This window comes from Hydrogenophaga palleronii (assembly GCF_031457455.1).
GTDB classification, from domain to species: domain Bacteria; phylum Pseudomonadota; class Gammaproteobacteria; order Burkholderiales; family Burkholderiaceae_C; genus Hydrogenophaga; species Hydrogenophaga palleronii_A.
In genome coordinates this window covers 224,629-280,696 of the sequence record NZ_JAVDWU010000006.1, presented here as the reverse complement: position 1 = coordinate 280,696, position 56,068 = coordinate 224,629, and the positions used below count along the sequence as shown (strand labels likewise).

Sequence of the window (56,068 nt, the reverse complement as noted above, 5' to 3'; positions counted from 1 at the left end):
TCACCGCCGGCAGACCGGTGGCTTCGATCTTCACCACCGCCACATCGGTGCGGCGATCGGCGCCGACGATCTTGCCTTTGAATTCGCGCTTGTCTGGCAGCGTGACCAGTAACTCGTCTGCCCCCTCCACCACATGGGCGTTGGTCATGATCAGACCATCGGAGCTGAGGATGAAACCAGACCCCACCCCACGTGGCCGCGCTTCCTCATTGGGGCCTGGCTCCTGGCGCGGCCCAGGCGGCGTAAGGCCTGGCGGCACGGGAATGCCAAAACGCCGGAAGAACTCCAACATCTGTTCATCTGTACCGGGACCGACACCCGTACTGGGCGCCGCACGTTCAAGCGTTCGGATATTGACCACGGAAGGCCCCACCAGATCGACCAAGCCAGTGAAATCAGGCAAGCCCTGGACCATGGTCGGTGCGACTGGTGCCACTGGTGCGGATTGGGCTTGAGCTGCGTATGGTGCAAACACGGAAGCAGCACAAAACGTCAACAGCGCCACGGGCAGCATCAGCTTGCGCACAGAAACCTCGCGATATTCAGCAATCAGATTCATCGGTAACCTCTCTCGATCGATGCAAAAGAAAAAGTGCAGGCATGACGATGGTCCTGCAAGCCCAGCTTGCCCCTCCTCGATCCCGCGAATCGCAGGTCAACGGGTATATTCCAGCGACTTGGCAAAAAGCAGCAAGGTGGAATGCGGCGCCTCGCCCAGGACCGTCACCCAATGCTGGCCCAGGCGGCGGGCGAGTGAATGCGTGGCACCGATGACCGCAGCCTTCTCTGCAAGATGTTGATGCTCGTTGTAGCGCTCCACGAACAGCGACACCGATGCCAGCCCATCAGAAAACACACACTGCATGGGATGGCTGACGGAACCAGCGCCATCGGCATTCTCACGCGTGTGGCAACTCATGGGTTGAAAGCCCGGAACGACCTCCTTCAAGCGCCATCCCTCGGCTTCCGCCGTGGTCTTCCTGAGCACAGGCCGATGCACCTCGTAGCCACGCGTGCCCTTCATGAGCTTGGAGAGCTTGTCCATGCTGACCGGCGCATCCAGCTGGAGCTCGGTGAATGCCACCTGTTCCAGTACGTGCCCCTGACCATCCAGCGTTTGCAGTTTGACCACCAGGCCGGTCTTTTTTTCAGACCAGATGCGGTACCCAAAACGCAGGCTGTCACGCGGATGGATTTCCACCACATCTGCTTTGTGGCCGGCCACCCGGTCCAATCCCGTGGCCCGCACGGTGTAGTGGTCCGGGATGACGTTGTCCGGCGTGCGCAGCAGGTCCGGAAACACCCCAAGCGATTCGCGTTTTTCCACCCAGGCCGTCTTTGAGTCCGGCGCAAATGTGATGACGTCGTTGTTGTGACGAACCGTGGTCCGGGGCGCTCCGGTCAGCGTATCCACACGCTCCATCTGTTGATTGCCATCACACACGTGCCATATGCGCGAAGCAGACATGGAGGAACCAGCCGAAACCACGAGCGTGCCAATGTAGGCACGCTGACGCGAGGCCTCGTGGATGCGGGTCAACCACTCGTTGACCGTGCGTTCCGAGCCCTCGCCTGTCGATGCGGACTGCGCCGACGACCAGCCTGCAGCGGACAGCGCCAGAGCGACCAGACAACCGACTCCAACGCGCTTGATCCAGTGAGAGGGCAGCGTGCGAACAGGGGCTTCGGAAAGGGGGTCGTGAAGTTGACGCGAGCAGATGGCTGTCATGGCGAACTCAGCGGTCAAGCGCGTCATAGGTGGCATTGCGCAGGAACCCGGCCGGCTTCTGCAACGCAGTCATGCCACCGTACTGCCGATGCTCGGCCAATAACGCCTCGAGTCGGGCATCTCGGATCAAAGGCCCCTGCCCCGTATTGACGATCACGGAAGTGTTGGCACTACCCGGCTCTGCCACAACCGCCTCTTCAGAAGGTACAGGAGGGGAGGCCAGCGCCAGCTCGGGACCTGGCTGTGCAGCGCGATCGGCCGTAACTGTTCCCAACACACCCCAACTCACGGCCATGACAGCCGAAACCGAAGCCGCCATCGCCAGCATCTTCCAGCGAAAGGTGGAGTCGTTCGCGGCGGCCACACGCACCCTTTCCCCAGGTGACGTCACACCGGTGGGGTTTTCGCTCACCTTCTTCTTAGGCGCTGCCGCCAATTCTTGATGAAAACGGGCTTGGAAGCTGGCCAGGAATGCCGCCGGGGGAGTTGCCGCGGCAAGCGGGGCGCCTCCACGCAGCGCATCTCGCACCACCTGATAGGCGTTCCAATTTTCATGGGCCGCAGAAGGATGAGGGGCGCATTGCCACAAGGCGTCCCAGTCCTGGTCGCTGATGGCGCCATCCATCAACGCAGACCACGCACTCGCGTCCGCGCCATTGTCAAGATCCACCTGGCTGGACGCACTGCTTCCGGGCACTTGCTGCGCAAAACCGGCATCGTTCTTCGAATCTTCTGAAGCTTTCATATCTCACACCCCATTCACCCTGCACAGCGGGCGCTGACACCTTCATAAACACCTACCAGCGTTTGCCAGTCTGACGTTCCAGCATGGGCTTGATGCGGTTCGAAATCGCTTCTCGCGCCCGAAAAATCCTCGAGCGCACTGTCCCGATGGGGCAGTCGAGCGCCTGCGCGATTTCTTCGTAACTCAAACCTTCAATTTCACGCAAAGCAATGGCATTGCGCAGCTCCTCCGGCAAAGCATCCATGGCGGCGTTGACCGCTTCCGCGATTTCTTTGCTGGCCAGCACCGCCTCGGGTGTCTCTGTGTCGGCCACACTGGGATTTAGTTCGCGTTCCGAGCCGGAAGTTTCATCGTCATCGCCAGATTTCATCTGGGACTGGAAAACCAGGGGATCGCGCTTGAGCTCCATGAGCTGCTTTTTGGCCGTGTTGACGGCAATCCGGTAGAGCCAGGTATAGAACTGTGCATCTCCGCGAAACTGCCCCAGCGCCCGGTACGCCCGGATGAACGTTTCCTGCGCGATGTCCTGGACCAGGTCGGCGTCCCTGACCATCCGGCCGATCAGGCGTTCGACCCGGCGCTGGTATTTGATCACCAGCAACTCGAAGGCTCGCGGCTCTCCCCCCAAGGTGCGTTGCACCAGCATGACATCGCTGTCGGGCGGTGGTGGAGCGTTGTGGTCTTCAGGTGTCATGCGCGCGGAAATATAACCCAGATGGTCGCTCGCGCCGCCGGCTGCGGCCCATCAGCTTGCTTTCAACCGACGGCGGGTCGCTATCAATGCGCGCCTCAGATCGTCCCAGCGCGTGGGGGCGCGATGGCGCTCCACCCAGACCCAGGTCGCTCTGCGATTCGACGCCTTCAAGCGAAGCAGCACGCAACTCTGGCAGTCGAGCACAGATTCGAGGATCTCCAGACGCACGCCCTCTTCCTCGCCGTTGGTGTGCCAATGCCAGGCACCCGCGCGCAGCGATTCGCCAAACGGCATGGCGAGCGAGTCCCAATGAAGTGCGCCCACGGGCGTGCGCCACCAGGCGTTGAACACCCAAGCAGACCAAAGAGCCCACAAGCCAAGCCCTGCCCAGGTGCTTTCCCAGAAGTACCGGCCCGATGCGCTCCCGGCCCACCCCGTGCAGGTGGCCAAGCCGAGTGCGCTCAGCACAAGAAGCAAGCGCCCATGAAAAGCGCAGCGCCCCACGGGGTAGACCACCGATGGGGCGCTGCGCATGTCCAGGGAAAAGCGATCTGAGCGGGATGTGGATCAAATGCGCTTGAAAACCAGCGTGCCGTTGGTTCCACCGAATCCGAAGTTGTTCTTCATTGCCACGTCGATCTTCATGTCTCTGGCTGCATTTGCACAGTAGTCAAGATCGCACTCCGGATCCTGATTGAATATGTTGATGGTTGGCGGGCTCTTCTGATGATGCACAGCCAACACGGTGAACACACTTTCAATACCACCAGCGCCACCCAGCAGGTGCCCTGTCATGGACTTCGTGGAGTTCACCACCGTGCTTTTCGCATGCGCGCCCAGGGCAGCCTTGATGGCGTGGGTCTCGTTCACATCACCCAATGGTGTGGACGTGCCGTGGGCATTCAGGTAGTCCACCTCATCGGCATTGACGCCTGCATTGCGCATGGCATTGGTCATGGCTCGCCGCGGCCCATCCATGCTCGGCGCCGTCATGTGCCCGGCATCGGCGCTCATGCCGTAGCCGGAGAGCTCGGCGTAAATCTTCGCCCCCCGTGCCTTGGCATGCTCGTACTCTTCAAGAACCATGACACCTGCACCCTCGCCCAGCACAAAGCCATCTCGGTCTTTGTCCCAAGGCCGCGAAGCCGTTGCGGGGTCATCGTTGCGGGTAGAGAGTGCGCGCATGGCGGCAAAGCCACCCACGCCCAAGGGTGAAACAGTGGCCTCGGACCCACCTGCGATGATCACGTCGGCATCACCGTATTCGATCTTTCGTGCCGCTTCACCAATGCAGTGAAGGCCTGTGGTGCAGGCCGTAACGACCGCCAGGTTGGGACCCTTGAAGCCGAACCGCATCGAAACATGACCGGCGATCATGTTGATGATGGACGCGGGTACGAAGAACGGTGAAATGCGCCGTGGGCCGCGCGCGACCAGTTCGGCGTGGGTCTCTTCAATCAGAGGAAGACCTCCGATACCGGATCCGATGATGCAGCCGATGCGGTTGGCCAGCTCTTCGTCGAGCGCTTCGCCGACGGGCAAGCCTGAATCCACGACCGCCTGGTGCGCAGCCGCAATGCCATAGTGGATGAACGTGTCCATCGTCCTGGCTTCTTTGGTACCGATATAGGCACCAAGATCGAAGCCCTTGACCTCACCAGCGATCTTGCACGCGAACGCTGTCGCGTCGAATTTGGTGATCAGGTCAATGCCAGAGCGCCCGGCAATCAGATTGGACCAGGCGTCGGCCACAGTGTTTCCCACAGGGCTGACACATCCCAAGCCGGTCACGACAACGCGTCGACGATTCATTCATTTCCCCCACGCTGGTGACTGCGTACAAATAGAACGCTCCCCTGAGGGAGCGATGATCAATTCAGGCAGCCCATGCTGCCTGCACCTGGATCAGGCTTTCTGGTTGGCCATCGCGTAATCGATGGCGTTCTGTACCGTGGTGATCTTCTCTGCGTCCTCATCGGGGATCTCGATGCCGAACTCGTCTTCGAGGGCCATCACCAGTTCCACCGTGTCGAGCGAGTCGGCACCCAGGTCGGCCACAAAAGCCTTTTCGTTGGTGACCTGACCTTCTTCCACGCCGAGTTGTTCGGCAATGATCTTCTTAACACGTGCTTCGATGTCGCTCATAAGTCCCTCTGAGGGTGGTTGAAATACAGGCCGCCATTTTAGCCGGGCTAGGGAGATGTCCCTAGACGGCCCGCCGGGCGGCTTTTCGACGCAAGGATCCGATGCGTGTTTGCGCGAGGTCAGGCCATGAACATGCCACCATTGACATGCAGTTCCTGCCCCGTCACATACGACGCTTGCGGGCTGGCCAGATAGCTCACTGCATGTGCGATGTCTGCAGGCTTGCCCAGGTGGCCCAGGGGGATCTGCCCCAGCAAGGCCTTTTGTTGCTCTTCGGGCAACCCGGCCGTCATGTCCGTTTCAATGAACCCTGGCGCCACACAGTTCACCGTGATGTTGCGGCTGCCCAGTTCACGGGCCAGGGCCCGCGTCATGCCCGCGACGCCGGCCTTGGCCGCAGCGTAATTGGCTTGTCCCGCATTGCCTGAGGCGCCCACGACACTGGTGATGCTGATGATGCGCCCATAACGCTGCTTCATCATGGGGCGGATCACCGCCCGGCTCAAGCGAAAAACGGCCTTGAGATTGGTGTCGAGCACGGCGTCCCAGTCCTCATCCTTCAGGCGCATGGCCAGCATGTCGCGGGTGATGCCCGCATTGTTGACCAGCACGTGAAGGCCACCGTGTGCCTTGGTGATCTCTTCGATCAATTGATCGGCTGATGCCATGTCGTTCACATCGAGCTTGGCACCCCGGCAACCTGCGGCAGCGCCCTTGACGGCCATCAGGTTGCTTCCGATGCGAGCGGCGCCCTCGTCACTGGTGGCCGTACCAATCACCACCAGGCCTCGCGAGACAAGCTCTTGCGCAATGGCAGCGCCAATGCCCCGCGTGGCACCTGTCACGAGCGCCACCTGCCCTTCAAAATTCACTTCTGGCATCGTCTGCTTTCTGTCTGGGTTCATGCCAGCAACGACTTGACTTCGTCAAGTGTTGCGGGATCAAAAATGGCGGCCGCCGTCAGGTCGGGATCGATCCGCTTGGTCAGCGCGGTCAGGACCTTGCGAGGTCCGCATTCAATCAAAGTGTGGATGCCACGCGCCTTGATGGCACCGACGCACTCCACCCATCGGACCGGCCCGAAGGCCTGCCTGTACAAGGCGTTGCGGATACGGTCCGGGTCCGTTTCAACCGCTACGTCGATGTTGTTGATCAAAGGGATTCGGGGTGCCTCAAAGGTCGTTTCGGCCAGCTTCGCCTGCAGTCGCTCTGCCGCCGGGCGCATCAAGGATGAATGAAAAGGTGCAGACACCGGCAGCGGCAGCGCACGCTTGGCGCCGGCACGCTTGACCGCTTCGCACGCCTGTTCAACCGCCGCCTTGCTGCCAGCGATCACGGTTTGCACCGGATCATTGAAGTTCACTGCTTCCACCACCTCGGCACTGCCCGCACCAAAAGAAGCCTGCACGTCGGCGCAGACCGCCATCACCTGGTCGGACGACAGACCCAACACAGCAGCCATGGCGCCCTCGCCCACTGGCACCGCCTCCTGCATGGCAGCCGCCCGGAACCGCACGAGTGGCGCTGCCTGAGAGAGTGTCAGGACACCAGAAGCCACCAGTGCGCTGTACTCACCCAGCGAATGCCCTGCAACGGCGTCGGGCAATGCCCCCCCCTCAGCCAGCCAGACCCGCCAGGCAGCCACGCCCGCCACGAGCATCACCGGCTGAGTATTGGTGGTCAGCGCCAGAACGTCAGCGGGGCCTTCATGGATCAATCGGCCGACGTCCACTTCCAGCGCATCGGACGCTTCGCGAAGCACCTCGGCCACTGCGGGATGATCGCCCCACGCATCCAGCATGCCAACGGACTGCGACCCTTGGCCAGGAAAAACAAAAGCAAAATTCATCATGAATTCAGGAAGTAGGTCTAACCCGGAAGATCTCGGGAGGACTCAGTAAGAAAGCAGGACCGAGCCCCAGGTGAACCCACCGCCCACGCCTTCCAGCATGAGCAAGTGCCCCGGTTTGACCAGGCCCGTACGAACGCCGTGGTCCAGTGCCAGCGGAATGGACGCGGCAGAGGTGTTCCCGTGCTCGTCCACCGTCACCACCACTTTGTCCATCGAGAGCTTGAGCTTCTTCGCGGTGCTTTGCATGATGCGGATGTTCGCCTGGTGCGGAATCAGCCAGTCGATGTCTTCGGCCGACCTGCCCGCCTTGCGCAAGGATGCCAGCGCTGTTTCTTCAAGCACGCCCACAGCCAGTTTGAAAACCGCCGGACCGTCCATCTTCAGCAAGGGGTCGCCCAGTATCTGCCCACCGGACACATGCCCCGGCACGCACAGAATGCCACTGTGCTTGCCGTCCGAATGGATGTCCGTCGCCAGTATCCCCGGCTCGGCGCTGGCCTCAAGCACCACGGCACCAGCGCCATCGCCAAACAACACGCAGGTGGTCCGGTCGTTGAAATCAAGGATGCGGCTGAACACCTCGGCCCCCACCACCAGCGCCTTCTTCGCGCTACCGGTACGGATCATCGCGTCGGCAACGGTCAACGCGTAGATGAATCCACTGCAAACCGCCTGTACGTCAAACGCCGGGCAACCCGCGATGCCCAACTTGTGCTGCAGCAGCGCGGCGGTGGATGGGAACACCATGTCCGGCGTGGAGGTGGCCACGATGATCAGGTCAATCTCGCCCGGAGCTACGTTGGCCGCGCTCATGGCCTGGCGACAGGCATGCGCCGCCAGATCGCTGGAAAAAACCCCTTCATCCGCAAAGTGGCGCGCGCGGATACCGGTTCTAGCGACGATCCATTCGTCACTGGTCTCCACATCGCGCTTGGCCAACATGGCAACCATGTCGGCATTGCTCAAACGCTGAGGAGGCAGGCAACTGCCAGTGCCGGTGATTCGGGCGTAGCGGGTCATGAAAGAGGGGATCAGAGAGTGGGAACGTTATGGAGTTCGCTGGAACTGCCCTGCGGCACCAGGAGGTGCCTGGCGTGTTCGATGCGATCACGCACATTGCCCAGCAAATTGTGGTGGGCCGCATCATAAGCCCGGCACAGGGCCTGTTCAAACGCAAAAGCGTCGGCAGAGCCGTGGCTCTTGAAAACAAGGCCGCGCAGTCCCATCAGGGCAGCACCGTTGTACCGACGATGATCAACGCGCTTTTTAAAAGCAGATAAGACCGGATACGCAACAATTGCAGCCAGTTTGGTCAGGATATTGCGTGAAAATTCATCACGAATGAAGCCGCTGATCATGGTAGCCAAGCCTTCGCTTGCCTTGAGCGCCACATTCCCGACGAATCCATCACAGATCACGATGTCAGTGGTCCCTTTAAAAATGTCGTCGCCCTCGACATTTCCGTAAAAGTTGAGATCACCAGCCTCGGCCGCATCCCGCAGCAAAAGGCCCGCTTTTTTGATCACCTCGCTGCCTTTGATGACCTCTTCCCCCACGTTGAGCAAGCCCACCGTGGGATTCTTTCCACCGGTTGCAGACACCAGCGCCGAGCCCATCAGTGCGAACTGCAGCAGGTGCTCCGCCGTGCAATCGACGTTGGCGCCGAGGTCCAGAACGGTTGTCGCTCCCCCTTTGGCATTGGGCAACTGTGTGGCAATGGCCGGACGATCAATGCCATCCAGGGTTTTGAGAAGGTAGCGGGCGATCGCCATGAGGGCGCCGGTGTTGCCCGCCGATACCGCCGCCTGAGCCGCGCCGTCCTTGACCTGCGCGATGGCCACCCGCATCGACGAGTCTTTTTTCTTGCGGAGAGCCACCTCGACGGTGTCGTCCATGGCGATCACCTCTGACGCAGGCACAATGCGGCAACGCACATTGTTCTTGACCTGCGGCCAAGCTCCGAACGCGGCAGGCATCCCGACCAGAAGCAACTGGGCTTGCGGGTAGCGCGACAAAAACGCTTCACAGGCGGGCAGGGTCACCGCCGGACCCACATCACCGCCCATGCAGTCGACAGCAACGGTGATCATGACATTGCCTCGATGCGGATGCAGACAGCACCACTGACCAGAAAAAAGCCCGCATGAATCATGCGGGCCTGCGTCTCATAGGCTTGACAAACCCCGAACGCGTCCCAGCGACGAGGCTTGCTGACTCCCGCCACCTTTAGGCTTCGGACTTGTTCTTCAGCACCTGCCGGCCACGGTAAAAACCATTGGGGCTGATGTGATGACGAAGATGGATTTCGCCGGTGGTGGGTTCAACCGCGATGCCGGGCACGTTCAGCGCATTGTGCGAACGGTGCATGCCGCGCTTGGAGGGGGACTTTTTGTTTTGCTGGACGGCCATGGTGGGCTCCTAAGATCGGTAGGTGAGTCGGGTGCGCCAGGTGACTGCTTGGTTATTGATGACCCCCGAACGCGTGATTCGCGGTTCGGTCAGGAGCATGCCAGCGCAAAGCCAAGCATTATATCCCGAAGTATCCGAACCGTCCATTTCGGGATTGGCGTGACCAGCAACACAGGAGAATCGCGCTCCGAACTGCTCCCCTGCGCCCCTATGTCCCATACAGGTCACTTTTTCAACCTGGCGAGGGAAGCGAAGGGATGCGGCGCCCTGTGATCGCCGTCTTCTGGGCCAATGCCAGGGTCCGACGCCTGCATGACAACGGGCACCGGGCAGGTTTCGTGCATGGGAACGAGTGGCAACGACATCAGCAACTCGTCCTCAAGCAGGTCATAAAGCGACATGACGGGCTCGAGCACGAGCACATCTTCTTCACTTTCGTCGTCTTGTGCTTCTGCGGTGGCTTCGTCTGCGACAAACCGGAACCACCGATCGATGTCCAGCGCCGTGTCAACCGGCCCCAGGCAACGCTGACACTGGAGCGGCACGACCGCCTTTGCCTGCAAATGGAGCCAGACGGCAGGCGCAGCACCCTGGGCATCCGTGCGCAGGCTGCCTTCGGCATGCCATTGCACCCCTGCAAGCATCTCAGGCCTGGAGGTTTCGGAAAGTTCCTCAACCAGCCGCGAGAACCGTGCGAGGGGCGCGTCTGCGCTCATCTGGCCTGACGCCTGGGCAAAAGATCGCACATCCAGGCGCTCCGGCAACCACTGTGTTTTCGCTGGTGGGGTGTTCATCCGGGCAGTTTAAAAGAATGCGGGGAAAATGCGCGACATGCATGAACACACTTCACCCGCAAAAAAAATCGGGCCGCGCCCCCTTGTTCTGGGTTCCACATCCCCTTATCGCCGCGAACTGCTCACCCGATTGCAGATTCCCTTCGAAGTGGACCGGCCCGATGTTGACGAAACACCGATGCCGGGTGAATTGCCTGTGGACCTGGCACTGAGACTGGCCGTGGCCAAGGCGCGTGACGTGTCGTTGCGGCATCCCAACGCCATCGTGATTGGCAGCGATCAGGTGGCTGACCTGGATGGCACTCCCCTGGGAAAACCGATCACGCATGAAAGGGCCACCGAACAGCTGCGGCGCATGCGTGGCAAGACGGTGATCTTTCAGACCGCCCTGGCCGTGGTTTGCCTTGAATCCGGGTTCGAGCAAAGCGAACTGGCGCAAGTGAAGGTGAAGTTCCGTGATCTGGACGACGACGAGATCGAGCGCTACTTGCGGGCTGAGCAGCCTTACGACTGTGCGGGCAGCGCGAAGAGCGAAGGATTGGGCATCGCCTTGTTGGAGCGTATTGACAATGACGATCCCACGGCCTTGATCGGGCTGCCCCTGATTCGAACCTGCCACCTGATTCGTGCGGCAGGAGGACACATCCTGTGAACCAGCCCAATGGCCATGGCCACCTGGGCACACTCTTTCTGGTGCCCGCTCCGCTGGATTTCGGCACGAACGCAGCCGAGCCCGCAGCAGTGACGCAGTGGCTGCCAGCCGAAACCCTGGCGGTTGCCTGCCGGTTGACGCACTGGATCACGGAAAACGCCAAGAGCACGAGGGCGTTCCTCAAACGTGTCGAGTCGGTTGGCGCGCTGGGTTGTCCACTGCAGGCCCAGCAAATCACGGAGCTGCCACGTGCTGCTCACAAGAAGGGCGATCACCAGCCCGGTGCTGAAGCTGATGCTATGGCCCGCAGCCTGCTGGCACCGACTCTGGAGGGGCACGACATGGGCTTGGTCAGCGAGGCCGGCATGCCCGCGATCGCAGACCCGGGCAGTTCCGTGGTGCGGGCCGCACACAGCCTTGGACTGCGGGTGGTCGCGCTGACCGGACCGGTTTCGTTGATGCTGGCCTTGGCCGCCAGCGGGCTCAACGGGCAGAATTTTGCGTTTGTGGGGTACGTGCCCCAGGAGCCAATCGAACGGGCCAAGCGTCTGCGCGAACTGGAAAGCCTCGCCCTGAAATCGGGCCAGACCCAGATCCTGATCGAAACGCCCTACCGGAATTCGGCGCTCTTGCAAAGCCTGTTGCAGACACTGCAGCCCCATACCCGCTTGGCGCTGGCCTGCGCCCTCACCTTGCCGGAACAGGTGGTGCGCAGTGCATTGGTCAGCGACTGGAAACGAAAGGCCTTGAGCCAACAACTTCCATTGGACAAGCCAGCGGTGTTTTTGTTGGGGCGCTGATGCGCCCGCATGGGAGCCAAGCGAATGGCCCGGCCAGCAGTCCGGTGAACCCGAATCAGCTCATCACGCGGCGGATGTGTGCCCTCACTGACTCGCTGAGTTCTTCGTTGGCCAGGGCCAGATCGATGGTCGCCTGCAGGAAGCCTTCCTTGCTGCCGCAGTCGTAACGCGTGCCCTGGTAGCGGAATGCCTGCACTTTCTCCTTGCCAATCAAGGCCGCGATACCGTCGGTGAGCTGGATCTCTCCACCGGCGCCACGCGGCTGGCGCCGCACACTCTCAAATACTGCGGGCGTCAGGATGTACCGCCCCGCCACCGCCAGCGTCGAAGGCGCCACTTCGGGTGCCGGCTTCTCAACCATCGCGAACACCTCGGCCAACGCCTGGTCGACGCCATGCACGTCCACCACGCCATAACGGCGTGTCTCGGCTCTGGGGACATCTTGCACAGCCAGGACCGTGCCCGGACTCTGCTCGAAGGCGGCCACCATCTGCTGCAGGACGGTAGGACCGCCAGATCCTTGCTGTTCGCCGATCATGAGGTCGTCGGCCAGCAGCACGGCAAAAGGCTCATCGCCGACCAATCTTTCGGCGCACAACACGGCGTGTCCCAGGCCAAGCGCACGCGGTTGCCGCACATAGACGCAGTCCATGTCATCGGGCTTGATGGCATGCACCAGGGCAAGCAGCGCATGCTTGTTGCCGGCCTCAAGCTCGGTCTCAAGTTCAAATGCCGTATCGAAGTGATCCTCAATGGCGCGCTTGTGGCGTCCTGTCACGAAAATCATCTCCCGGATGCCGGCTGCATACGCCTCTTCCACGGCGTACTGAATGAGCGGCTTGTCAACGACAGGCAACATCTCCTTGGGAATGGCCTTGGTAGCTGGAAGGAAGCGGGTCCCCAGGCCACCCACGGGGAATACGGCTTTTCTGATCGTCATGGCGCTTTGAATCCCTAATGCATTGGTTTGACAGACATCCATAATACAAGTGCCGCGCAGCCAGAAAACGCATGCGCCCGGTCCAGAGTGCCCCACCAAACCGTCTCCAGACCCCACACGAGTTTGCCCATGAAAATCACTCCCGTCATTCTGTGCGGTGGATCTGGAACACGTCTGTGGCCCCTCAGCCGCCAGAGTTTCCCCAAGCAATTCGTGCCTCTCATCGGGCAACGGAATTTACTTCAACTCACATTGGAAAGGCTGGGCTGGTGCCAACAACCGGTGATCTGTGTGGCGTCAGAGGAACACCGGTTTCTGGTGCAGGATGCCCTACGAACGGAAAAGGCGCCGGGACAGGTGCTGCTGGAACCCGCCGCACGCAACACGGCTGCCGCCATGGCCCTGGCTGCCTTGCTCTCAAAGTCGAACGCTGACCAGGATGCCCTGCTGCTGTTCTGCCCGGCAGACCACCATATTCCCGACATCGCGGCCTTTGAAGCCACCGTGAAGCGCGGGGTGCCGGCAGCCGAGGCAGGGGCCATCGTCACGTTTGGTGTCACGCCCAGCTTCCCCAGCAGCGCCTATGGCTACATTCAGCAGGGTGATCAGCGCGAGGACGGCAGCCGTTCGGTCGAGCGGTTCATTGAAAAGCCGGCACCAGCCGACGCGCAGAAGCTGTTGCTGCAAGGCAATGTGTTGTGGAACGCGGGCATCTTCCTGGCGCGTGGCAGCACGCTGCTGGCGGCGCTGGCACAACACGCCCCGGACATTCTCAAGGTGTGTCAAGAAGCCATGGCGGCACCAGCGTCCGAGCAGGTCGGGGAGGCAGGTGGTCCGGTGCGCTTCGTTCGCCCGGACGGCGCCATTTTTCCCGGGTGCCGATCGCAGAGCATCGACTACGCGGTGATGGAACCGCACGACAACGTGGCGGTGGTGCCGTTCGATGGTCAGTGGAGCGACGTGGGGAGCTGGAATGCCGTGGCCGAACTCAGCACCGCAGATGGGGCGGGCAACCGGATTGCAGGTCCCGGGCATGCCGTGCAGGCGCACAACACCTACATCCACTCCACCGGGCGGACTGTGGTGGCGCTGGGCACCTCCGATCTGTTGATCATCGAAACACCTGACGCGGTTCTGGTGGCGCAGAAGGACCACGCTGAACAGGTCAAGGATGTGGTCGCCTACCTGACCCAGCGAAATCGGCCTGAGGCCTTGCTGCACCGACGCGTGGCGAGGCCCTGGGGCTGGTACGACAGCGTGGATGCGGGTGAACGCTTCCAGGTCAAGCGCATCGGCGTCAAGCCCGGCGCCTCCTTGAGCCTGCAGAAACACCACCACCGCGCCGAACACTGGATCGTGGTCAAGGGAACGGCCGAGGTCACCCGCGGCCAGGAACGCTTTCTGTTGTCGGAAAACCAGTCCACCTACATCCCCATTGGGGAGGTGCACCGCCTGCACAACCCGGGCAAGATGGAACTGGAAATGATCGAGGTGCAATCAGGCAGTTACCTCGGTGAAGACGACATCGTTCGACTAGAAGACAACTACGGTCGAAACTCAACCGACGCCGCAAAGTAGTGCCGCCCTGAGTCACCATGTGCATGCCTGCACTGTGTCTTGCTGCGCCCTGCCTCGGCAAATGGATTCAACATGAAAATTCTCCTCACCGGCGGTGCCGGGTACATCGGAAGCCACACCTGCATTGCGTTGATCGAAGCCGGTTTCGAACCTGTGGTGCTGGACAATTTTTCCAACAGCAACCCGGTGGTGCTGGACAGGTTGGCCCGCATCCTGGGCAGGCAGGTGACACTGGAGCGTGGCGACGTGCTCGACACCCCGTGGCTGGAACAGGTGCTCAGACGCCATCGGCCCATGGGCGTGGTCCACTTCGCTGGCGACAAGGCCGTGGGCGAAAGTGTGACCAACCCGCTGAAGTACTTCCACAACAACATCGGCGGTGCGATCAGCCTGCTGCAGGCGATGACGCGGGTGGCGGCAGACGGAGGCGAGATGGGTACGCCCGCCCTCGTTTTCTCCAGCAGTGCCACGGTGTACGGCGACCCTGCGTCGGTGCCCATCACCGAGGATTTTCCGCGCAGCCACACCAACACCTACGGCCACACCAAGCTGGTGATTGAGGACATGCTGGAAGCGATGCAGCGGTCGGCGCCCCATTGGCGCATCGGCGTGCTGCGCTACTTCAACCCCGTTGGCGCCCACCCCAGCGGCCTCATCGGCGAGGACCCCAACGGCACACCGAACAATCTGATGCCCTACGTGGCCCAGGTGGCCGTGGGTCAGCGCCCCTACCTCAACATCTACGGAGGCGACTATCCCACCAGAGACGGCACCGGTGTGCGCGACTACATCCATGTCCAGGACCTGGCAGCGGGCCATGTGGCTGCCTTGCAGCGGCTGCTGGACAGCGGGCGCAGCTTCACGGTGAACCTGGGAACCGGTACGGGCAGCAGCGTTCTGGAAGTGGTGAGGGCGTTCGAGAAAGCCTCCGGTCGCGCAGTGCCCTACCAGATCGTGCCCAGGCGCGCGGGTGATGTGGCCGAGTGCTTTGCCAATCCGGCGCTTGCGAAAGAACTCCTGGGCTGGCACGCGCAGCTCAGCCTGGAGGACATGTGCATCGACGCCTGGCGCTGGCAAAGTGCCAACCCGAATGGCTACAGATCGGACGAAGCGGCTTGATTGGCAAGCAGGAGGGGCCTACTTCAGCTGAACGCCGGCCGAGCGCGCGGCGAGGTAGATACCCTCTCCGATGCTGGCACCAAAGCGTTTGGCGAGCCGCAACCCGACGTTCTCGCGCTGGGTGTAGTCCACGATGTTCTCGGCCTTGACGATTTCGCGGGCCACGTAGTCCAGGCTGCCCAGGCCGTCGGCCAGGCCCAGCTCGATGGACTGCTGACCGCTCCAGACCAGGCCGCTGAAGGTGTCGTCGTCGGGCTTGAGGCGGTCGCCGCGCCCTTTCTTGACCACCTCGATGAACTGGTTGTGGATCTGGACCAGCATGGACTGGATATAGGCCCGTTGTTCTTCATCTTGCGGGCTGAAGGGGTCCAGCATGGCCTTGTTGTCGCCGGCCGTCATCAGGCGTCGTTCAACACCGATCTTCTCCATCAGGCCCGTGAAACCAAAACCATCCATGAGCACACCAATGCTGCCGATCAGACTGGCTTTGTCGACATAGATGTTGTCAGCCGCAGCGGCAATGTAGTAGGCCGCAGAGGCACAGGTTTCCTCCACCACGGCGTACACGGGCTTGTCGTGGATCTGCCTGAGCCGGGTGATTTCGTCGTTGATGATGCCCGCCTGCACCGGGCTGCCGCCAGGTGAATTGATGAGCAGGACCACCGCCTGGGCGCCCGCGTCCTCAAACGCGGAGCGCAGCGAGCTGACCACCGACTGGGCATTGGCTTCTGCGCCCGAAGCGATTTCACCCTTGATCTCGACCATGGCGGTGTGCGGTTGGCTGGTGGTCGTGCCCATCGAATCGGAGGTATAGACCCACCAGATGAGGGCCACCAGCAGGCTCAACCACAGCAGCCTGAAGAACAGCTTCCAGCGGCGCGCACTGCGTTGCTCGTTCAAGGTTGCAAACACGAGTCTTTCAATGGTGTCGCGCTCCCATTGGCGATCAGCGCCGGGGCCTTGGGCGAGGCCCGTGTGGTCATTGTTCATGGCAGATTCTTCAGAATTCGACGGGGCAAAGCGGGTATTGTGACCGCCAGTGCACCACGCCATCGGATTCCTTCAGATCGATCTTGACGAGACCACCCCGGCAAGGCCCTCCTTTGCAGGCCCCGGTATCGGGTTCGTAGACGGCGCCATGGGTGGCACAGAGCAGCCAGCGACCGCTGTCGTCAAAGAACCGGTCAGGCTGCCAATCCATCTCCATGGCCACATGGGCGCAGCGATTGAGGTAGGCATGGGGGTGCCCCCGGTAACGGATGGCAAATGCGCGGCAGGTCTGTCCGGCGTAGCTCACATCAAAAGGCACCGCCATGCCGCCGTCCGTCAGGTCCCGGCTGTTGCACAGGGCATGAAGAGCGGCATCGCCTGCAGCAGGTACGGACATCAGACGCTCAGGCGTGTGTGGCGAGCCAGTCGCTCAGTTCCTGCACCGAATGCGCGACATGGCGTGGCTCAAGCACATGGAACGCGTCGGGTTCGTGTGCGCCGTAACTCACGCCCACACTGGCACAGCCCGCATTGAGCGCCATCTGGAGATCGTGCGTGGTGTCCCCGATCATGAGTGTGCGCTCAGGCGCAACGCCAAATTCGCTCATCAGTTCGTTGAGCATGAGGGGGCTGGGCTTTCCGGCGGTTTCGTCGGCGGTTCGCGAACCGTCGAACATCCCGACCAGCTCCACGCTTCGCAAGGCTTCGTTCAGCCCCACCCTGCTTTTCCCGGTGGCCACGGTGAGCAGATGGTGCCGTTCCTTGAGCCGGGCCAGCAAGGGCAATACCCCTTCAAACAGGGTGATGTCGCGCTGACACTTGATGTAGTGGAAACGGTAGCGCTCACCCAGCAAGGGGTATTTTTCCGGAGGCACATCGGGAGCCGCGTGTGCAAGCGCCTGCATCAGTCCCATGCCAATGACATAGCTGGCATCCCGGTTTGAGGGCACGGTACCGCCCACATCGGCCACCGCCGACTGGATGCAGCGGGTGATCAGGGCGGTGGAGTCGAACAGGGTGCCATCCCAGTCGAATGCAATGAGGTCGAATTGGCGAGGACGCATGATGTTTCTATGGCGGCAGGGTCAGACAACGCCCAATGCTGCAGCATGGTGTCGCAGGTGGTCATCGACAAAACTGCTGATGAAATAGTAACCGTGGTCGTAGCCTTCATGACGGCGCAGCGTGAGCGGCTGACCCGCCCGGGCACAAGCGGCTTCGAAAGCCTCCGGGTAAAGCTGCTCGGCAAGGAATTTGTCGGTCAGTCCCTGATCAATCAGGATGCCGCCTGGGTAGGGCGCGGCGGTCTGCTGTGCCATGAGCACGCTGGCGTCGTGGGCACCCCAGGTGCTTTCGTCCTGCCCCAGGTAGCCCGTGAAGGCTTTGTGACCCCAGGGGCACCGGGTGGGCGCACAAATGGGGGCGAACGCAGACACGCTGGCAAAACGACCGGGATGGCGCAGTGCCAGCGTGAGCGCACCGTGACCGCCCATGGAATGGCCGAACAGACCCATGCGCTCAGCGTTCAGACCGAACTCGTTCACCACCTGCGGCAGCAATTCCTTGAGCAGGTAGCTTTCCATGCACCAGTGGCCCGACCAGGGCGCCTGCGTGGCGTCCAGGTAAAAGCCGGCACCTGCCCCGAAATCCCAATGATGGTCTTCGCCGTCCACGCCAGTGTTGCGAGGGCTGGTGTCGGGCATCAGCAGCGCCAGCCCCAGTTCCGCCGCCACGCGCTGAGCACCCGCTTTCATGGTGAACGTCTCTTCGGTGCAGGTCAGGCCAGCAAGAAACGTGAGCAGCGGCACCGCCTTGCCCGTCAGCGCCTGAGGCGGCAGGTACAGCGCAAAACGCATCGGCAGGCCGATCTCGCTTGATGCGTGTTTGTAGAAGCGCTGCACGCCGCCGAAGCTGCCGTGTTCGCTCAAAAGTTCAAGACGGTCTAATGAAGTCGACATGAAATACCCTGACGAGTTGGTGGAACTGAGGGGTAGTTGATCCAGAGGTGCGGCGGAACCGGCTTCGCCGGGCCGCTCGCGCCGCCCCCTGGAGGGGGTCGAGCGAAGCTCGGCAGGGGTGGGCCAATACCTTAGAACTCGACGACGGAACGAATGGATTCGCCACTCTTCATCAGATCAAAGCCCTTGTTGATGTCTGCCAGCCTGAGCTTGTGGGTGATCAGGTCGTCGATGTTGATCTTGCCCTCCATGTACCAGTCCACGATCTTGGGGACGTCGGTGCGGCCGCGCGCGCCGCCGAAGGCCGAACCTTCCCATTTGCGGCCGGTGACGAGCTGGAACGGGCGGGTGCTGATTTCGGCACCGGCTTCGGCCACGCCGATGATGATGCTGCGGCCCCAGCCCTTGTGGGTGCACTCCAGCGCATCGCGCATGACCTTGGTGTTGCCGATGCATTCGAAGCTGTAGTCGGCACCGCCGTCGGTCAGTTGCACGATCGCATCGACCACGTTGGCGTGGTCTTTGGGGTTGATGAAGTGTGTCATGCCGAACTTGCGCGCCATGGCTTCGCGTTCGGGGTTCAGATCCACGCCGATGATCTTGTCGGCCCCCACCATCTTCGCGCCCTGGATCACGTTCAGACCGATGCCGCCCAGGCCGAACACCACGACGTTCGCACCCGCTTCCACCTTGGCGGTGAAGATGACGGCCCCGATGCCGGTGGTGACGCCGCAGCCGATGTAGCAGACTTTGTCGAACGGGGCGTCTTCGCGGATCTTGGCCAGCGAGATTTCGGCTGCCACGGTGTAGTTGCTGAAGGTGCTGGTGCCCATGTAGTGGAAGAGCGGCTTGCCATCCATGCTGAAACGGCTGGTGGCATCAGGCATCAGGCCCTTGCCCTGTGTGCCGCGGATGAGCTGGCAGAGATTGGTCTTGCGGCTCAGGCAGAACTTGCACTGGCGGCATTCGGGCGTGTAGAGCGGGATCACGTGGTCGCCCTTCTTGAGCGAGGTCACGCCCGGGCCCACGTCCACCACAATGCCCGCGCCTTCGTGGCCAAGGATGGCGGGGAAGATGCCCTCAGGGTCGGCGCCGCTGAGGGTGTAGTAGTCGGTGTGGCAGATGCCGGTGGCCTTGATTTCGACCAGCACTTCGCCGAATTTCGGCCCTTCCAGATCGACGGTTTCGATGGTGAGGGGCTGGCCTGATTTCCAGGCGACGGCGGCTTGCGTTTTCATGGTGATGAGGAAGATGGGTTGAACGTCCGCAAGAGGTTACCGCAGTTCGCCGGCTCTGCGCAGCAACGGGCCTGCCGCCGGGCCGCCCCAAGGCAGGCTCAGCCCCCTCGGGGGGCAGCGACCCGCGCAGCGGCGGAGCGTGGGGGCTTCATCCACTCACTTCACCCGCGCACCGCTTTCGAACCACTTAGCGAACAGCGCGCGTTCAGCTTCTGTCAGACCGGTGGCGTTGTTCATGGGCATGAGCTTCATGACAACCACCTGCTGGTACACGGTCTGGGCATGCTGCTTGAGTGCCTCGGGTGAATCGAGCCGCACGTTCTTGGATTGCAGTGCCTCGCCGTGGCACATCACGCAGCGCTGGTCGATCACCGGCTTGATTTCGGTATAGCCGACGGTTTCAGGCGCGGCCACGGCCTCCACCGGCGCCGGGCGAAGCCACACAATGAGAGCCAGAAGCGCCACCACGCCAACAGCGGCATAGGGCCAGGGATGGGCGTTGCGCCCCAGCTTGTGGCCATGGCGCATGACAAAGAACTGCCGGATGGCCGCGCCCGCGAACATCATGCCGATGAGGATGAGCCAGTTGAGTTCGTGCGTGTAGGTGAAGCTGTAGTGGTTGCTCAACATGGCGAACAGCACCGGCAGCGTGAAATAGGTGTTGTGCACGCTGCGCTGCTTGCCGCGCTTGCCGTGGATCGGGTCCACTGGGCGACCGGCTTTGATGTCCGCCACCACCGTGCGCTGCCCGGGGATGATCCAGAAAAACACATTGGCGCTCATGGCCGTGGCAATCATGGCGCCCACCAGCAGGAAGGCCGCACGCCCGGCGAACAGGTGCGTGGCCGCGTACGCCGCCACACACACCAGCACCAGCACCAGCGCGCCGACCAAGGCATCACCATTCTTCTTTTCGCCCAGCGTGCGGCAAATGGCGTCGTAGGCAAGCCAGAACACCACCAGAAAGGCCAGCGCGCTGGTGATCGCTGCGGCCGGGCTCCAGTCGTGAATGTTCGGGTCGATCAGGTAGACACTGGGGCTCCAGAGGTAGGAGATGAAAAACAGCGCAAAGCCAGAGAGCCAGGTGGAATAGCTTTCCCAATAGAACCAGTGCAGGTGCTCAGGCAGCTTCGGTGGTGCGCCGGCGAACTTCACCGGATGGTAGAAGCCGCCGCCGTGCACGGCCCAGAGCTCACCACTGACACCGTCTTTTTTGAGCTGTTCGTCCTGGGGCGGCGTGAGGCTGCTGTCCAGAAACACAAAATAGAACGAAGAGCCGATCCAGGCGATGGCCACGATGACATGCAGCCAGCGCAGCAGCAGGTTGGCCCAATCCAGCAAATAGGTTTCCATGGCACCTCAACTCGACGGGGACACCGCCAATGGCTTTCGGTTCACCACTGCGGGCGCTCTGAACCGGATGAGAGCCGCGAACCGGAAACGTCGTTTGAAACGTCCTGCGCCGCTGCGACTGATCGAAAAATTGTATACACCTTTTGAGAACCGCGAAAAAACCGTCGACCCGCCCTCGACCACGGGCACCCCCATCCATCCCGGGGACAAGCACGCCGCGTGCCACGCGCCTGGTTGTTGGGAATCGCACGCACCCGTCCCTGAGCAGCCACCTGCAACCAGCGGCTCCGCATTTTCCGTATATTGCTGTCACAAACGGGTGACCTCATGCGGCGGCCACACCGACTTGAAATCCCTTTCTGGAGGCTTGATTGGCCGACCACTCCCTGGGTACCCCCGAACAGTTGCGGCAGGCGGATCACACACCGCCCCTGGCCAAGGCCGTGCCATTGGGCATGCAACATGTGCTGGCGATGTTCGTGAGCAACGTCACGCCGGCCATCATCGTCTCAAGCGCTGCGGGCTTTGGGTTTGGATCGGGTTCGCCTGACTTTCCCAGCACGGTCTACCTGATCCAGATGTCCATGCTGTTCGCCGGGGTGGCCACTTTGCTGCAGACACTGGGCATGGGGCCGATTGGCGCGCGGCTGCCGGTGATGCAAGGCACCAGTTTCGCGTTCATCCCGATCATGGTGCCTGCGGTCGCAGGTGCCGGGGTGGCCGGCATGGCCGGGTTGATGACGGGCGTGGTGCTCGGCGGTGTCTTCCATTTCTGCATCGGCTTCTTCATTGGCCGAATCCGCCACGCCTTTCCGCCGCTGGTCACGGGGCTGATCATTCTGATGATCGGCCTCGCCCTGATCAAGGTGGGCGTGGAATACGCGGCCGGAGGCGCCGCGCTGAAAGGCCAACCGGCTTACGGCAGCCTGGAGAACTGGTCGGTGGCCCTCGTGGTGATCGGCGTCACCCTGTTGCTGAAGTTTTTTTCGCGCGGCATGCTTTCCGTGGCTGCCGTGCTGCTGGGTCTGGTGGCCGGGTACCTGTATGCAGCGATGCTGGGCAAGGTCGGCTTTGGTGGTGTGGCGAGCGCCGCCTGGTTCACCTTGCCCCAGCCTTTCAGGTTCGGGTGGGAAATCAACTGGACCATCATCATCGGCATGTGCTTCATGTCGATCGTCTCCGCCATTGAAACCGTGGGCGATGTGTCGGGCATTGCCAAGGGGGGCGCCAGTCGCCAGGCCACCGATGCAGAGATCCGCGGCGCCACCTTCGCCGACGGTCTGGGCACCGCCCTGGCTGGCGTGTTTGGCGCGTTGCCCAACACCAGCTACAGCCAGAACGTGGGACTGGTGTCGATGACGGGCGTGATGAGCCGCCATGTGGTGACGCTGGGCGGCGTGTTTCTGATCCTGTGCGGTCTGGTGCCCAAGCTCGGCGCCGTTGTGGCCAGCATGCCGGTCACCGTGCTGGGTGGCGGAGCCATCATCATGTTCGGCATGGTCGCCGCCGCCGGCCTGAACATGCTGTCAGAGGTGCCATGGAGCCGGCGCAACATGGTGATTTTTGCCACTGCGCTGTCCGTGGGTCTGGGTCTGCAACTGGCCCCTGACGCGCTGCAGCATCTGCCCAACACAGCAAAAATTCTCATGACCAGCGGCCTGCTGCCGGCCGCTGCCATTTCCATTGCGCTGAACCTGTGGCTGCCGGAGCAGATCGACTGACTCGCACCGTTGCGCACATCACCGGCTCGTGCCCATGAGCAACTGAGCCACCACGCTCGCAGCGATCACTGCCGGCTGCTTTCCTTCAATGCCGGGAAGGCCGATGGGACAGGTAATGGCGGCCAGTTCAGATTCGTCGAATCCGCGTTGCCGCAGGCGGTTTGAAAATGTGGCCCATTTGCTGCGGCTGCCGATCAACCCCACGAACGGCAAGTCCTTGTGTGTGCGCAGGCGCTCCAGGCAAGCGGCCACCACTTCCAGGTCTTCGGCATGAGAAAAGCTCATGATCAGCACCCGGCTGCCAGGCGCGAGTTCATGCACGGCTGCCTGCACCGGATCGGAATGCTCGGTCCGCACCGACGCGGGGAGGTCGGCCGGAAACACCTCGTCGCGGCTGTCGATCCAGGTGACGGCAAACGGCAGTGGACCAAACGCCTGCACCACGGCCCGTCCCACGTGGCCGCCGCCAAAAAGGGCCACGGGCCACAGCGCCGGCGCCAGCCGGCCTGGAAGTTCGGCGAGCTGTTGATGGTTGATCGGCTCATAGCGCAATTCCACGGCACCGCCACAGCACTGGCCCAGGCTGGGGCCGAGCACCACTTTGCGCTCGCAGGGTTGCGCCTCGCTGCTGGTCAGCATTTCGCGCGCCCGGCGCTCGGCGTCCCATTCCAGATTACCCCCACCAATGGAACCAATCACCGCATCGGCAAACACCGCCATCCATGCCCCTGTCTCTCGCGGGACGGAGCCACGAGTCTGTGCGACGGTGACCAGCACCGCCGGAGCGAAACGCAAGCGACCCAGAAGATGGTCGATGTCTGCTGAAAGCTGTGGCATTGACGAGATAAATTGTGTGGAAACGTTAACGCGACGACCAGCGTCGAGTATCCGGCGATGCATGGCATCCCGGATTTCCGAAACCACCATACACTGCAAACGCGCAGCCATATGCCGTCATCGAACCGCTGTGGCCCCCATCACACGTCAGGCCAGCCATCATGAGAGACAACGTCCTTGACCTCACCCACCAGCCCCGGCAGGCAAGTGCCACACGCGGCTTGCGGCTTTGGATGACCGCAGGCATCGCCGCCTTGTTGACCGCATGCGCGACGCCGCCGGAGCCTCCCGCGCCAGAGCCCATTGCCCTGCCGACCCCTCCCGCCCCGCCACCCCTGGTCGAGCTGCCACCGCCGGCCATCATCTCTCACGCGCGCACCCCCATGGAGTACCGCAAGGACGGCGCCAGCCATCTGTATGGCCAGAATGGGCACCGCATTTTCAAAGGCAAGCTGCCCCCTCTGCTGCATGCGGTTGGCGTGTTGCAGGTGGAGGTCGACAACAGGGGCAATGTGCGCAACCTCAACTGGATGCGGGCGCCGAGCCATGTACCCGACGTGATGCGTGAGATCGAACGCACGGTGCAGTCGGCCGCACCATTTCCGGCGCCTGTGTCGCTGGGTGGCGTCGTCTACACCGACGTGTGGCTCTGGGACCGCAGCGGTCACTTCCAGCTGGACACATTGACCGAAGGCCAAAGGAATCGGTAAGGCCCCCCTGCGCAGCAGGGGGCGCAGCTTCAGCTGCCCCGATAAGTGCTATAGCTCCACGGACTCACCAGCAGCGGCACGTGGTAATGCTGGTCGGTATGGGCCACACCGAAGTCGATCGACACCCGGTTCAGAAACTGGGGCTCGGGCAGCGGCACGCCGCGCTGGGCGAAATAGCCCTGCACATCAAACACCAAGCGGTAGGTGCCCGCCTTGAGGCTGGCGTTGTCGTAGAGCGGCCCGTCCGGGTTGCGGCCATCTGCGTTCAGTGTGAACTGCTTGACCAGCGTCGCCTGCTCGCCGTCGGTCGTGTAGAGCGCCACCGCCATGCCGGCGGCGGGACAGCCGTGCATGGTGTCCAGAACGTGTGTACTCAAGCCCATGCTCGTGTCCTTTCTTGGCGGGTTGCAGTCGACCAAAAGTGTATACAGTTTTTGATCGTTGCGGATATGATGCGCCCATGGAAATATCCAGCACCCACCACATCGTTGCATCGCTGACGAAGGCCATTGTGGAGCACCGCCTGCAGCCGGGCACCAAGCTGGCCGAGCAAAAGCTGGCCGATCATTTTGGCGTGTCACGCACCCTGGTTCGCCAGGCGCTGTTCCAGCTGTCGCAGAACCGGCTGATCCGCCTGGAACCGGCGCGGGGTGCCTTTGTGGCCACCCCCTCGGTGGCGGAGGCGAAACAGGTCTTTGCGGTGCGCCGCATGCTGGAGACCGAAATGACCCGCGCCTTCGTGCAGACCGTCACACCAGCCAAGATCAAGGCACTGCGTGAACACGTTGCACAGGAGAAAGAAGCTGTGAGCAACCAGGACGTGGCCGGCCGCACCGAGCTGCTGAGGGACTTCCACGTGCGCATGGCCGAGCTTATGGGCAACCAGGTGCTGGCCGAGTTGTTGCGCGAACTGATCTCCCGCTGTGCGCTGATCACGCTCATGTACCAGAGCAGCACCGCGGCTGAACACTCGAGTGAGGAGCACGCGGACATCGTCAAGGCGCTGGCGGCACGGGACGAGGCGCTGGCCGTGCGGCTCATGAACGAACACCTGATCCACGTGGAAGCGAACTTGACCTTCGACCGCAAGGTGCCGGCCAACGATATCTCCATGGCGCTTTCATGATTCCCCCCGTTGCCTGACATGACTCCCCCCCGTCGCTTGCTCACTTCGTGTAGCCGCATCCCCCCTCAGGGGGCAACACCTGCGGCCTGGCAAAGCCAGTTCCGCGGTGTTTCTGAACTAGGGCCTGTTCACACTATTTTTTCCAAGATGCGTTGCGGATCAAAAAGGTCATGCGCAAGGCGCGAAACGCAGCCGGGGTCGCCCCCCGGCAAGGCTTCGCAACGCCGCGCATGGCCTTTTTGGCCGCAACCCGAAGGGAATGGGTTGAAAACAGCGCCACTCGTCGTTGCACTCCTAGGCCAGACACCCAGTCTGGCCGTCGTCGTGCGCCTAGATTGGCGCTGTTTTCAACCCATTCGCACTTGGAAAAATAGTGTGAACAGGCCCTAGACATCTCTCCCATCCGTCCATGACGCTCTACGACACCACCCTGCCCTACCCCCGTGATCTCGCTGGCTACGGTCGCGATGGGCCCCATGCGCGTTGGCCCGGCAGCGCGCGCATTGCAGTGCAGTTCGTGCTGAACTACGAGGAAGGCGGAGAAAACTGTGTGCTGCACGGCGACGACGCGTCGGAGCAGTTTCTGTCCGAGATGTTCAACCCGGCAGCCTACCCGGCGCGGCACATCAGCATGGAAGGCATCTACGAATATGGCTCGCGTGCTGGCGTCTGGCGCATCCTGCGCGAGTTCGAACAACGCGGGCTTCACCTGACGGTGTTCGGCGTGGCCACCGCCCTGGAGCGTTGCCCGGACGTGGCGGCTGCGCTGCGGGAGCTGGGCCATGAGATGGCCTGCCATGGTCTGAAGTGGATCCACTACCAGAACGTGGATGAAGCCACCGAGCGCGCCCACATGGCGCAGGCCATGGCCATCATGGAGCGCCTGGGCGGTGAACGCCCGCTAGGCTGGTACACCGGGCGCGACAGCCCGAACACGCGCCGGCTGGTGGCCGATTTCGGCGGCTTTGAATACGACAGCGACTACTACGGCGACGACCTGCCGTTCTGGATGAAGGTGCGCAAGACCGACGGCAGCGACACGCACCAGTTGATCGTGCCCTATACGCTGGACTGCAACGACATGCGCTTTGCACTGCCCCAGGGTTATTCGCACGCCGATCCCTTCTTCCAGTACCTGAAAGACAGCTTCGACGCGTTGTATGCCGAGGGCGATCCAAACGGCTTGGACCGCCCGAAGATGATGAGCATCGGCATGCATTGCCGCCTGTTGGGCCGGCCGGGCCGCATCACCGCACTGCAGCGCTTCCTGGACCACATTCAGTCGCACGAACAAGTGTGGGTGGCGCGGCGCGTCGACATCGCCCGGCACTGGAAGGCCACGCACCCCCTCACCTCCGTCTGAGCACGCCGCCATGCCTCTCACCCTGGACCAACTGAACCGCGCATCACCGGCCGAGGCCGCGCAGATGCTCGACGGCCTCTACGAGCACTCACCCTGGATTGCGCAGCAGGCCCTGGCCCAGCGGCCATTCGCTTCGCTGGCGGCACTGAAACACGCCATGGTGGGCGTGCTTGCTGGCGCATCGGTGGACGCGCAACTGGCGCTGATCCGAGCCCACCCGGAACTGGCCGGCAAGGCCATGGAAGCTCGCACGCTCACGGCCGAGTCGACCGTTGAGCAGAACAAGGCGGGGCTCACGAACTGCACGCCCGGGGAACTGACCCACATCCGCCAGCTCAACGCCGACTATCTGGCCCGCTTCGGTTTTCCGTTCATCCTGGCGGTGCGCGGCCCGCGCGGCAACGGTCTGAGCAAGCGCGAAATCATCGCCACCTTCGAGCGCCGCCTGCACCACCCGGTGGACTTTGAACGCGATGAGAGCTTGCGCAACATCCACCGCATCGCCGAAATCCGGCTCAACGACAAATTCGGCTTTAAGCCCACGCTGGGCAACGAAGTATGGGACTGGCACGAAGCGCTGGCACAGCACAGCGACCCCGGCTACAAGGAGCACGGCCAGTTGACAGTGACCTACCTGACCGATGCGCACCGTGCATGCATGAACGATCTGGTGACGGGCATGCGGGCGTGCGGGTTTGATGAAGTGAGCATTGATGCCGTGGGCAACGTGGTGGGGCGCTTCCACGGCACCACCCCTGCTGCGCCAGTCTTGCTCACCGGAAGCCACTTCGACACGGTTCGCAATGGTGGCAAGTACGACGGGCGACTGGGCATCTTCGTGCCCATGGCCTGCGTGAAGCAACTCCATGCGGCGGGCAGGCGCTTGCCCTTTGGCGTGGAGGTGGTGGGATTCGCGGAAGAGGAAGGTCAGCGCTACAAGGCTACCTTCCTGGGGTCGGGCGCGCTCACCGGTCACTTCAACCCGGCCTGGCTGGACCAGCGGGACGCCGACGGCGTGACCATGCGCGCCGCCATGCAACACGCCGACCTGCCGGCCACGCTGGAAGCCATCGACGCGCTGAAGCGCGACCCGGCGAAATACCTGGGCTTCGTGGAGGTGCACATCGAACAGGGGCCGGTGCTCAACGAGCTGGACATTCCCCTGGGCGTGGTCACGTCCATCAACGCCAGCGTGCGTTACCTGGGTGAGGTGGTGGGCATGGCCTGCCATGCCGGCACCACCCCCATGGACCGTCGACGTGACGCCGCCGCTGCCGTGGCCGAACTCGCGCTGTATGCCGAACAGCGGGCGGCGGCCGATGGCGATTCGGTGGCCACCATAGGCATGCTGCAGGTGCCCAATGGGTCGATCAATGTGGTGCCCGGTCGCTGCACGTTTTCGCTCGATCTGCGCGCACCCAGTGATGCACAGCGAGACGCACTGGAGCGCGACGTGCTCGCGCAATTGAGCGCCATCTGCGAGCGACGCGGCGTGCGCCACACCCTGGAAGAAACCATGCGCGCCGCCGCCGCGCCCAGCGCACCTGCGTGGCAGGCCCGCTGGGAACAAGCGGTGACCGCGCTGGGCGTGCCACTGCATTGCATGCCCAGCGGCGCCGGTCACGACGCCATGAAGCTGCACGAGGTGATGCCGCAGGCCATGCTCTTCGTGCGCGGCCTCAACAGCGGCATCAGCCACAACCCACTCGAGTCCACCACCAGCGACGACATGGACCTGTGCGTGCGTGCCTTTTCGCACCTGCTGGACCAACTCGCCTCAGAACACACCCATTGAGCCACCATGACCCCTTTTGAACAACTGGACGCCTGGATCGACACCCATTTCGACGACGAGGTGCGCTTCCTGCAGGAACTGGTGCGTGTGCCGACCGACACACCGCCCGGCAACAACGCCCCCCACGCCGAACGCACTGCCGAATTGCTCGCGGCCATGGGCCTGGAAGCCGAAAAGCACGCCGTGCCCGAAGCCGAGGTGAAGGCCGCCGGACTGCAGAGCATCACCAACCTGATCCTGCGCCGACGCTATGGCGACGGCGGCAAGACCATCGCGCTCAATGCGCATGGCGACGTGGTGCCGCCCGGTGAGGGCTGGACGCACGATCCCTATGGTGGCGAAGTGGTGGACGGCAAGATTTACGGCCGCGCCACCGCCGTGAGCAAGGGCGACATCGCCAGCTTCACCTTTGCCATTCGCGCACTCGAATCGCTGGGCGCCACGCTGGCCGGCGGCCTGGAACTGCACGTGACCTACGACGAAGAATTTGGCGGCGAGGTGGGCCCCGCGTGGCTGCTGGAAAAGGGCCTGACCCAGCCGGACCTGATGATCGCCGCCGGCTTCAGCTACCAGGTGGTGGTGGCGCACAACGGCTGTCTGCAACTGGAGGTGACGGTGCAGGGCGACATGGCCCACGCCGCGATTCCCGACAGCGGCACCGATGCGCTTCAGGCAGCGGTGCACATTCTCAATGCGCTCTACGCACTCAATGCCGACTACCTGCAGGTGCGCTCTCAGGTCGAAGGCATCACCCACCCTTACCTGAACGTTGGCCAGATCAGCGGCGGCACCAACACCAACGTGATTCCGGGCAAAGTGGTGTTCAAGGTCGACCGCCGCATGATCCCCGAAGAAGACCCCACCGAAGTGGAAGCATCGTTGCGTCACACCATCGAAGCCGCTGCAGCCAGCTTCCAGCCGCCACGTGGTGGGAAGGCCATACAGGTCGACGTGCGGCGCATGCTGCTGTGCCGCGCCATGCAACCCTTGCCCGGCAACCAGCCACTGGTGCAAGCGTTGCAGAAACATGGCGAGGCCGTGTTCGGCGAGCCCATTCCCGCTGTGGGCACACCGCTGTACACCGACGTGCGCCTGTACGTGGAGCGCGGCATTCCGGGTGTGATTTACGGTGCCGGCCCGCGCACGGTGCGCGAATCCAATGCCAAGCGGGCCGATGAGCACCTGCAGCTCGACGACCTGCGCCGTGCCACCAAGGTGCTGGCGCGTACCTTGTTCGACTTGCTGCAGCAGGCCTGAACATGGTGCCCCCGGGTGGTGGCGACGGTCTCGTGGTATTGGGAAAAGCCACAGGGGGTGGCCTTTCCATGCATGCCAAAATGCCCCGAACAAGGAGAGACAACATGACACCTGCTGAACAAGCCCTGCGCGACGCCGCCTTCGACTACCACCGCGCGCCTGGCAAGGGCAAGATTGCCGTCACCCCCACCAAACCCCTGTCCAACCAGCGCGACCTCTCGCTGGCCTATTCCCCTGGCGTGGCCTACCCCTGCCTGGCCATCCAGGCGGACCCCACCATGGCGGCCGAATACACCTCGCGCGGTAACCTGGTGGGGGTGGTCACCAATGGCACAGCGGTGCTTGGCCTGGGCGACATCGGGCCCCTGGCCAGCAAGCCGGTGATGGAGGGCAAGGGCTGCCTGTTCAAAAAGTTCGCCGGCATCGACGTGTTCGACATTGAACTCGACGAGAAAGACCCAGACAAATTGGTCGACATCATTGCCGCGCTGGAACCCACGCTGGGCGGCATCAACCTGGAAGACATCAAAGCGCCCGAGTGCTTCTACATCGAGAAGAAGTTGCGCGAGCGCATGGGCATTCCGGTCTTCCACGACGACCAGCACGGCACCGCCATCATCTCGGCCGCCGCACTGCTCAACGGCTTGGAGCTGGTGAACAAAAACATCGGCGAAGTCAAGCTGGCCGTCTCTGGTGCGGGCGCTGCCGCCATTGCCTGCCTCGACGTGATGGTGGGCCTCGGGGTGGCGCGCGAGAACATCTTCGTCTGCGACTCCAAAGGCGTGATTCACGAGGGGCGTGCAGGCGGCTACGACGAATCGAAGGCGCGCTACGCGCAGAACACCGACAAGCGCACACTGGCCGACGCGGTCAATGGTGCCGACGTGTTCCTCGGCTGCTCGGCCCCGGGTGTGCTCACGGCCGACATGGTCAAGTCCATGGCGCCGCAGCCCATCATCCTGGCGCTGGCCAATCCGGAACCGGAAATCCGCCCCGAACTGGCCAAGGCGATTCGGCCGGACTGCATCATCGCCACCGGGCGCAGCGACTACCCGAACCAGGTCAACAACGTCCTGTGTTTCCCCTACATCTTCCGGGGTGCGCTGGACTGCGGCGCGACCAAGATCACCGAAGAAATGAAGCTGGCCTGCGTGCGCCAGATTGCCGATCTGGCCAAGAGCGAAACCAGCGACGAAGTGGCCAATGCCTACCAGGGCGAAGAACTCGTGTTCGGCCCCGACTACCTGATTCCCAAGCCTTTCGACTCGCGCCTGATTCTGCGCATTGCGCCGGCCGTGGCACAGGCCGCGGCCGATTCCGGCGTGGCCACGCGGCCCATCGCCGACATGGACGCGTACAAGGAAAGCCTGTCGCGCTTCGTGTACCAGACCGGCATGCTGATGCGTCCCATCTTCACCGCCGCCAAGGCCGTGCCCGACGACCGCAAGCGCGTGGCCTACGCCGACGGCGAAGACGAGCGCGCGCTGCGCGCAGCACAGATGGCGATCGACGACCGCCTGGCCAAGCCCATCCTGATCGGGCGCCCCGCAGTGATCGCCGCGCGCATCGAAAAGGCTGGCCTGCGCATGCGCCTGGGCGTGGACGTGGAAAACGTGAACCCCGAGGACGACCCACGTTTTCGCCAGTACTGGGAGCAGTACCACAAGCTCATGGCCCGCGATGGTGGCACGCCGGAAGTGGCCAAAGCCGCCGTGCGCCGCTCCAACACCATCATCGGCTCGCTCATGGTGTCACTGGGTGACGCCGACGCGCTCATCTGCGGGCTGGCGGGTTCGTACATGACGCACCTGGAACGCATCGACAGCATCCTCGGCAAGCGTGAGGGCGTGACCAACTACGCGGCCGTGAACGCCCTCATGACCGACCGCGGCACGCTGTTCATTGCCGACACCTACGTCAACGAAGACCCCAGCGCCGAACAGCTCGCCGAAATCGCCTGGATGGCGACGCAGGAAGTGCAGCGCTTTGGCCTGCCCCCCAAGGTCGCCTTCCTGTCGCACTCCAGCTACGGGTCCAGCAAACGAGCCTCGGCCAAAAAGATGCGGGCGGCACGCGACATCTTCGTGGCGCTCCACCCGGAGATCGAATGCGACGGTGAGCTGCACGGCGATGCCGCACTGGTGCCAGCGATCCGCGATGTCTACCTGCCGGATTCGTCGCTCACCGGTTCGGCCAACCTGCTGATCTGCCCGAACCTGGACTCGGCCAACATCCTCTACAACGTGCTCAAAACCACCACAAGCGGGGGCGTCACCGTCGGCCCCATCCTCATGGGTTCGGCCGCCACCGCCTACATTCTCACGCCGGCGGCCACGGTGCGGCGGGTGCTGAACATGACCGCTCTCGCGGCAGCAAGCCAGCTGGTACCGCGCTGAAGACGCGCTTTTTGGTGCGTCCAGTCGCCTGGGCGCGCGCCTCACGCACCAATTCGGACCACAATCGCACCGGTTCAATGCAACTCAAATCGGTGCGCCCCATTTAGGGTTTTTCAGGTTGACGGGGTCGGGCACCCGATTTGAAAATCTGTATACAAATACTGTGTTCAATCATGCACAGGTCGATCTGTGACCTGCGACGGGTTGCTGGCACTCTTTTTGCTGTGACTGTCGTGCCCCATCAGCCCCGTGTGCGCAGCCTTTCCATGCCTTTCTGCAACCACGCCATCCACGGAGACTCCATGAACAAGCGCTACTTCATCCAGACCACCGCCGCCCTGGCCGCCACACTGGCCTTCGGCAGTGTGCACGCGCAAACCCCCATCAAGTTCCAGCTCGACTGGCGCTTTGAAGGCCCCGCCGCGTTCTTCCTGCAGCCTGTGGCCAAAGGCCACTTCAAGGCCGCCGGTCTGGATGTGACGGTGGATTCGGGCAACGGCTCTGGCGGCACGGTGACCCGCGTGGCGTCTGGCACCTACGACATGGGCTTTGCGGACATGGCGGCACTCATGGAATTCCATGCCAACAACCCCGATGCGCCGAACAAGCCCGTGGCCGTGATGATGGTCTACAACAACACCCCGGCGGCCGTGCTCGCGCTGAAGAAATCCGGCATCAGCAAGCCGGCCCACCTCAGTGGCAAGAAGCTGGGTGCTCCGGTGTTCGATGCCGGCCGAAAAGGTTTCCCCATCTTCGAGAAGGCCAACAACGTGAGCAACGTGGCCTGGACCTCCATGGACCCACCGCTGCGCGAAACCATGCTGGTACGTGGCGACATCGACGCCATCACCGGCTTCTCTTTCACTTCGCTGTTGAACCTGGAAGCTCGCGGTGTGAAGGCCGAAGACGTGGTCATCATGCCGTACGCCGATCATGGCGTGAAGCTGTATGGCAACGCCATCATCGCCAGCCCCAAGCTGATCGCCGAGAACCCAGCCGCAGTCAAGGCCTTCCTGACTGCGTTTGCCAAGGGCGCCAAGGAAGTCATGGCCAACCCCACCGCTGCCATTGACACGGTCAAGGCACGTGACGGCATCATCAACGTCGGCCTGGAAACGCGCCGGCTGCAGCTCGCCATCGATTCCGTCGTGGCCAGCCCCGACGCACGCGCCGAAGGTTTCGGACAAGCCAACCCGGGCCGCCTGGCGCTGATGGCCTCGCAGGTCTCCGACGCCTACAACACGAAGACCCGCATCAACCCGGCCACCATCTGGAACGGCAGCATGCTGCCTTCAACTGCCGACCTGAACGTGCTGCCGCCCGCCAAGAAATAAGCCAGGCCCAGCGCCCTTGGTCAAGGCCAGCCCCTGGGTTGGCCTTTTTTTCAGGATTTTTTTATGCAAGACGCATTGAACTCCGCCCCGTCAGACGAAGCTGCCTTCGTCGAATTCGACCAGGTCTGGCTGGCCTACAACGAAGAGCTGCTAGCCAAGAACACCTTCGCGGTGGAGGACATCAACCTCAAGGTGAAGAAGGGTGAATTCATCGCCATCGTGGGCCCGTCGGGCTGCGGCAAGTCCACTTTCATGAAGCTCACCACGGGCCTGAAGATGCCCAGCATGGGCAAGATCCGCATTGACGGCGCTCCGGTGACGGGCCCGCTGAAAATCTCCGGCATGGCGTTCCAGGCCCCATCGCTGCTGCCCTGGCGCACCACGCTGGACAACGTGATGCTGCCGCTGGAGATCGTGGAGCCCTACCGCAGCCAGTTCAAGGACCGCCGCAAGGAATACGTGGAGCGCGCCAGCCGGCTGCTGGCCAGTGTGGGCCTGGGCGGCATGGAAAAGAAATTTCCCTGGGAACTCTCAGGCGGCATGCAGCAGCGTGCCAGCATCTGCCGCGCGCTGATTCATGAACCCAAGATGCTGCTGCTGGACGAACCCTTTGGCGCGCTGGACGCCTTCACCCGCGAAGAACTGTGGTGCACCCTGCGCGACCTGTGGGAAGCACAACGCTTCAACGTCATCCTGGTCACGCACGACCTGCGAGAGAGCGTGTTCCTGGCCGACACGGTCTACTGCATGAGCAAAAGCCCGGGCCGTTTTGTGGTGCAGCGCGAGATTCCCATACCCCGCACGCGCGACCTGGAGGTGACATACACCAAAGACTTCAGCGACATCGTGCTCGAACTGCGTGGCCACATTGGCGCCTTGCGCACCCCTGTCAATCAGTGAACGGACCCACACCATGAACAAGAAACAAATGGAACGCTGGTCGCCGTTTCTGCTGCTCATCGCCATTCTGGTCGTGTGGGAAGTGATCACCAGTGGCTTCGGGGTATCGGAGTTCATTTTTCCCAGCCCGTCGCGGATCTGGGAACAGACGATGGAGCACAAGACCACCATCCTGGGCCACGCCTGGCGCACCTACTGGGTGACCATGGCCGGCTTTGGCATCGCCATCGTGGTCGGGGTGCTGCTGGGCTTCCTGATCGGCAGTTCGCGCCTGGCCTACGCAGCTGTGTATCCGCTGATGACCGCCTTCAACGCCTTGCCCAAGGCGGCGTTCGTGCCCATCCTGGTGGTGTGGTTCGGCATTGGCGTGGGCCCGGCCATCCTCACGGCGTTCCTCATCAGCTTCTTCCCCATCATGGTGAACATCGCCACCGGGCTGGCCACGCTGGAGCCGGAGCTGGAAGACGTGCTGCGCGTGCTCGGCGCCAAGCGCTGGGACGTGCTCACCAAGGTGGGTCTGCCGCGTTCGATGCCGTATTTCTTCGGCTCGCTGAAGGTGGCCATCACGCTGGCGTTCGTGGGCACTACGGTGTCCGAGATGACGGCTTCGAACGAAGGCATTGGCTACCTGCTGATTTCGGCGGGTTCGTCGATGCAGATGGGACTTGCCTTCAGCGGACTGCTGGTGGTGGGCGTGATGGCGATGGCGATGTATGAGCTGTTCAGTTTTGTGGAGAAGCACACGACGGGGTGGGCTCATCGCGGATCACAGAACTAACCCCAGTCATTGGGCATCCCCCCTGCGCGCCTGACGGCGCTTCCCCCCTGAAGGGGGGACGACACCTTGGACCGGCGGAGCCGGATCCTTGGTGTCACTTGATAAGGCACTTCGCACCACCGTTTGTTGGCACCTCGTATTTTTTATGCACCACAACCAGATCATTCGCCATCTGCGGCGTGCCAATGATGTGGCGCGTCGGGCTGCTTCGATGGGGCGGCATCCGTTTGGGGCTTTGCTGGTGGCGCCGGATGGTGAGACGGTGTTGGCGGAGCAAGGGAACATCGACACCGTGAAGCATGCGGAGTCGACCTTGGCGCGCACGGCTGCAGACAACTGGCCGGCGGAGTATCTGGCGCGCTGCACGTTGGTGACGACGTTCGAGCCTTGTGCAATGTGCACCGGCACGCTGTATTGGGCGAATATTGGGCGGGTGGTCTACGGAGCCAGTGAAGAGGCGCTGCTGGCGCTCACGGGCAACCATGAAGAGAACCCGACGCTGTCACTGCCCTGCCGGGAAGTATTGGCGAGGGGGCAGAAGAACATTGAGGTGATCGGTCCGGTGCCTGAGCTGGAAGCCGAGATGCTGGAACCTCATCAGGGGTTCTGGGCATCTCGCTGATTGCTCCTCCACATCTTCGCGTCGCTCGCGGCCGCAGGGTACTCTGCTCCGCGGCTGTCCCCCGGACCGGCTGCGCCGGCCCTCCTCCTTTATGCCGCTGCGCAGAGCGCCCTGCACCCGCCAGCTGAAGTGGCATCTGGGTATGCGAACACGCGCCTGCCAAGGAGGTGGGCGGTGATCGGGGTGTCCGGCGCAGCGACATAAAGGAGGAGCCCAGGGCGAAGCCCTGGGCGGGGGACAGTCGCGGAGCTGGACACCCCGGTCGCCGCCCACCGGATCAGCCGGCGCGAATTCAGCGGTGCACCTCCGCTTCCCCCGCCTCCGACAACATCGCCATCAGCTTGCGCCGGATGAGGATGCCAGGTCGGTCGGAGTCCATCGAGTATTCCACCCCCCGCCGCCGCAAATCCACCACCGCGTCGGGGTCGGTGGATTCGAGGATGTCCTTGTCTTCGCGGGTGATCTCTTCGTCGAAGTCGATCAGCAACTGTGCCGGGCAATCGGCTTCGGTGTCGTTGCGGAACAGCCACTGGCAGAGTTGCATGCGGCCATCGTCGATGGGCGTGAACGCGTTGATGATCACGTGGCGCACGCCGCTGGGGTATTCGATGTCCAACCGGCGGGAGAACGGCTGGAAGTAGGCGTTGCGCATGTGGCGCTGGGTGATGGCGTCTTTCACGCCACTGATACGCTGGAATTTCTCCGGGTTGACCGCGTCGATCACGGTCTCGGCGTAGAAGCCGGCCTCGTTTTCGATCAGCTCGTACTTGCTGGGCTTGGGTGAAGCGGCCACACCGAAAGTGGCGCGGTGCACGAAGCTGAAGTGCGAGTTGTCAAACGAGTTTTCCAGCGCGCGCACCGGGCTGGTGTGCCAGGTTTCATAGAACTGGAAGATGGTGCGCCATCCGTCCGCGTCGAATTCCGGAATCACCGGGATGTCCGCCACCGGGTCTTCCAACGCCACCCATGCGTAGCCGTAGCGCGCCACGCAGTGGTAGGCCGGCGTGCCGTAGTCCTTGGGGATTTCGCGGTCGGCACTGTACTGGGGAATCTCGATCACACGGCCGCTGCGGTTGTAGACCCAGCCGTGGTAACCGCACTGGATGTTGCCGTTCTTGCACCAGCCCTTGCTGAGCCTGGCGGTGCGGTGGCAGCAGCGGTCTTTCAGTGCGGCAGGCTCACCATGTTCGTCCAGAAAAAGAACGATGTTTTCACCCAGCAGGGTGAAGGGCTTGGGGCCGTCCTGCAGGTGGCTCAACGGGATGACGGCATGCCAGTGTTTGCGGAAGATGGGCTGTTGGGTGACCAGCATGAAACGCTCCTGAATGAATTGGCTTGAGGGATCTCAAGAGCAATTTCCTGCCCTGCGTGATGCAGGGTGAACGCTTCTACTCTGGGCGTGAATGCTAGCAAAAGACAGGCCATGGCGGTGCACCGTTTTGGCGAGTTCGGGTTGGCATGGCTCCTGCATGCACGCTGAACAAGAGTAGAAGCGTTCAGCGTGGTGCCCCAGTGGCACGTGCCCGGAAATTGCTCTTGTACCGCCCCGTTCTGCCCGCATGGCTGAGCGGGATGGCCACAAGTTGCACGTCCTTGGAGCACCTCATGCATCGCAGCCATTCCTCTGTGCCCGCTCGGTTCAAGGTCATCGACCAGATGACCGTTGCGCACCTGGCGGTGGCTTTGCTCCACGGGCACAGGCCCTGAGTCAGCAGCGCCACATTGCCATGAGCGACTGCCTCATTCAAAACGCCACCGCCGTGCTCACCGGCCTGCCGGAAGAGCGTGCGCGCCTGTCCCAGGGCCGGTGCGATGTGCGCGTGCGCCAGGGCAAGATCACCGCCATGGGAGCGCTGGTGCCCGAACCTGGCGAGGTGGTCCACGACGCCACCGACCGTGTGCTGGCACCCGGCTGGGTCAACACCCACCACCATCTGTTCCAGAGCCTGCTCAAGGGCGTGCCGGCGGGCCTGAATGCACGCCTGGCCGAATGGCTGGCGGCCGTGCCGGTGCGCCACCGCCGCGCGTTCGACCACGAAGCCGTGTTCCGGCTGGCAGTGCGCGTGGGCCTGAGCGAACTGCTGCTCTCGGGTTGCACCACGGTAGCCGACCACCAGTACCACCACTACCCCGACATGCCCTTCGATGCCACGGCCGTGGTGTTTGACGAAGCCGACAGGCTGGGCGTGCGCATGGTGGTGTGCCGCGGTGTGGCCACGCAGGTGCGACAGATCGACGCCACGCCGTCGCCCCAGATCGCGCCCGAACCGCTGGACCTGTTCTTCCGCAAGGTGGCCGACGACGCCACACGCTTCAACGACACGGCGCCCGACGCCATGCGCCGCGTGGTGGTGGCGCCGACCACACCGAACTGGTCCGTCAAGCCGGACGAACTGCGCGAGATCGCACGCTTCGCGCGTTCGCTGCAGTTGCGCATGCACAGCCATTTGTCCGAGACGCCCGACTATGGCCGCCATACCGCCGAGGTGTTCGGCTGCACACCACTGGCCTTTGTGGAACGGCACGAATGGGTGGGGCCGGACGTGTGGTTCGCCCACCTGGTGTGGATGGAAGCCACCGAGCAGCGCCTGCTGGCGCAGAGCGGCACCGGCATGGCCCACTGCCCGCAGTGCAACGCCCGACTGGGTTCTGGCACCGCCCCGGTGGTGGAGTTGCTGCGGCAGGGCGGCAAGGTGTCACTGGGGGTGGACGGCGCGGCGTCGAACGAAGCTGCCGACATGCTGAGTGAAGTGCACATGGCCTACCTGATGCACCGGCTGCGCCATGGCCCAGATGCATTGAGCACCGACGACGTGATGCGCATGGCCACGGCCGGCGGTGCCGAGGTGCTGGGCCTGCCCGGCATCGGCACCATCGAGATCGGCCAGGCGGCCGACTTGGCCAGCTACCGACTGGACAGCATCGCCGCGATCGGTCTGCACGACCCTGGCAGTGCACCGGTGCTGTGCGGCCGCTCGCTACAGACAGACACCGTGTGGGTGGCTGGCAAGCCCGTGGTGCAGCGGGGCGAAATCCCCGGACTGGACCGCACCCGGCTGGCCGCCCACGCGCGCGAAGCCGTACAGCAAATCGTTCAAACCGTGGCGAGCTGAACCCCGCACGCCACACCCCGATTCAACCCCGTCCCTGCCCCGGCAGGCTTGTTCCCTTGAAAGGAGACTTGCACCATGAAACGCCGTTCCCTCCTCTGCGCCTCGGGCGCCGCATCGTTGCTGGCCGTGTCGCCGTTTGTGCGTGCACAAGGATCTCTGCAGAAGTTCAAGTTCAACCTGGGCTGGAAGGTCGAAGCATCAGGCGCGGGCTTCCTGCTGGCGCAGCAGCGTGGCTACTACAAGGACGCAGGCGTTGACGTGACCATCGACACAGGCAACGGCTCCGCAGCGGCCATCAGCCTGGTGGGTGGCGGCGCCTACGACGCTGCGTCTGCAGACCTGTCTTCGATGATCGAGTTCAACCTGGCCAACCCGCAGGTGGCCCTGAAAGCGGTGGCCATGCAGTACGACCTGAACCCGAACGCGGTGATGGTGCGCAAGGATGGCCCTATCAAGAAGCCCGCCGATCTGGCCGGCAAGTCCATCCTGGGTCAGCCATTCAATGCGTCGCGCAAGCTGTTCCCGGTGTTCGCCAAAGCCCAGGGCTTCGATCCCAGCGGCGTGAAGTGGGAAAACGCCACACCCGACATTGGCGACACGCGTTTCGTCAAGGGCGACTTCGACGCCGTGGCCTACTTTTTCTTCACCGGCCTGCTGAACCTGCAGTCCCGTGGCATGGGGCCGGAACAGCTCACCGTGTTCCGCTTTTCTGACCACGGCATGAAGTCGTATGGCAATGGCCTTGTGGCCAATCCCAAGGTGATGAGCGAAAGCCCCGATGTACTCAAGGCCTTCGTGAAAGCCAGCACGCGCGGCTGGATCGAATGTATCGCCGACCCGAAAGCGGGCGCGGCGGCCGTGAAGGCGCGCGAACCCCTGGCCAACGAAACGCTGGAGTTCGAGCGACTGAAGCTGATCGTGGACGGCACGATGAAGACCCCCGACACCCAGTCCAACGGCTGGGGCGCTGCCACCGGTGCACGTCTGCAGGCCACCATTGACGAAACCGTGGCGGCCTTCAACCTCAAGAGCGCGCCCACCGTGGCCGAGTTCTGGACCGACCAGTTCCTGCCCGCCGCCGCCGACCGTCGGCTCAAGGCCTGAACCTCTGGGGGCACGCACCATGGGCATTCCCGTCATCGACCTGAGCGGCGCGCTGGTGCCCGGCGGGCCGCGCTCTGCCGAAGTGGCACAGCAGTTGCGCGCAGCGGCCACGAGCGCGGGCTTCTTCTACATTCGCAACCACGGCGTACCGGCCGATGTGGTGGCGCGCCAGTTCGACATCGCCCGCGAGCTGATGGAGTTGCCGCTGGAGCGGCGCGAGGCGCTGTCCATCCAGCACTCGCCCATCATGCGTGGCTTTGAAGCGCTGGGTGCGCAGACGCTGGACGCCAGTGCGAGGCCTGACCTGAAAGAGAGCTTCTACTGCGGCATGAACTGGCCAGCCGAACACCCCTATGTGCAGGCCGGCCACCAGACCTACGGCCCCAGCCAGTGGCCCGAAGAGCTGCCGCATGCGCAGGCCATCTGCGAGGCCTACATCGACACCATGAACGCGTTGTCGCTGCGGCTCATGCAGTTGCTGGCGCTGTCGCTGGAGCTGCCGGAAGACCACTTCGATGCTGCCTGCAAGGACCCGATGGTGACACTGCGCATGGCGCGCTACCCGGCCCACCCGGAAGGGGCGGACGAGCGCACCTTTGGTGCCGGTGCGCACACCGACTGGGGCGCCGTGACCGTGCTGGCGCAGGACGCCCACGGCGGGCTGGAGGTGCAAATGCCCGATGGCAGCTGGGTACCGGCCACACCCATCGAAGGCTGCTTCGTGGTCAACCTGGGAGACATGATTCCGCGCTGGACCAACGGCCTGTACCACTCCAACCCGCATCGCGTGCGCAACCTGCATTCGGGCGGCGCGCCACGCTATTCCATCCCCTTCTTCTACGAGCCGGAATTCTTTGCGCGCATCGAAGCGGTGCCTGGCACAGTGGCTCCCGGCGAGGCACCGAAGTACCCGCCCTGCACCGCCGGTGAACACCTCAACGAGATGTACCAGAAGACCTATGGCTTGAAGCAAGCCACCGAGCAGACCGAGGCCGCATGAAGCTCTACGTCAATTTGTTCTGCCACGACATCGCGCAGCAGCTGCGCTTCTATCAGGCGCTGCTGGGTCTGGATGAAGCCACACACAGCCGCTCGCCCATCTACTGCGCACTGGCCACGTCCAGCTTCCAGTTCGGCTTTCATGCGCCTACGGCCTACGACCTGCTGAACCTGAGCGGGCGCGCACCGGCCGTGGGTGCGTCGGGTGATGTCACCGCCTATGCCACCTTCATGCTGGAGAGCGCCGCCGCGGTGAGCGAAGCCACGGCGCGTGTGCCGGCCCTGGGCGGGCGCGTGATCAAGGGGCCTTACGCCACCTACTACGGCGAATGGCAGGCGGTGCTGTGCGACCCGGAAGACCATGTGTTCCGGCTGAGCACGGGCGAACTGCCACCCGGCGTCGCGGCGCCTGCGCTGCAACTGCCGCGCTGAACCGGGCCGTTCAGCGGAACACTCACGCTATCCTTCTGTCATGACCGCTCCCGACGACGACACCCTGCCCGACAACCTGGCCGCCAGAGGCAAGCCCGGGCGCGAGCGCATGCTGGCCACCATCCGCGAAGCGGCCATCACCGAGTTCAGCCGACATGGGTTCAAGGGCGCGTCCACCAAGGCCATTGCCGAACGCGCCGGCCTCACCAAGCCGCACCTGCACTACTACATCAGCAGCAAGGAAGAGCTGTACGAAAACCTGCTGTATTCGGTGCTCAACGGCTGGTCGAGTGCGTTCGCGTTTGACATTGAAAGCGACGACCCGAAGCAGGTGCTGAGCCACTACGTGCGCAAGAAGCTGGACTATGCGCTGGACAACCCGGGCCTTTCGCGAATCTTCACCAGCGAGGTGCTGGGTGGCGGGCGCAACCTGGGCCGCTACTGGCCAGTGGCGGTGAAGTCCACCCAGCAGAAGGTGGACGTGATCAACCGCTGGATTGCGGAAGGCCGGCTGCGCGAGCTGGACGCTCGCCTGCTGCTCATGCAGATCTGGGGCATGACCCAGCACTACGCCGACTACGGCGTGCAGGTGCAGGTGATGCTGGGCCTGGGGCCTGATGAACCGCTGGACCGCGAACCCATCGCGCGCGAGCTCACCACATTTGTGCTGATGGGTTGCGGCCTCGCACCAGACTGACGCACGCTTTCCAGCCCCGCGCACCAGCATGCCGTGCGCGGTGCGTCAGCGCGCGTTTGCAGGCCCTGGGAGCGCCCGAAGCGGCCTTGAACGACTCTGAAAAGCCTTTGCGCTCCGTTCATCGGGTTGGCACGGCACTTGCAAAAGTTTGACCAATCGTTCAAACACAGCAATACCCCCTGCCATGCGCGTGCTCGTCATCTATTGCCACCCGGTGGAAACCAGCTACAACGCCGCCCTGCACAGCGAAGTGCTGGCCGGCCTGCGCAGCGCCGGCCACGAGGTGGACGACTGCGATCTGTATGCCGAAGGCTTCAACCCCGTGCTCTCGCGCGAGGAACGCCTGGGCTACCACGAGGTGCCCGGCAACCGCGTGCCGGTGCAGGGCTACGTGGACCGCCTGCTGTGGGCCGAGGCAGTGGTGTTCTGTTTTCCCACGTGGTGCTTCGGCATGCCGGCCATGCTCAAGGGCTTCTTCGACCGTGTGCTCATGCCCGGCGTGGCGTTTGACATCAGCGACCCGCACAACGTCAAGCCTTCACTCACGCACATCAAGCGAATCTCTGCGGTGGTGACCTACGGCCGCCCGCGCTGGACGGCCCTGCTCATGGGCGACCCACCGCGCAAATCCGTCACGCGCTACATGCGCCTGCTCACCGGTGGACGTGCACGGGTGGACTACCACGCCTGCTACCACATGAACGTGGCCACAACGCCGAGGCTGGACGCGTTCCGCAACAAGGTAGGTCGCGCCATGGCCCGCTTCGCATGAACACGATGCACGCCCCCACTCTGCTACAACGCGCACGCCTGCCACGCTGGCTGCTGCCGCCATCCTGGCCCAGCGCCGGATCGCAGCCCGCTCTGGCCGACCTGCACCTGGCCAATGGCCGCGTGCAAAGCGTTCGGCCACACCAGACGCTGGGCGAAGTTTCAGATGAATGCTGGGATCTCAACAGAGCGCTGGTGCTGCCTGGCCTGGTGGACGCTCACACCCACCTGGACAAGGCCTTTACGCTACCGCGCATGGGGGCGGTGCAGCCGGGCTTGCTGGGCGCGATAGAGGCCATGATGGTGGACCGGCGCAGTTGGACGGAAGCCGACGTGCGCGAGCGTGCCGGCCGTGCCCTGCAATGGGCTTATGAAGCGGGTGTGACCCACCTGCGCACCCACTGCGACTGGTGGGAGCCTGATGCGCAGCCGCTGGCCTGGTCGGTCTTGCGTGAGCTGGCCGAAGAATGGTCCGGTCGCATCACGCTGGAGCGTGTGAGCCTGATCCCGCTGCATCTTTACGCCGACCGGGCCACCGCCCAGGCACTGGCCGCCACCGTGACGCGCAGCGGCCGCGGCGCGTTGCTGGGCGGCTTCGTGCATTCCACCAACTGGGACCCGCAGGCCCTACGCCATCTGTTCGAAGCGGCACAGCAGCACGGGCTGAACGTGGACCTGCACGTGGACGAAGAACTCAACCCCGCCGCCTGCGGCCTGGCGACCACCGCATCCATCGTGCAAGACATGCATTTCGAAGGACACGTGGTCTGCGGCCACACCTGCGCGCTGGCCGCCCAGGAAGAGGACGCCGCGTTGGCCACGCTGGACGCGGTGGCGGCCACGCCCATCACCCTGGTCACCCTGCCCATCACCAACCTGTTGCTGCAGGACGCCACCACCGGCCGCACGCCACGCCTGCGCGGCATCACCCTGGTGAAGGAAGCGCGCGAGCGCGGCATTCCGGTGCTGGTGGCCAGCGACAACGTGCAGGACCCGTTCTGCCCGGTGGGCAGCTTCGATCCACTGGAGGCCTTGGCCAGCGGCGTCACAGCGGCGCAACTCGATGCGCCGTTCGACCGCTGGAGTGAAGCGCTGTGCCGCAGCGACTGGCTGCAGCGTGGCCCTGCGAAATTGCCGCTGCAGCCTGGTGACAGCGCCGATCTTCTGTTGTTCACGGCGGCCAACTCCTGGGGCTTTCCTTCGCGTAGCCAGCCGCGTTTGGTGCTGCGCGGCGGCCATGTCATCAGCGGCCCGGTGCCTGCGGCCTGGGTGATCGGTCACTCCAATCAGGAAGTCTCATGAACACATCCGCCGGCATCGCCCAGCCCCTGGCCCGCTACGCCGCATGGCGTCGCGCGGGTGACTTCATCTTCCTGTCCGGCGTGATCGCGGTGAACCCCGCGGCCGGTCGCATCGTGCGCGGCTTTGGCGACATTCCTGCCGATGCCGCCGACCTGATCGGACGCACCGGCGAGTTCAGCAGCGACACCAAGGACGGCCCCATCCTGGCGCAGAGCTGGTACGTGCTCCACAGCATCCGGCAAACCATCGAGGCCGCCGGCGGCCAGATGAGCGACGTGTTCAAGCTGGTGCAGTACTTCAAGCACCTGGACCACTTCCCGCGCTACAGCGGCGTGCGCAAGCTTTTCTTCCCAGGCGAGCCACCGGCCTCCACCGTGGTGGAGGTCAGCGCCATGCTGCCCACGTCCGACATCCTGATCGAAGTGGAAGCCACCGCCTGGCTGCCCCTGCGCTGACCCCACCCATTGCGACCCCCCTTCCGAGAACCGCCCATGCTGCACGGCTACAACCCACCCCACCGCTTCCTGCCCTACCTGAGCTGGACCGAAATCGCCGACCTGCCCGACAAGGCCAACACCGTGATCGTGCTGCCCACCGGCGCCACCGAACAGCACGGGCCGCACCTGCCCTGCGCGGTGGACACGGTGATCGCGGCTGGCGTGATCGGCCACGCACTGGCGCGCCTGCCGGATTCGATCCCGGCGTACGCCATGGCACCCATCACCTACGGTAAGTCCGAAGAGCACCTGCACTTTCCCGGCACCGTCACGCTCAGCGGTGAAACGCTGCTGGCCACCATGAACGAGGTGGGCGAGTCGGTCTACCGCGCCGGTTTTCGCAAGCTGCTCATCGTGAACGGACACGGCGGCCAGCCGCAGGTGATGGAAATGTCGGCCCGCGAGTTGCGCTTGCGTCACGGCGACTTCATCGTGGTGCCCAGTTTCACCTGGCGCGTGCCGCACGTGGCGGGGCAGTACCTGTCTGAAAAAGAAAAGAAGCTGGCAATGCACGCCGGCCATGCCGAGACCGCGCTGATGCTGGCGCTGGCACCCGAGACGGTGCGCATGGACCGCGCGGTGGTGAACTACCCGCCCGCCTTCCCGTCGCCCCTGCTATCGCCCGATGGCCGGCCCGCCTGCGCCTGGAGCGCGCGCGACTTCGGCCCCAGCGGGATCATCGGCGACCCGCTGCCCGCCACACCGGAACAGGGTCTGGCCATTCTGGATTCGCTGGCCGAGAGCTGGGCTGCCGCCATCACCGAACTGCACACCCTGGAATGGGCGCCGCGCGCCGAGCCCACCTGGGGCCGCGCGCAGCACACCGGGCACGTGCAGACCGCACTCTGAACCCTCCCAGTTCCGTTCCTCCCGTTCCACCTGTTCCCGTTGTTCCATTCTTTCCAACCCCACCGGAGCCTGCCATGAAGAAGTCCATCGCTCGTCTCACCACGATCGTTTCCGTCCTGTTGCTGAGCCTGGGTGCCGCCAGCACCGCACACGCACAGGAAAAATTCACCTACATGACCAACTGGTACGCCCAGGCCGAACACGGCGGCTTCTACCAGGCGGTGGCCACCGGCATCTACAAGAAATATGGCCTGGACGTGACCATCAAAATGGGGGGCCCCCAGGTCAACATCGTGCAGATGATGGCCGCCGGCCAGGCCGAATGCGTGATGGGTTCAAGTGACCTGCAGATGATCCAGATGCGCGAAGGCGGCGTGCCCGTGGTCACGCTCGCCGCCGTGTTCCAGAAGGACCCGCAGGTGCTGATCGCGCATGAAGACGTGACCAAGTTCGAAGACCTCAAGGGCAAGACCATCCTGATCGCGTCTTCCGCCCAGCGCGGCTACTGGCCCTGGCTGAAGGCCAAGTACGGCTTCACCGATTCGCAGACCCGCCCCTACACCTTCAACATCCAGCCCTTCGTGGCCGACAAGACCGTGGCCCAGCAGGGCTACCTCACGTCAGAACCCTTCGCCATCGCCAAGGCCGGCGTGAAGGCCAACACGCTGATGTTCAGCGACCAGGGCTACCCCGCTTACGCCACCACCATCTCCTGCATGGAAAAAACCGTGAAGGACCGCGGCACCGCCGTGGGCAATTTCGTGAAAGCCACCATGGAAGGATGGAAGAGCTACCTGGCCGATCCGGCCCCTGGCAACGTCCTGATCAAGAAGGACAACCCCAACATGAGCGACGAGCAGCTCGCCTACAGCGTGGCCAAGCTCAAGGAACTGCAGATGGTCACCGGCGGCGACGCCACCAAGGCCGGCATCGGCATCATCACGCCCGAACGCGCCAAGGCCAGCTACGACTTCCTGGTGGAGACCAAGCTGATCGACCCGGCCAAGGTGAAGATGGAAGAGGCCTACAACACCGCCTTCATCAAGGACGCGAAGGTCATGCCCTGAACCGCCAGCGCCGCTTCAGCCCCACCCCGCCCTGAAACAGCGGCAGACCCTGCGGGGTCAGCCGCCTTCATCGAAAGGCCCGCCATGATCCCCGCCCATGTCCCCGCAGCCGTCCAAGCACCCGTGCCTGCGGTGGAAGTGCTCTCGGTCGAAAAGACCTACCCCAACGGCACGCAGGCCCTGTTGCCGGTGGACCTGCGCATCGAAGAGGGCGAGTTCGTCACCCTGCTCGGCCCTTCCGGCTGCGGCAAGAGCACGCTGCTGAAGATGGTGGCCGGCCTGCTGGAACCCACCGACGGCCGGCTGCACCTGTGGCGCAAGCCGGTGGACCAGCTGGAGGCCAGCGGCAAGAAGATGGCCTTCGTGTTCCAGTCGCCCACGCTCATGCCCTGGGCCAGCGTGCAGGCCAATGTGCGCCTGCCGCTGGACCTGGCGGGCATGCCCAAGGCGCAAGCCAACGCGCAGGTGGAGGAGGCGCTGGCGCTGGTTGGCTTGCCGAAGTTTGCGGGCGACCTGCCCCGGTCGCTCTCCGGGGGCATGCAGATGCGGGTGTCGATTGCACGCGGCCTGGTCACGCAGCCGGATTTGCTGCTGATGGACGAGCCCTTCGGAGCGCTCGACGAGATCACCCGCCACAAGCTCGACGCCGAACTGCTGGACCTGTGGCGCAAGAAAAAACTCACCGTCATCTTCGTCACCCACTCCATCCATGAAGCGGTGTTCCTCTCCACCCGCGTGGTCATGATGGCGGCGCGGCCTGGCCGCGTGGTGGAGGAGTTCCGCATCGACGAGCCCTACCCACGCACGCCGGACTTCCTCGTATCGCCCCAGTTTTCGCGCCACGCCAAGCAACTGCAGGACAGCCTGCTGCGCGCCAGCCAGTCCACCGAGGAGGTGCAGACATGAACACACTGACCGCAGCCGCGCCACCCGACCTGAAGCAGGGTTCATCGACCCACACAAAGGCTAGCGCCGCCGCGCCTCTGATGCCACCACCGCCCACTGAATCGCGTGGCGCGTCGCCGAAACCCCACACCACCCAACCCGCAGCCAAACCCTTGCTGTTCCGGCCCCAGGTGCAGCGCATCGCCTACCCGGTGCTGGTGGGCGTGGTGCTGCTGGTGCTGTGGCAAGGGCTGGTCACTGGCCTGGAGCTGCCTCCCTACCTGGTGCCCTCACCGCTGCTGATGATGCAGACCCTGGTCACCGACTGGGCCACGCTGGGTGGATCGCTGCTGGTCACGGTCAAGATCACGCTGCTGGCCTTTGTGGCTGCCACCGTGGCCGGCGTGCTGATCTCCTTTCTGTTCGTGCAGAGCAAGGCCATCGAGACCGCGCTGTTTCCCTACGCCGTGCTGCTGCAGGTCACGCCCATCGTGGCGGTGGCTCCGTTGATCATCATCTGGGTGCGCGACCCCACCCTGTCGATGGTGATCTGCGCTTCTCTGGTGGCGCTGTTCCCCATCATCAGCAACACCACGCTGGGCCTGCGCAGCGTGGACCCGGACCTGCAGAGCTACTTTCAGCTCAACCGCGCCACCCGGCTGCAGACGCTGATGCGCCTGCGCATTCCCAGTGCCCTGCCCTATTTCTTTGGGGGCTTGCGCATCTCCAGCGGGCTGGCCCTGATCGGCGCGGTGGTGGCCGAATTCGTGGCCGGCACCGGCGGCACCGGCGCGGGCCTGGCCTACCAGATCTTGCAGGCCGGCTTCCAGCTCAACATCCCGCGCATGTTCGCGGCCCTGCTGCTGATTTCGCTGACTGGCGTGGCGCTGTTTGTGGCCATGGCCTGGCTGTCGAAGAAGGCGCTGGGCGGCTGGCACGCCAGCGAAACCTCGCACGACTGAATTCAATCACCCACCGCGCCTTTGCCACGGTGAATGCACCAGGCGGGCCTGCGGCCAACAGGAGCCCACCATGAGTCAACACACCGAATCCGTTCAGCGACTGTCCAGCGAACTGTCTGCACTCGACTGGATCACCGAGCCCCAGCGTCTGGCCCGCCTGTCGCAAGACTTTGCCTGGTTCAGCCCGGTGCTCAAGGAAGCGCTACAGGGCAAGCGCGGCGACATCGCCGTGCGACCCCGCACCGAAGGCGAGATCCGGCAGGTGGTGGCCACCTGCGCACGCCTGTCGATTCCCATCACCGTGCGCGGCACCGGCACCGGCAACTACGGTCAGTGCGTGCCACTGGAAGGCGGCGTGATCCTGGACATGAGCGGCTACAACGCCTTCGGCTGGGTGCGCGACAGTGTGGGCAGGGCGCAGTCGGGCATTCGCCTGTCCGAATTCGACAACCAGGCCCGGCCACACGGCAAGGAGCTGCGCTGGCTGCCCTCCACCTACCGAAGCGCCACGCTGGGTGGCCTGTTCGGTGGTGGCTTTGGGGGCGCGGGCTCCATCAACCACGGCCCGCTGGCCGCGCCGGGCAACATCCTGGCCGTGCGCGCCATGACGGTGGAGCCCGAACCGCAGATCATCGAACTCACCGGCGCAGAAGCCATGCTGCTGCACCACACCTACGGCACCAACGGCATCGTGCTGGAACTGGAAGTGGCGCTGACCACCGCCGTGCCTTGGAGCGAATGCATCGCCACCTTCACCGAATTTGATGCCGCGCTGGACTTTGCCAGCCGTTTCAGCAGTGCTCCTGGCCTGGAGAAAAAAGAGGTGTGCTTCCTGGGCGCGCCCATCCCGGACCACTTCACCGCGCTGGCCGAGTACCTGCCCAGAGGCTGCCACGCCGTGCTGGTGATCGTGGCTCCGCATTCTGAAGCCGGCATGCGGACGATGGTGGCCGAACACGGCGGCCACGTGAGCTACCGCAAGTCCGCCGAAGAGGTGGCGGCCAGCAACAAGACACTGCTTGAATACACCTGGAACCACACCACCCTGGTGGCCATGAAAGTGGACAAGGGGCTCACCTACATCCAGAGCGGTTTCGACCCCACCCGCAACCTGGCGCAAGTGCGCGCGCTGGAGACGCAACTGGCGGGCGAGGTGATGATGCACCTGGAGTTTTTGCGCACCAAAGAAGGCGCTTTCAACTGCAGCGGCCTGCAACTCATCCGCTACACCACCGAAGCGCGACTGAACGAGATCATGCAGATCTACCGCGACCATGGCGTGCAGATCAACAACCCGCACGTGTACATCGTGGAAGACGGCAAGCAGAACAATCTCGACCCGGCGGTGGTGCAGATGAAGCACCGCTTCGACCCGCAAGGCCTGCTCAACCCCGGCAAGCTGCGCAGCTGGATGAAGCCCGACCTTGCCCCGCAAGCCGCTGAACCCGCGACCGCCTGAAGGGCAGGAGACCTTTCGGCGGCCCCGTAAACTCCCCGCATGCCCTGGCACGCCCAACTCCATCTCGACTACCGGCTCGATCAACAACGCACCGTCCTGCAATACAAGCACGACGGCCCCCTGCGCATCCTCAAGAGCCTGTACCCGGAGGGCGATGCCATCTGCCACAACGTGGTGGTGCACCCACCCGGTGGTCTGGTGGGCGGTGACCTGCTGGACGTGACACTGCGCGTGGGCGCGGGCGCACACGCCATGCTGGGCACGCCTGGCGCCACGCGCTTCTATGCGACAGACAACGCCACCACCACCCAGCAAGTCGCCCTCACGCTGGAACCCGGTGCACGGCTGGAGTGGCTGCCGCTCGAAGCCATTGCCTACCCGGGCTGCGACGCACTCAACACCTTGAGCGCCACGCTGGCCGACGGCGCTGAAATGATGGGCTGGGACGTGACCGCACTCGGCCTGCCCCTGGCCAACCAACCCTACACCAGCGGCCGGTTTCGCCAGCGTCTGGAAATGCCCGGCATCTGGCTGGAACAGGCTTGCATCGACGCTACCGATACCCATCTGCTGCGGTCCCCCCTGGGTCTCGCTGGCCAGCGCTGCCTGGGCACCTTCTGGTTCGCCACTGGCAGCGCACTCACCCGGGAACGGCGCGAACACCTGCTGGAAGTGGTGCGTGCCGCACTGCAAGACTGCCCGGAAGATGTGCGAGCCGGAGCCACCTGCCCGAACGACCATGTGCTGGCAGTGCGCGCGGTGGCACCCGTGGTGGAGCCCTTGATGGCTTTGTTCCAGCGCGCATGGGCAGGACTGCGCCCTGCCGCCTGGGGTCTTGGCGCCACGCCGCCGCGCATCTGGAAAGTCTAGGAACACCCCCCTGCGCCGCAGGGCTTCGGCTCCCCCCGCGCCGCCTGCGGCGTCACCCCCCAAGGGGCGATACCAGTCCTCCGGCCAAGCCGGCCCGACGGTATCTCTGGATTCAGTCACCTCGCCCCGGAAGGGCAGTCCGGTCCCGATCCCGCCTTCGCCGTGTGGCCGGGCTGAGCAGCGCAGCGGCGTGGGGATCAGAAATTCGCATGTCCGAAGGCCGCGCAGCGGACAAGTTTGCGAATTTCCCCCACGACGCGAGCAGCGCAAGGAACCCCGAAGGGGCCCGGACTTCGGCTCGCCTTTCTTTGGCCTACCTTTCTTTGGCGAAACAAAGAAAGGTAGGTCGGCCGCCGGGCCGAGACCCGGCCAAACCAAGCCTCCGGAAAAACAAAGCAACCGCGCAGCCCAGCCACGTGTCGCAAGTCACGCTTCGCAAGCTGAACGAGAAGAAAAGGGGCTTTCTGTGTGCTTTTGGATGCATCGGCAATGCCTCAACACAGCAGAATGGCGCCATCCAGCGTGCGAAAGACCGTTCGCATTTGCCAACACACCCCGTCCCTCCCTGTCCAGACCACGCACAGCCCCCAGCCGCATGTTCGTCTCCCCCAACCAGCTCCACGACGCCACTGCGCTGGTGATCGAGGGCAATCCGCAGTCGCGTGCCATTCTGGTGTCGCAGCTGCGCGAGCTGGGTCTGGGCACGGTGGCGCAGTGCTCGCGGCTGAGTGACGCACGGCGCAAGCTGGAAGTGGCCGCCTTTGACGTGGTCATCTGCGAACAGTTCTTCGAGCGCGAATCCAGTTCGGGACAGGACCTGCTGGACGACCTGCGGCGCAACCAGTTGCTGCCGTTCTATACCGTGTTCGTGATGATCACGGCCGAAGCCTCGTACAGCAAGGTCGCCGAAGCCGCCGAGTCGGCGCTGGACGCCTACCTGCTCAAGCCCCACACCGGCGCCAAGCTGTACGACCGCATCCTGCAGGCGCGGCTGCGCAAACGCGCCCTGCACGACATCTTCACCGCCATCGACGCACAGGACTTCGAGCTCGCCAGCAACCTGTGCATGGAGCGATTCGAGTCACGCAAGCCGTTCTGGCTCTACGCAGCCCGCATCGGCGCCGAGTTGCTGCTGCGCAATGGTCGCGTGGCCGATGCACAGGCGCTGTACGAAGCCGTGATCGAGGCCAAGACACTGCCCTGGGCACGTCTGGGTGTGGCACGTGCCCAGTTGGAAGCCGGGCAGACCACGCGCGCCGTCGGCACGCTGGAGAGCCTGATCCAGGACGACGCCGGCTATGTGGATGCCTACGACGTGATGGGCCGCGCGCAGTTCGAGTTGGGCAACTTCCAGAACGCGCTGTCCACTTTCAAGATGGCCACCACGCTCACCCCCGCGTCGATCAGCCGCCTGCTCAAGCACGGCATGCTGGCCTACTTCACCGGTGAGCGCAGCGAAGGCCTGGAGCTGCTCGACCGTGCGACCCGCATCGGGCTGGACTCCAAGATGTTCGATCCGCAAGCCGTGGTGCTGATCGCCTTCGCGCGACTCGACAACAACGACCAGCGCGGCCTGGCGCGCTGCGTTGACCAGCTCACGCGACTGCACGAACGCGCCTGGGAGCCCGAACGCCCCAAGCGCCTGCTGGGCATCGCCCAGACGCTGGCGGCGCTGCAAGCGAGCCAGACCACGCAGGTGCTGAACGACGTGCGCGACATGGTGCGGGGCATCTACGATCCTGGCTTCGACTTCGAGGCCGCCTGCAACCTGCTGGGTCTTTTGGCGCGTCTGGCTGCACGCTCGACGCCGATCGAAGACATGACATCGCCAGTCGACGCCATGGGCATGCGCTTTTGCACCAGCCGCGCCATGACCGAGCTGCTTGCCTGCGCCGCCAACGGCAACGCCGACTTCAGCGAACGCATCCGCAAGGGCCATACGCAAATCCTGAAGATCACCGAACAGGCCATGACGCTGACGCTGAAGGGCAATCCACAGGGCACCGTGGTGCAACTGCTCACAGAGAGCGAACGCACACTCAACGCCAAGCTGGTCGAGTCGGCCTACCAGGTGCTCCAGCGCTACGCCGAACGCATTCCGAACGCAGTTGAACTGCGCGAACGCATCGACGGCCTGCGCGCCAGATTCGACACCGGTGCACCCCATGCCCGTCTGGGCGAAAACACCACGGCCGGCACGGCGCCCGGCGCTGTCTCACTGCCCACGCGCTACAAGCCCGGCAAAGCGGAAGGCGAAGCGGCGGACGAAGACGAATACGTGCGTTGAGCCGCTGTGCTCAGATCGCCACCAGCTGGCGCACCCCTTTGGCCTGCATTTCACTGCCCGGCCCGCTGGCGATCACTTCGCCACGTTCCATCACCACATAACGGTCGGCCAGTTCTTCGGCAAAGTCGTAGTACTGCTCCACCAACACGATCGCCATGTTGCCACGATCGGCCAGCATGCGAATGACCTTGCCGATGTCCTTGATGATGTTGGGCTGGATGCCTTCGGTGGGCTCATCCAGGATCAACAGCTTCGGCCCAGCTGCCAGGGCACGCGCAATCGCCAGTTGCTGCTGCTGGCCACCAGACAAGTCACCGCCCCGGCGACCCAGCATCTGCTTGAGCACCGGGAACAGCTCGAACAGCTCAGCAGGAATGGGCGTGCTGCCCTTCTTGTAAGCCAGTCCCATGAGCAGGTTCTCCTGCACCGTGAGCCGCCCGAAGATCTCCCGCCCCTGCGGCACAAAGCCCACCCCCATGCGGGCGCGCTCGTAGGGCGTGGCCTTGTCGATGGCCACACCATCGAGCGTGATGCTGCCGCTTTTGATGGGAACCAGACCCATGAGCGATTTGAGCAGCGTGGTCTTGCCCACACCGTTTCGCCCGAGCACCACGGTGACCTGGCCGAGTTCGGCTTGCAGGCTGACGTTTCGCAGGATGTGGCTGCCGCCGTAGTACTGGTTGATGTCTTTGGCTTCTAGGAGGCTCATCTTGTGCTTCTCCGGCTGGTGGGTTTGGCCGGGTCTCGGCCCGGCAGCCGAGGCACTTTTCTTTGCTTCGCCAAAGAAAAGTGCCCAAAAGAAAGGCGAGCCGGATGCGCTGTCCCTACGCTTCGCTTCGGGCACACTGCGTTGCTCGGTCCGGGCGGGGTCTGCGCAAACTTGTCCGCTGCGCGGCCTTCGGACATGCGCAGCCCTGATCCGCCCGGCCCTGCGCTACTCGCCAGCGCATGACGGCGGAAGGCGGGAGCGGGGACATTTCCTTCGGATGCTTGGTTGGCGTGGCCCCTCACCCCAGCCCTTCCCCCAGAGGGGCGAGGGCGTGAAGTCACGGCTCGCGCGAGGGGGAGTCCGCTCCCGCTTGTGCCGTGTGGCCGGGCTGAGCAGCGCAGCGGCGTGGGGAGCAGAAATTCGCATGTCCGAAGGCCGCGCAGCGGACAAGTTTGCGAATTTCCCCCACGACGCGAGCAGCGCAAGGAAGCCCGCAGGGCCCCGGACTTCGGCTCGCCTTTCTTTTGCCTTCTTTTCTTTGGCGAAGCAAAGAAAAGAAGGTCGCCCGCCGGGGCGAGACCCGGCCAAACCAACCCTCCGGAGAGAACAGAGTCAACGACCAAGATAAACCTCAATCACCCGCTCATCCGCCTGCACCTCATCCAGGGTGCCTTCAGCCAAAACAGACCCATCACACAACACCGTCACCTTCTCAGAAATGGTGCGAATGAAGCTCATGTCATGCTCCACCACCATCAAAGAATGCTTTCCCTTGAGCGACAGGAACAGCTGCGCCGTGCGCTCGGTCTCCTCATCGGTCATGCCAGCCACCGGCTCATCAAGCAGCAACAGCTTGGGGTCCTGCATCAGCAGCATGCCGATCTCCAGCCACTGCTTCTGCCCATGGCTGAGGTTGCCAGCCAGGCGCGCAGCGCTGTCAAGCAGGTGAATGGTCTGCAGCACCTCGCCCAGCCGGTCCTTCTCTTCACCGGTGAGGCTGAACACCATGCTGTGGCGCACGCGCTTGTCGGTGGCCAGGGCGAGCTCCAGGTTTTCAAACACGCTAAGCTGTTCGAACACAGTGGGCTTCTGGAACTTGCGGCCAATGCCCAGGGCGGCGATCTCCGCTTCGCGGTAGCGCAGCAGGTCGATGGTGCTGCCGAAGAACACATGGCCTTTGTCGGGCCGCGTCTTGCCGGTGATGATGTCCATCATCGTGGTCTTCCCCGCGCCGTTGGGACCGATGACGCAGCGCAGCTCACCAGGCGCGATGTCCAGCGACAGGCCGTTGATGGCCTTGAAGCCGTCGAAGCTCACATGCACGTCTTCCAGGTAAAGGATGCGCCCGTGCGTGGTGTCCACTTCGCCGGGCGCGTGCACCCGGCCGTAGCCGGCTGATCGACCACCGGATTCCGTGAGACCGGTGGCGGTCACGCCACGGGCCTTTTGCAGACGCTGCGCCCCTGCATCCATCAGATCCGGGGTCATGCCTGGGCTCCCCTGGGTGTGGCCGTGGGTGGCTGGGGTTGTGCTTCATGCGGTGGCAACACCACAGATGCGGGCCGCTCAGCCGCTTGGACCTTGGGTGAACGAGCACCCAGCTTGCCTCGCATCGTTTTCACCAGACCCACCACGCCCTGCGGCATGAACAGCGTCACCACGATGAACAAGCCACCCAGGAAGTACAGCCAGTATTCTGGAAAGCTCACCGTGAGAAAGCTCTTGGCGCCGTTGACGATGAAGGCACCGATGATGGGGCCGATCAAGGTGGCCCGGCCACCCACGGCTGCCCAGATGGCGATCTCGATGCTGTTGGCCGTGCTCATTTCCCCGGGGTTGATGATGCCCACCTGCGGGACATAGAGCGCGCCAGCCACGCCACACATCACGGCCGAGATGGTCCAGATGGTGAGTTTGTAGGGCAGCGGGTTGTAGCCGCAGAACATGACCCGGCTTTCGGCATCACGCACCGCCTGCAGCACGCGACCGAACTTGCTGTTGACCAGCCAGCGCGCCCACAAGAAGAAGCCCAGCAGCGTGAGGCCGGTGAGCACGAACAGCGTCATGCGCATGCTCGGTGTGGCCAGCGGTATGCCCAGAATGCGCTTGAAATCGGTGAAGCCGTTGTTGCCACCAAAGCCGGTCTCGTTGCGGAAGAACAGCAGCAGCGCCGCAAAGGTGAGCGCCTGCGTGATGATGGAGAAATACACGCCCTTGATGCGCGAGCGGA

At 63.5% G+C, this 56,068-nt stretch carries 56 protein-coding genes (2 of these 56 running past the window's edge); 30 read left to right on the top strand and 26 right to left on the bottom strand.

The window, feature by feature from the left end; all coding sequences use genetic code 11:
• The 13 genes from J2W49_RS15850 to J2W49_RS15790 form a co-directional block, all read right to left on the bottom strand.
• Window positions 1–514, bottom strand: partial view of a Do family serine endopeptidase gene (locus J2W49_RS15850; RefSeq protein ID WP_405001041.1) — the beginning only. Its footprint begins 953 nt before the window's first position; 514 of the gene's 1,467 nt are visible here — the first part of the coding sequence; the start codon lies at window positions 512–514; its stop codon lies beyond the left edge, outside the window.
• Between the two features lie 141 nt (window positions 515–655).
• Entirely contained in the window at window positions 656–1,729 is a 1,074-nt protein-coding gene (locus J2W49_RS15845; RefSeq protein ID WP_310318153.1) for a MucB/RseB C-terminal domain-containing protein, read from the bottom strand.
• Between the two features lie 7 nt (window positions 1,730–1,736).
• Complete coding sequence (locus tag J2W49_RS15840; protein ID WP_310318150.1) at window positions 1,737–2,354, bottom strand: anti-anti-sigma factor; 618 nt, start codon at window positions 2,352–2,354, stop codon at window positions 1,737–1,739.
• A gap of 172 nt (window positions 2,355–2,526) precedes the next feature.
• Window positions 2,527–3,168 (bottom strand): RNA polymerase sigma factor RpoE, encoded by a 642-nt coding sequence (gene rpoE / locus J2W49_RS15835; RefSeq protein ID WP_310318146.1) that lies wholly within the window; start codon window positions 3,166–3,168, stop codon window positions 2,527–2,529.
• 51 nt (window positions 3,169–3,219) lie between these two features.
• On the bottom strand, window positions 3,220–3,702 hold the full coding sequence (locus J2W49_RS15830; protein ID WP_310318142.1) for a hypothetical protein: 483 nt from the start codon (window positions 3,700–3,702) through the stop codon (window positions 3,220–3,222).
• Between the two features lie 33 nt (window positions 3,703–3,735).
• Window positions 3,736–4,980, bottom strand: a complete 1,245-nt coding sequence (gene fabF / locus J2W49_RS15825; protein ID WP_310318139.1) for a beta-ketoacyl-ACP synthase II — start codon at window positions 4,978–4,980, stop codon at window positions 3,736–3,738.
• A gap of 93 nt (window positions 4,981–5,073) precedes the next feature.
• Window positions 5,074–5,313: an acyl carrier protein gene (gene acpP / locus J2W49_RS15820; RefSeq protein ID WP_304911902.1), complete on the bottom strand. Its 240-nt coding sequence runs from the start codon at window positions 5,311–5,313 to the stop codon at window positions 5,074–5,076.
• A gap of 119 nt (window positions 5,314–5,432) precedes the next feature.
• A complete protein-coding gene (gene fabG, locus J2W49_RS15815) occupies window positions 5,433–6,194 on the bottom strand; it encodes a 3-oxoacyl-ACP reductase FabG (protein WP_310318361.1) in 762 nt (253 codons plus the stop codon).
• 20 nt (window positions 6,195–6,214) lie between these two features.
• A complete protein-coding gene (gene fabD / locus J2W49_RS15810; RefSeq protein WP_310318134.1) occupies window positions 6,215–7,165 on the bottom strand; it encodes an ACP S-malonyltransferase in 951 nt (316 codons plus the stop codon).
• Window positions 7,166–7,207: 42 nt separating this feature from the next.
• Window positions 7,208–8,185, bottom strand: a complete 978-nt coding sequence (locus J2W49_RS15805; RefSeq protein ID WP_310318131.1) for a beta-ketoacyl-ACP synthase III — start codon at window positions 8,183–8,185, stop codon at window positions 7,208–7,210.
• Between the two features lie 11 nt (window positions 8,186–8,196).
• A complete protein-coding gene (plsX, locus tag J2W49_RS15800; RefSeq protein ID WP_310318128.1) occupies window positions 8,197–9,255 on the bottom strand; it encodes a phosphate acyltransferase PlsX in 1,059 nt (352 codons plus the stop codon).
• 136 nt (window positions 9,256–9,391) lie between these two features.
• Window positions 9,392–9,574 (bottom strand): 50S ribosomal protein L32, encoded by a 183-nt coding sequence (gene rpmF, locus J2W49_RS15795; protein WP_019575026.1) that lies wholly within the window; start codon window positions 9,572–9,574, stop codon window positions 9,392–9,394.
• A gap of 224 nt (window positions 9,575–9,798) precedes the next feature.
• Window positions 9,799–10,368, bottom strand: a complete 570-nt coding sequence (locus tag J2W49_RS15790; RefSeq protein WP_310318111.1) for a YceD family protein — start codon at window positions 10,366–10,368, stop codon at window positions 9,799–9,801.
• A 37-nt stretch (window positions 10,369–10,405) separates the two neighbouring features.
• Between J2W49_RS15790 and J2W49_RS15785 the strand changes: the two genes are divergently transcribed.
• Window positions 10,406–11,020: a Maf family nucleotide pyrophosphatase gene (locus J2W49_RS15785; protein WP_310318109.1), complete on the top strand. Its 615-nt coding sequence runs from the start codon at window positions 10,406–10,408 to the stop codon at window positions 11,018–11,020.
• Window positions 11,017–11,820 carry an SAM-dependent methyltransferase gene (locus tag J2W49_RS15780; RefSeq protein WP_310318106.1) on the top strand — a complete coding sequence of 268 codons (804 nt, stop codon included), beginning with the start codon at window positions 11,017–11,019 and terminating at the stop codon, window positions 11,818–11,820. The genes J2W49_RS15785 and J2W49_RS15780 overlap by 4 nt, the downstream gene beginning before the upstream one ends.
• A 55-nt stretch (window positions 11,821–11,875) precedes the next feature.
• Here the strand turns inward: J2W49_RS15780 and galU are convergent, their stop codons facing one another.
• Window positions 11,876–12,760 (bottom strand): UTP--glucose-1-phosphate uridylyltransferase GalU, encoded by an 885-nt coding sequence (galU, locus tag J2W49_RS15775; RefSeq protein ID WP_310318103.1) that lies wholly within the window; start codon window positions 12,758–12,760, stop codon window positions 11,876–11,878.
• A 129-nt stretch (window positions 12,761–12,889) separates the two neighbouring features.
• On the opposite strand from galU, the gene J2W49_RS15770 reads away from it, so the two are divergent.
• Window positions 12,890–14,338, top strand: coding sequence for a mannose-1-phosphate guanylyltransferase/mannose-6-phosphate isomerase (locus tag J2W49_RS15770; protein ID WP_310318101.1), 1,449 nt, complete (start codon window positions 12,890–12,892; stop codon window positions 14,336–14,338).
• Between the two features lie 72 nt (window positions 14,339–14,410).
• Window positions 14,411–15,457 (top strand): UDP-glucose 4-epimerase GalE, encoded by a 1,047-nt coding sequence (gene galE, locus J2W49_RS15765; protein WP_310318098.1) that lies wholly within the window; start codon window positions 14,411–14,413, stop codon window positions 15,455–15,457.
• Between the two features lie 18 nt (window positions 15,458–15,475).
• Here galE and J2W49_RS15760 read toward each other — a convergent pair whose 3' ends face one another.
• The 6 genes from J2W49_RS15760 to J2W49_RS15735 all read right to left on the bottom strand — a co-directional run bounded on the left by J2W49_RS15760 (window position 15,476) and on the right by J2W49_RS15735 (window position 20,996).
• A complete protein-coding gene (locus tag J2W49_RS15760) occupies window positions 15,476–16,447 on the bottom strand; it encodes a S49 family peptidase (protein WP_310318095.1) in 972 nt (323 codons plus the stop codon).
• Window positions 16,448–16,457: 10 nt separating this feature from the next.
• Window positions 16,458–16,844 (bottom strand): Rieske (2Fe-2S) protein, encoded by a 387-nt coding sequence (locus tag J2W49_RS15755; RefSeq protein ID WP_310318092.1) that lies wholly within the window; start codon window positions 16,842–16,844, stop codon window positions 16,458–16,460.
• Window positions 16,845–16,851: 7 nt separating this feature from the next.
• Complete coding sequence (locus tag J2W49_RS15750; RefSeq protein ID WP_310318090.1) at window positions 16,852–17,511, bottom strand: HAD family hydrolase; 660 nt, start codon at window positions 17,509–17,511, stop codon at window positions 16,852–16,854.
• A gap of 21 nt (window positions 17,512–17,532) precedes the next feature.
• Entirely contained in the window at window positions 17,533–18,405 is an 873-nt protein-coding gene (fghA, locus tag J2W49_RS15745) for an S-formylglutathione hydrolase (RefSeq protein WP_310318087.1), read from the bottom strand.
• Between the two features lie 131 nt (window positions 18,406–18,536).
• Window positions 18,537–19,643, bottom strand: coding sequence for an S-(hydroxymethyl)glutathione dehydrogenase/class III alcohol dehydrogenase (locus tag J2W49_RS15740; RefSeq protein ID WP_310318084.1), 1,107 nt, complete (start codon window positions 19,641–19,643; stop codon window positions 18,537–18,539).
• Window positions 19,644–19,799: 156 nt separating this feature from the next.
• On the bottom strand, window positions 19,800–20,996 hold the full coding sequence (locus J2W49_RS15735; protein WP_310318081.1) for a urate hydroxylase PuuD: 1,197 nt from the start codon (window positions 20,994–20,996) through the stop codon (window positions 19,800–19,802).
• A 371-nt stretch (window positions 20,997–21,367) separates the two neighbouring features.
• Between J2W49_RS15735 and J2W49_RS15730 the strand changes: the two genes are divergently transcribed.
• Entirely contained in the window at window positions 21,368–22,717 is a 1,350-nt protein-coding gene (locus J2W49_RS15730) for a uracil-xanthine permease family protein (protein ID WP_310318077.1), read from the top strand.
• Between the two features lie 18 nt (window positions 22,718–22,735).
• Here J2W49_RS15730 and xdhC read toward each other — a convergent pair whose 3' ends face one another.
• Window positions 22,736–23,554 (bottom strand): xanthine dehydrogenase accessory protein XdhC, encoded by an 819-nt coding sequence (gene xdhC / locus J2W49_RS15725; protein WP_310318074.1) that lies wholly within the window; start codon window positions 23,552–23,554, stop codon window positions 22,736–22,738.
• A gap of 161 nt (window positions 23,555–23,715) precedes the next feature.
• Between xdhC and J2W49_RS15720 the strand changes: the two genes are divergently transcribed.
• Window positions 23,716–24,264: a hypothetical protein gene (locus tag J2W49_RS15720; RefSeq protein ID WP_310318071.1), complete on the top strand. Its 549-nt coding sequence runs from the start codon at window positions 23,716–23,718 to the stop codon at window positions 24,262–24,264.
• A gap of 29 nt (window positions 24,265–24,293) precedes the next feature.
• Here the strand turns inward: J2W49_RS15720 and uraH are convergent, their stop codons facing one another.
• Complete coding sequence (gene uraH, locus J2W49_RS15715) at window positions 24,294–24,647, bottom strand: hydroxyisourate hydrolase (protein WP_310318068.1); 354 nt, start codon at window positions 24,645–24,647, stop codon at window positions 24,294–24,296.
• 77 nt (window positions 24,648–24,724) lie between these two features.
• Here uraH and J2W49_RS15710 point away from each other — a divergent pair, with 77 nt between their 5' ends.
• The 9 genes from J2W49_RS15710 (at window position 24,725) to J2W49_RS15670 (ending at window position 35,835) form a co-directional block, all read left to right on the top strand.
• The gene (locus tag J2W49_RS15710) at window positions 24,725–25,390 is read left to right on the top strand and encodes a GntR family transcriptional regulator (RefSeq protein WP_310318064.1); all 666 of its coding nucleotides are present in this window, start codon (window positions 24,725–24,727) and stop codon (window positions 25,388–25,390) included.
• 409 nt (window positions 25,391–25,799) lie between these two features.
• Window positions 25,800–26,753, top strand: a complete 954-nt coding sequence (puuE, locus tag J2W49_RS15705; protein WP_310318061.1) for an allantoinase PuuE — start codon at window positions 25,800–25,802, stop codon at window positions 26,751–26,753.
• A 10-nt stretch (window positions 26,754–26,763) separates the two neighbouring features.
• The gene (gene uraD / locus J2W49_RS15700; RefSeq protein WP_310318058.1) at window positions 26,764–28,548 is read left to right on the top strand and encodes a 2-oxo-4-hydroxy-4-carboxy-5-ureidoimidazoline decarboxylase; all 1,785 of its coding nucleotides are present in this window, start codon (window positions 26,764–26,766) and stop codon (window positions 28,546–28,548) included.
• Window positions 28,549–28,554: 6 nt separating this feature from the next.
• On the top strand, window positions 28,555–29,805 hold the full coding sequence (locus J2W49_RS15695) for a M20 family metallopeptidase (RefSeq protein ID WP_310318055.1): 1,251 nt from the start codon (window positions 28,555–28,557) through the stop codon (window positions 29,803–29,805).
• 104 nt (window positions 29,806–29,909) lie between these two features.
• Window positions 29,910–32,201: an NADP-dependent malic enzyme gene (locus tag J2W49_RS15690; RefSeq protein ID WP_310318052.1), complete on the top strand. Its 2,292-nt coding sequence runs from the start codon at window positions 29,910–29,912 to the stop codon at window positions 32,199–32,201.
• A 302-nt stretch (window positions 32,202–32,503) separates the two neighbouring features.
• The gene (locus J2W49_RS15685) at window positions 32,504–33,535 is read left to right on the top strand and encodes an ABC transporter substrate-binding protein (RefSeq protein ID WP_310318049.1); all 1,032 of its coding nucleotides are present in this window, start codon (window positions 32,504–32,506) and stop codon (window positions 33,533–33,535) included.
• A gap of 63 nt (window positions 33,536–33,598) precedes the next feature.
• Window positions 33,599–34,435 carry an ABC transporter ATP-binding protein gene (locus J2W49_RS15680; protein WP_310318046.1) on the top strand — a complete coding sequence of 279 codons (837 nt, stop codon included), beginning with the start codon at window positions 33,599–33,601 and terminating at the stop codon, window positions 34,433–34,435.
• 13 nt (window positions 34,436–34,448) lie between these two features.
• Complete coding sequence (locus tag J2W49_RS15675; RefSeq protein WP_310318042.1) at window positions 34,449–35,213, top strand: ABC transporter permease; 765 nt, start codon at window positions 34,449–34,451, stop codon at window positions 35,211–35,213.
• Window positions 35,214–35,358: 145 nt separating this feature from the next.
• Window positions 35,359–35,835, top strand: coding sequence for a nucleoside deaminase (locus J2W49_RS15670; protein WP_310318039.1), 477 nt, complete (start codon window positions 35,359–35,361; stop codon window positions 35,833–35,835).
• A 292-nt stretch (window positions 35,836–36,127) separates the two neighbouring features.
• On the opposite strand, the gene J2W49_RS15665 is transcribed toward J2W49_RS15670, so the two are convergent.
• A complete protein-coding gene (locus tag J2W49_RS15665; RefSeq protein WP_310318037.1) occupies window positions 36,128–37,147 on the bottom strand; it encodes an aromatic ring-hydroxylating dioxygenase subunit alpha in 1,020 nt (339 codons plus the stop codon).
• Between the two features lie 415 nt (window positions 37,148–37,562).
• Between J2W49_RS15665 and J2W49_RS15660 the strand changes: the two genes are divergently transcribed.
• From J2W49_RS15660 to J2W49_RS15590, 15 genes are all read left to right on the top strand, one after another.
• The gene (locus tag J2W49_RS15660) at window positions 37,563–38,948 is read left to right on the top strand and encodes an amidohydrolase family protein (RefSeq protein ID WP_310318035.1); all 1,386 of its coding nucleotides are present in this window, start codon (window positions 37,563–37,565) and stop codon (window positions 38,946–38,948) included.
• A gap of 75 nt (window positions 38,949–39,023) precedes the next feature.
• Window positions 39,024–40,052 (top strand): ABC transporter substrate-binding protein, encoded by a 1,029-nt coding sequence (locus J2W49_RS15655; RefSeq protein WP_310318032.1) that lies wholly within the window; start codon window positions 39,024–39,026, stop codon window positions 40,050–40,052.
• Window positions 40,053–40,071: 19 nt separating this feature from the next.
• Window positions 40,072–41,052 (top strand): isopenicillin N synthase family dioxygenase, encoded by a 981-nt coding sequence (locus J2W49_RS15650; protein ID WP_310318029.1) that lies wholly within the window; start codon window positions 40,072–40,074, stop codon window positions 41,050–41,052.
• Window positions 41,049–41,483 carry a VOC family protein gene (locus J2W49_RS15645; protein WP_310318025.1) on the top strand — a complete coding sequence of 145 codons (435 nt, stop codon included), beginning with the start codon at window positions 41,049–41,051 and terminating at the stop codon, window positions 41,481–41,483. The genes J2W49_RS15650 and J2W49_RS15645 overlap by 4 nt, the downstream gene beginning before the upstream one ends.
• Before the next feature lie 40 nt (window positions 41,484–41,523).
• Complete coding sequence (locus J2W49_RS15640) at window positions 41,524–42,180, top strand: TetR/AcrR family transcriptional regulator (protein WP_310318022.1); 657 nt, start codon at window positions 41,524–41,526, stop codon at window positions 42,178–42,180.
• 184 nt (window positions 42,181–42,364) lie between these two features.
• The gene (locus tag J2W49_RS15635) at window positions 42,365–42,952 is read left to right on the top strand and encodes an NAD(P)H-dependent oxidoreductase (protein WP_310318019.1); all 588 of its coding nucleotides are present in this window, start codon (window positions 42,365–42,367) and stop codon (window positions 42,950–42,952) included.
• Between the two features lie 5 nt (window positions 42,953–42,957).
• Window positions 42,958–44,253 (top strand): amidohydrolase family protein, encoded by a 1,296-nt coding sequence (locus J2W49_RS15630; RefSeq protein WP_310318358.1) that lies wholly within the window; start codon window positions 42,958–42,960, stop codon window positions 44,251–44,253.
• Entirely contained in the window at window positions 44,250–44,708 is a 459-nt protein-coding gene (locus J2W49_RS15625; RefSeq protein ID WP_310318015.1) for a RidA family protein, read from the top strand. The genes J2W49_RS15630 and J2W49_RS15625 overlap by 4 nt, the downstream gene beginning before the upstream one ends.
• A 36-nt stretch (window positions 44,709–44,744) precedes the next feature.
• Complete coding sequence (locus J2W49_RS15620; RefSeq protein ID WP_310318012.1) at window positions 44,745–45,599, top strand: creatininase family protein; 855 nt, start codon at window positions 44,745–44,747, stop codon at window positions 45,597–45,599.
• 74 nt (window positions 45,600–45,673) lie between these two features.
• Complete coding sequence (locus tag J2W49_RS15615; protein WP_310318009.1) at window positions 45,674–46,666, top strand: ABC transporter substrate-binding protein; 993 nt, start codon at window positions 45,674–45,676, stop codon at window positions 46,664–46,666.
• An 84-nt stretch (window positions 46,667–46,750) separates the two neighbouring features.
• Entirely contained in the window at window positions 46,751–47,572 is an 822-nt protein-coding gene (locus J2W49_RS15610) for an ABC transporter ATP-binding protein (protein WP_310318006.1), read from the top strand.
• A gap of 80 nt (window positions 47,573–47,652) precedes the next feature.
• Window positions 47,653–48,513 carry an ABC transporter permease gene (locus J2W49_RS15605; RefSeq protein ID WP_405001040.1) on the top strand — a complete coding sequence of 287 codons (861 nt, stop codon included), beginning with the start codon at window positions 47,653–47,655 and terminating at the stop codon, window positions 48,511–48,513.
• Between the two features lie 70 nt (window positions 48,514–48,583).
• Window positions 48,584–49,972 carry an FAD-binding oxidoreductase gene (locus J2W49_RS15600; protein ID WP_310317998.1) on the top strand — a complete coding sequence of 463 codons (1,389 nt, stop codon included), beginning with the start codon at window positions 48,584–48,586 and terminating at the stop codon, window positions 49,970–49,972.
• 39 nt (window positions 49,973–50,011) lie between these two features.
• Window positions 50,012–50,842: an urease accessory protein UreD gene (locus tag J2W49_RS15595; protein ID WP_310317995.1), complete on the top strand. Its 831-nt coding sequence runs from the start codon at window positions 50,012–50,014 to the stop codon at window positions 50,840–50,842.
• A gap of 595 nt (window positions 50,843–51,437) precedes the next feature.
• Complete coding sequence (locus J2W49_RS15590) at window positions 51,438–53,129, top strand: response regulator (RefSeq protein ID WP_310317992.1); 1,692 nt, start codon at window positions 51,438–51,440, stop codon at window positions 53,127–53,129.
• A 10-nt stretch (window positions 53,130–53,139) separates the two neighbouring features.
• Here J2W49_RS15590 and urtE read toward each other — a convergent pair whose 3' ends face one another.
• From urtE to urtC, 3 genes are all read right to left on the bottom strand, one after another.
• Window positions 53,140–53,838: an urea ABC transporter ATP-binding subunit UrtE gene (urtE, locus tag J2W49_RS15585; RefSeq protein WP_310317988.1), complete on the bottom strand. Its 699-nt coding sequence runs from the start codon at window positions 53,836–53,838 to the stop codon at window positions 53,140–53,142.
• 612 nt (window positions 53,839–54,450) lie between these two features.
• On the bottom strand, window positions 54,451–55,326 hold the full coding sequence (gene urtD / locus J2W49_RS15580) for an urea ABC transporter ATP-binding protein UrtD (protein WP_310317986.1): 876 nt from the start codon (window positions 55,324–55,326) through the stop codon (window positions 54,451–54,453).
• On the bottom strand, window positions 55,323–56,068 hold the 3' portion of the coding sequence (urtC, locus tag J2W49_RS15575) for an urea ABC transporter permease subunit UrtC (RefSeq protein WP_310317983.1). It continues 508 nt past the right edge of the window; 746 of the gene's 1,254 nt are visible here — the last part of the coding sequence; the start codon falls outside the window, past its right edge — the gene reads right to left on this strand; the stop codon is at window positions 55,323–55,325. The genes urtD and urtC overlap by 4 nt, the downstream gene beginning before the upstream one ends.

What these genes read in the sequence shown, in the direction of transcription:
- J2W49_RS15670 (WP_310318039.1), top strand. Translation starts at nt 35,359, where the DNA reads ATGCACCACAACCAGATCATTCGCCATCTGCGGCGTGCCAATGATGTG.
- J2W49_RS15615 (WP_310318009.1), top strand. Translation starts at nt 45,674, where the DNA reads ATGAAGAAGTCCATCGCTCGTCTCACCACGATCGTTTCCGTCCTGTTG.
- J2W49_RS15600 (WP_310317998.1), top strand. Translation starts at nt 48,584, where the DNA reads ATGAGTCAACACACCGAATCCGTTCAGCGACTGTCCAGCGAACTGTCT.
- J2W49_RS15720 (WP_310318071.1), top strand. Translation starts at nt 23,716, where the DNA reads ATGAGAGACAACGTCCTTGACCTCACCCACCAGCCCCGGCAGGCAAGT.
- uraD (WP_310318058.1), top strand. Translation starts at nt 26,764, where the DNA reads ATGCCTCTCACCCTGGACCAACTGAACCGCGCATCACCGGCCGAGGCC.
- rpoE (WP_310318146.1), bottom strand. Translation starts at nt 3,168, where the DNA reads ATGACACCTGAAGACCACAACGCTCCACCACCGCCCGACAGCGATGTC.
- J2W49_RS15620 (WP_310318012.1), top strand. Translation starts at nt 44,745, where the DNA reads ATGCTGCACGGCTACAACCCACCCCACCGCTTCCTGCCCTACCTGAGC.
- fghA (WP_310318087.1), bottom strand. Translation starts at nt 18,405, where the DNA reads ATGTCGACTTCATTAGACCGTCTTGAACTTTTGAGCGAACACGGCAGC.
- fabD (WP_310318134.1), bottom strand. Translation starts at nt 7,165, where the DNA reads ATGATGAATTTTGCTTTTGTTTTTCCTGGCCAAGGGTCGCAGTCCGTT.
- fabG (WP_310318361.1), bottom strand. Translation starts at nt 6,194, where the DNA reads ATGCCAGAAGTGAATTTTGAAGGGCAGGTGGCGCTCGTGACAGGTGCC.
- J2W49_RS15650 (WP_310318029.1), top strand. Translation starts at nt 40,072, where the DNA reads ATGGGCATTCCCGTCATCGACCTGAGCGGCGCGCTGGTGCCCGGCGGG.
- puuE (WP_310318061.1), top strand. Translation starts at nt 25,800, where the DNA reads ATGACGCTCTACGACACCACCCTGCCCTACCCCCGTGATCTCGCTGGC.
- J2W49_RS15690 (WP_310318052.1), top strand. Translation starts at nt 29,910, where the DNA reads ATGACACCTGCTGAACAAGCCCTGCGCGACGCCGCCTTCGACTACCAC.
- plsX (WP_310318128.1), bottom strand. Translation starts at nt 9,255, where the DNA reads ATGATCACCGTTGCTGTCGACTGCATGGGCGGTGATGTGGGTCCGGCG.
- J2W49_RS15785 (WP_310318109.1), top strand. Translation starts at nt 10,406, where the DNA reads ATGCATGAACACACTTCACCCGCAAAAAAAATCGGGCCGCGCCCCCTT.
- J2W49_RS15735 (WP_310318081.1), bottom strand. Translation starts at nt 20,996, where the DNA reads ATGGAAACCTATTTGCTGGATTGGGCCAACCTGCTGCTGCGCTGGCTG.
- J2W49_RS15610 (WP_310318006.1), top strand. Translation starts at nt 46,751, where the DNA reads ATGATCCCCGCCCATGTCCCCGCAGCCGTCCAAGCACCCGTGCCTGCG.
- urtE (WP_310317988.1), bottom strand. Translation starts at nt 53,838, where the DNA reads ATGAGCCTCCTAGAAGCCAAAGACATCAACCAGTACTACGGCGGCAGC.
- uraH (WP_310318068.1), bottom strand. Translation starts at nt 24,647, where the DNA reads ATGGGCTTGAGTACACACGTTCTGGACACCATGCACGGCTGTCCCGCC.
- J2W49_RS15680 (WP_310318046.1), top strand. Translation starts at nt 33,599, where the DNA reads ATGCAAGACGCATTGAACTCCGCCCCGTCAGACGAAGCTGCCTTCGTC.
- J2W49_RS15760 (WP_310318095.1), bottom strand. Translation starts at nt 16,447, where the DNA reads ATGAACAATGACCACACGGGCCTCGCCCAAGGCCCCGGCGCTGATCGC.
- J2W49_RS15755 (WP_310318092.1), bottom strand. Translation starts at nt 16,844, where the DNA reads ATGTCCGTACCTGCTGCAGGCGATGCCGCTCTTCATGCCCTGTGCAAC.
- J2W49_RS15605 (WP_405001040.1), top strand. Translation starts at nt 47,653, where the DNA reads ATGCCACCACCGCCCACTGAATCGCGTGGCGCGTCGCCGAAACCCCAC.
- J2W49_RS15740 (WP_310318084.1), bottom strand. Translation starts at nt 19,643, where the DNA reads ATGAAAACGCAAGCCGCCGTCGCCTGGAAATCAGGCCAGCCCCTCACC.
- J2W49_RS15770 (WP_310318101.1), top strand. Translation starts at nt 12,890, where the DNA reads ATGAAAATCACTCCCGTCATTCTGTGCGGTGGATCTGGAACACGTCTG.
- J2W49_RS15790 (WP_310318111.1), bottom strand. Translation starts at nt 10,368, where the DNA reads ATGAACACCCCACCAGCGAAAACACAGTGGTTGCCGGAGCGCCTGGAT.
- J2W49_RS15630 (WP_310318358.1), top strand. Translation starts at nt 42,958, where the DNA reads ATGCACGCCCCCACTCTGCTACAACGCGCACGCCTGCCACGCTGGCTG.
- J2W49_RS15660 (WP_310318035.1), top strand. Translation starts at nt 37,563, where the DNA reads ATGAGCGACTGCCTCATTCAAAACGCCACCGCCGTGCTCACCGGCCTG.
- urtD (WP_310317986.1), bottom strand. Translation starts at nt 55,326, where the DNA reads ATGACCCCGGATCTGATGGATGCAGGGGCGCAGCGTCTGCAAAAGGCC.
- J2W49_RS15655 (WP_310318032.1), top strand. Translation starts at nt 39,024, where the DNA reads ATGAAACGCCGTTCCCTCCTCTGCGCCTCGGGCGCCGCATCGTTGCTG.
- galE (WP_310318098.1), top strand. Translation starts at nt 14,411, where the DNA reads ATGAAAATTCTCCTCACCGGCGGTGCCGGGTACATCGGAAGCCACACC.
- galU (WP_310318103.1), bottom strand. Translation starts at nt 12,760, where the DNA reads ATGACGATCAGAAAAGCCGTATTCCCCGTGGGTGGCCTGGGGACCCGC.
- J2W49_RS15805 (WP_310318131.1), bottom strand. Translation starts at nt 8,185, where the DNA reads ATGACCCGCTACGCCCGAATCACCGGCACTGGCAGTTGCCTGCCTCCT.
- J2W49_RS15830 (WP_310318142.1), bottom strand. Translation starts at nt 3,702, where the DNA reads ATGCGCAGCGCCCCATCGGTGGTCTACCCCGTGGGGCGCTGCGCTTTT.
- J2W49_RS15635 (WP_310318019.1), top strand. Translation starts at nt 42,365, where the DNA reads ATGCGCGTGCTCGTCATCTATTGCCACCCGGTGGAAACCAGCTACAAC.
- J2W49_RS15625 (WP_310318015.1), top strand. Translation starts at nt 44,250, where the DNA reads ATGAACACATCCGCCGGCATCGCCCAGCCCCTGGCCCGCTACGCCGCA.
- J2W49_RS15595 (WP_310317995.1), top strand. Translation starts at nt 50,012, where the DNA reads ATGCCCTGGCACGCCCAACTCCATCTCGACTACCGGCTCGATCAACAA.
- J2W49_RS15640 (WP_310318022.1), top strand. Translation starts at nt 41,524, where the DNA reads ATGACCGCTCCCGACGACGACACCCTGCCCGACAACCTGGCCGCCAGA.
- J2W49_RS15840 (WP_310318150.1), bottom strand. Translation starts at nt 2,354, where the DNA reads ATGGATGGCGCCATCAGCGACCAGGACTGGGACGCCTTGTGGCAATGC.
- J2W49_RS15665 (WP_310318037.1), bottom strand. Translation starts at nt 37,147, where the DNA reads ATGCTGGTCACCCAACAGCCCATCTTCCGCAAACACTGGCATGCCGTC.
- fabF (WP_310318139.1), bottom strand. Translation starts at nt 4,980, where the DNA reads ATGAATCGTCGACGCGTTGTCGTGACCGGCTTGGGATGTGTCAGCCCT.
- J2W49_RS15845 (WP_310318153.1), bottom strand. Translation starts at nt 1,729, where the DNA reads ATGACAGCCATCTGCTCGCGTCAACTTCACGACCCCCTTTCCGAAGCC.
- J2W49_RS15590 (WP_310317992.1), top strand. Translation starts at nt 51,438, where the DNA reads ATGTTCGTCTCCCCCAACCAGCTCCACGACGCCACTGCGCTGGTGATC.
- J2W49_RS15695 (WP_310318055.1), top strand. Translation starts at nt 28,555, where the DNA reads ATGACCCCTTTTGAACAACTGGACGCCTGGATCGACACCCATTTCGAC.
- J2W49_RS15750 (WP_310318090.1), bottom strand. Translation starts at nt 17,511, where the DNA reads ATGCGTCCTCGCCAATTCGACCTCATTGCATTCGACTGGGATGGCACC.
- J2W49_RS15685 (WP_310318049.1), top strand. Translation starts at nt 32,504, where the DNA reads ATGAACAAGCGCTACTTCATCCAGACCACCGCCGCCCTGGCCGCCACA.
- xdhC (WP_310318074.1), bottom strand. Translation starts at nt 23,554, where the DNA reads ATGCCACAGCTTTCAGCAGACATCGACCATCTTCTGGGTCGCTTGCGT.
- J2W49_RS15675 (WP_310318042.1), top strand. Translation starts at nt 34,449, where the DNA reads ATGAACAAGAAACAAATGGAACGCTGGTCGCCGTTTCTGCTGCTCATC.
- J2W49_RS15645 (WP_310318025.1), top strand. Translation starts at nt 41,049, where the DNA reads ATGAAGCTCTACGTCAATTTGTTCTGCCACGACATCGCGCAGCAGCTG.
- J2W49_RS15710 (WP_310318064.1), top strand. Translation starts at nt 24,725, where the DNA reads ATGGAAATATCCAGCACCCACCACATCGTTGCATCGCTGACGAAGGCC.
- rpmF (WP_019575026.1), bottom strand. Translation starts at nt 9,574, where the DNA reads ATGGCCGTCCAGCAAAACAAAAAGTCCCCCTCCAAGCGCGGCATGCAC.
- acpP (WP_304911902.1), bottom strand. Translation starts at nt 5,313, where the DNA reads ATGAGCGACATCGAAGCACGTGTTAAGAAGATCATTGCCGAACAACTC.